Raw genomic sequence first — 52,667 nt, forward strand, 5'->3', positions numbered from 1 at the left:
ACCCTCACCCCCGTCCCCTCTCCCAGAGGCACCCTCACCCCCGTCCCCTCTCCCAGAGGGAGAGGGGAGTTCGCGACAGTGTTGCGTAGCAATAACGCTGTGGAGAGATGTTTCATCAGCTCAACGGTGTCACCTGGGTGCCGGGGAAGTAGTGGTTGAGGATGGGCGACGCTGTGTAGCCCTGTTCGGCCAGGCCGCGGGCTCCCCACTGACATAGACCCACCCCGTGCCCGGCTCCCCGATAGGTGAAAAGGTACGATTCCGGCTGGCCGGCCTTTGGCTCGAGGCGTTTGAGGGTAAAGCGGTTGCTGGGCAGGATCCCCCACCCTAGGGTTTGCCCGAGGTGCAACACAAACTCCTGTCCGGTAAATAACCGAGATCCGACGCGGATGCGCAGAGAGCGCCCCCAGGGATCCGATTGCAGGATCTCTAACTCGGCGCTGCCCAGGGCTTGCTCCAACTCTTGTCGGCTGAGCCGGACACTGTGGGGGCCATAGAAGGGGGAAGCGCGACACCCTTCGCAACTTACCCCTTGCAGGTAGGGACGGGCGGGTGGGGCAAAAATATCTTGGTTGGCGCTGGTGTGGCCGCCACAGGTGGAGTGAAACAGAACCTCTACCGGCTGGCCGGCATGGGTTAGGATCTGCCCCTGGGTTGCCCGCACCGCAGCCGTGGTCGCCGCCGTCTCATAGGCCAGGCCCCCGTAGAACTGGTGGGCGGTGGAATCTTGCAATGGCCTTGCCGGGGTAGAGGGCCATTCTCTTCTTGGAGCGGGGCGCAGATGGGGAACGGCCAGGGTACGGGCCAGGATGGCTTGGGCCTGCAAAGCGGCGGCTGGCCAATCGGCAGGCATTTCGCCGGGCACCAAGGCCAGCAGGTAGTCTTCCAGTTGTACCCAGTTCAGCAGGTGCAGGCGCTCTGGGCCGCTTGGGCGAATCTGGATCAAGCCACGGTAGCGACGCTCCTCTCCCGCCGCAGGACGCAGCCCCCCTCCTTGCAGCCAAAGGGATCCCGAGTAGCGACGGGGCTGGCCCGGCCCGCTCAAAATCAGCTCTTGGCGGTGAACCTGCAGCTTCCAGATCCCTGCCGGAAAGGGCTGCTGATTCAAGACAAAGGGGCCGCTCAGCTCCAGTTGGGCCAAGGGATCCGCGCCCCAGCGGCTGAACAGCTCCACGGCCAACCAATCTCCAGCAGTCTGGGCCTGCAGAGAGCCTCCCCAAAGGGCCCACAGGGATCCCAGCCCCATCACCGCCAACTGTCGTCGCCGCATCGGCCCCGCCCGGAGATTATGATGAGCTGGCCAGCAAAGGATCGTATCCCAGTTGTTGGCTGAGGCGGGCGCGCGCCAGTTCTCGATATTCCCAAAAATGCTCCCCCGCAGCACAGAGGCCCAGATATAGGTTCAGCAGGCTCGGTTTCTGGCGCCAGATCGTCCATAGCTGTTGCCAAAATTGGGCGCGAATTTGGGGATGAAGGATCCCTTGCCGCCAGATGAGTTGTAGAAGCAGATAGATCCCTTTGTGAAGGGGCAGCCGCATTGCTTGTTGCCGACCTACTTTAGTGCCGATACTTAGGCACTGTTGCAAACAGCGAGAGAGATATCGCGCCGGCTCATACAACTTCCAAAAACTTTCCAGATATTCCCGGGCAATTTCAGATGGAGAACGGGTGGGAATAAAGTTCATCAGCGTGTTTTGATCCCCAAACTCGGTGACGCCGATCCCCTCCAGCAACCGCTGCTCTTTTTTGAGGCGATTCCACAGTTGGGTGTTGGGTAGAGCCTGTAAAATCCCCAACATCGGCTGAGGAATACCGGTCTGCTCGACAAAAGCCTGGATGCGCTCCCCCGCACCTGGCCGCTCTCCATCAAAGCCCAGAATAAACCCGGCGTAGATCAGCAGCCCGGCATCGTTGATCTTGCGACAAGCCTCTACCAGGGGGTGGCGGGTATTCTGTAGCTTTTGAGTCATCTGTAAGCTGTCTTGGTCTGGGGTCTCAATACCCAGAAAGACCGCATAGAACCCCGCTTCTACCATCAACTGCATCAACTCTTCATCTTCAGCTAGGTTGACAGAAGCCTCTGTCATAAAGGTAAATGGATAGTTATGCTCCTTGCTCCACGGGATCAGCTCGCGTAAAAATCGCTTGACGTTGCGCTGATTGCCGATAAAGTTGTCATCTACCACAAAAATCGAACCTCGCCAGCCCAGGTCGTAGAGGGCTTGCAGCTCGGCCAGCATTTGGCTTGGCTCCTTGGTTCTCGGCTTGCGCCCATAAAGAGAGATGATGTCACAAAACTCACAATTAAAGGGGCAACCCCGCGAGAATTGCACCGACATCATGAAGTATTGATCCATGCGCAGCAGGTCAAATCTCGGCAGGGGGCTTTGGGTGACGTCTGGCTTTTCTGTGGCTCGAAAAATGCCCGCTTCTTGCCCAGATTCTAGAGCCTTGACAAAAGCCGGTATGGTCTCTTCTCCTTCGTCCAAAACCAAATAGTGAGCCCCGGATTCCAGGGCATCTTGGGGCACAGAAGTCGGATAGGGGCCGCCCACAGCTACTTTTTTGCCCAACTGCACCGCTTTGCGAATGAGTGCGTGAAAGTCTTGCTTCTGCACCAGCATGGCCGACAGGATCACCAGGTCGCACCACTGCCAATCGGCCTCCGTCTCGGGGGCGACATTGCGATCCACAAAGCGAATCTCCCAATCCTGGGGCAACAGAGCGGCAACGGTGATCAGGCCCAGCGGCGGCATCAGCGCTTTTAGCCCCACCATCTCGATGGTGCGATTGTAAGACCAGAAAGACTTGGGAAAGCGGGGATAGAGCAGCAACGCCTTCATGCCCATCAGCTCCTAATCGCAGATTAAGGATTCCATTTGTTCAGCACTCCTAACAAATAGCCTCAGATAAAGCTGACGCAAAAACTTTTGTGAGATGCTTGCTGGCAATATTTCCTTCGTATTAGCAAACTGTGGACTGGCAAACCCTCTGGGTGCCTAAACCTTCAAAAAGCTTTTCTGGACAATTGTTAACTAAGAATCTAGGTTGATCTTTAGGGGTTACTGAAGAGAAAGCATTGCCTCAATTTTTCTGAGAAAATAGTATCGACTCCGGCCTTCTACGGCTACGGAACAGTTAGCTCTGCACACCTTGCTCAAAAACACGCTGAACCAAGCCACTGACGACGGAAAGTACTATCGCGCCGAGGAACGCCCAACCAAAGTTATCGATATTGAAGGCATCCCCGGCCAGCTTGTCGGCGATGGCCAGGCAAATGCCGTTCAAAATTAGCCAAAACAAACCCAGGGTAAGAACTGTAATCGGCAGGGTAATCAACCGGAGAAACGGCCTCACCAAACCATTGACCAGGCCAATGGCCAGAGCTGCCACCAAAGCACCCCCAAACCCAGAGACGTGGATCCCGGGCAAAAGCCAAGCCAAAATCATCACGCTCAAGGCTGACATCAGCCAGGTGGCCAACAGAGTTGCCATGCTCCCTCCTCTGCCCCAACAGGGCCGCAATCTTGCCCCCTATGCTAGCCGATCTGCTTAGGGATCCCTTCTGCAGAGACCTCTTCGGGGCTGTAAGTTTGCAACGCCAGTGCATGAATGCCCTGACCCATCTGTTCGGCCAGGGCGGCGTACACCAGGCGATGCCGTTGCAGAGGAGTTTTGCCGGCAAACAGGGGCGACACCACCTGCACGCGGTAGTGCCCCCCGGATCCCTGTTGCCGTCCCCCATGGCCAGCATGGCGGTGCGACTCGTCCTCCACGTGGACGTAGAGGGCTTGCAGCTTCTCAGCCAAGAGCTGTCGCAGGCGATCCGAGGTGAGCATGGGATCCCCTGCGGCCCTCAAGGTTGGGCGCCGGCCTTGGCAAAAGCCGCCTCGACCAGAGGGCGCAACTCGTTGCGGGCGTGCATCTCTTGCAGGATGTCGCAGCCGCCCACAAACTCGCCGTCAATATAGATCTGCGGGATAGTAGGCCAGTTGGAAAACTCTTTGATCCCCTGACGAATTTCGGGATCCTCGAGCACGTTGATCGCCGTGTAGGGAAAGCCCAGACTCTCCAGCACACGAACGGCGGCATAGGAAAACCCACACTGGGGCATCTCTGGGGTGCCTTTCATGTAGATCAGCACCTTGTGGGTGCGGATTTGGTCACGGATTTTCTCTTCCAAAAGGGGATCCAGCATGGTATTCAGCCACTATGACAACAACAGACGACAGGCAAACCAGGCTCCTATCGTGATCTCATTTTGATTCACTTCTAACATGCTTGGCACTCTCCCCACGGCCAGGCCGAGGAATTCTTTAGCGAAAATTCAGCGACAGGGTCGGCGATAGCCCCCAAACCCTGATTTTTCTGTTGACCTGGTCGATCCCTTGCTGGACACGGGTTTCATGCCCTGCGGCGGCAAAATAATGAAATGAGGAGAAGGGGAAATTGCCGCCCAAAACCAGACCCTGGATCTGGGTAAGGGTTGTAACCGGGGGAAGTGGAATTCATCAGAGCAGACGACCCAAGCGCTCCCGCAACTCGGCGGCAGCCTGCTCCAGGTGGTCGGGAGTGTAGCCGGTGGTCTCTACCCGGACGGCGAGGTGGGTGTCCTGGCTTTCGTGGAGATGGATCCACAAAACGTGGCGGCCATCTTCGGTTTTGCGGTTGGCGACTTTGACGCCGTTTTTGGGGGCAGCGTAGGCATTTGAGTCGTAGCGAACCAGATCCACCCAGGGAAGGTCGCGCAGGAGCTTTTCCACCTTGACCCAACTGCGAGGACGGTGATGGCTGCTGTCGCTCCGCAATTGGATAACCTGGGAGCGATCTCGACCGGAATCGGGGAGAGCCGCCCGCGGGATCCGCGGCTGGACTTGCGGTTGCAGATAGGGCAAATACACCAAAGATTTGTATTGCTCGTGGATGTAGCAGACCGGGATCCCCAATTGGCTGCCCACCACGGCCATGATCATGGCCTGGGCTTTGAAGCCCCCGGTGGCGGCGAAGGTGACGATCCCTTTGGCGCTCTCCGCCAACTGTTGCAACAGCTCGGCCATCCGCTCCAGGGAGGATCCCTCTAGCTCGTAGTTGACGCCGGGGAGGGGCACCAGGGAAACCTGTTGTTGGCCCAGCGCTTCTTCAAAAAAGAGCTTCAAAATCTGGGCACACTCCAGTCCCTCAGAGGTTTCGGAGTAAAGCAAAATCAAGGCATCCTGGGGAGTGGGATCCAGCCGGTAGTAGGTGTTGGTTTCGGCGCTGATCAGCTCCAGTTCTGTCTTTTTCATCCAGGCCAAGGCCCGTTCCGGATCCCCGATGTTTTTTTGGCCGACCCAAGGGCGTTGCGGCTGCAGGTCTTTGTCCGGGTTGGTGAGCAAAGAGGTGCCCACGGTCATGAGGATGGTCTGCATGGGTTATCCCCTAACTTTCTCGAAGTTTTTAGGGGCTCCGTTCCCTTTCGCGATCAGAGCAGCCTTACTTTGCGAACTCTGCCATCTCCCCTTAAGTCGAGCACCTCTACCTCCACTTCTTGCCCCACCGCCAGGGATCCGGCCTGTTTCGGCTCTTTTTGGGTGAGCTTGATATCCGTATCCACGATTTGGAAGGTCACTTCGTTGCCCTTGATATTGGTGATGCTGGCCTTGAGGTGTTGCCCAATTTTGAAGCGGGCCTTGGTAGAAGCTGCTGCATTTTCAACTTGGGGCTGAGCCTGCTTTTGTTCAGGTTGCTCTTTGGGCCGCAGTGCCTCTGGCTGGGGCTTGGCCTCGCCGCCGCGGGAATGGGTCGGACGACCGCCATTGGGATCGGGAGGGGACGGGATCTCGCCGATCGGCACTCCCCCATCTTTGTAGTAGCGGGCTAGGCGGGCGGCCCAGCCCAGGATCTGCAGCATCTCAGCCGGCCTATCCTGCAGAGGTTGCAAGTACCTTTTACAGGTTTGGTCGATGAGTCGGTAGTAGCGTGGGGTTTCGTTGCTGCGGTGGAGGCCAGTTTCTCGCACCAGCTCGCCGGTGAATCGGAAGAAACGGGATCCCGCGTCGGGGAGATGGGCCACCGAGCGGAGGTAGGCGAGGCACTTGCTCAATTCGTTGACATCTACCCTTTCCTTCGCCAAAGTCATGGCGATGCCGTGGGCAAGATCCCAAGATTGGGGGCTGAGATCGACCGGAGCTGACAGCATAGAGGCACCCTCAGTAGGCGGTGGTGGGCGGCTCGCGCAGATGGGTGGGGCTCAGGATGGCGGCCAACTGCCGAAGCTGATCGGGCAGGATGTAGCCCTGGGCAGCTTGGATCTGCTTTTGCACAAAGGCTTTGAGGGCTTCTCCTTCTAGGGTATCGGCTTGTGGGGGATCGTAGCGGCTGTAGCGCTCTTTCAAGTTGCGGGGCCGCTCGATCTTGTCCAGGGTGACCTGCAGGGATCCCAGTCCTACAGGCTTGCCGCCCCCCACCTTCAGCAGCAGCGGATGCGCGGGATCCTGACCCAACACCGTGAACAAGGTGCCCAGCTCGGCAGGAGTGAGGTTTTTGAAGTGGATCTGGGTTTTGAAAACCGTATTTTGCACCGCCTGCTGGGTGGGTGTCCCCTTTTGATGGCCCTGCAAAGCCCTGCGGTGCGTGTAATAAAACTTGCGCCCAACCGCCTTGCCGTTTTCAAAGTAGGCTCTGCGCTGGTCGGGGCGGGGACGGTACAGCGGGGGCAGGGATCCGCCGCCGGAGCCGGTGCCAGTGGCAACGGCATCCCTGAACTCCACCAGCCCCTGCCAGTTGAGGGCGCCAAAAACGCGGCTGGCAGGACACAGCCGCTCCTTCTGGCGGCAGGGTTGCCACTGCGGAGGGATCTGATTTCTGTAGCGGCTGGTGGTCACTGCAAGGGTGCTGTTGGTGATGGCCTCGTACATGGCCCGGATGGCCCCCTTGAGGGAGCTGCCCTGGATCTTGAGCCGCCCGTCGGGGGTGGTGGTCATGGTTTTGAGCACCGGGATCCCGTTGACGCCGACGTCGCTGCCCAAGGCCAGGTGGCCGGTGGAAATGTGGAGAGCGGTCTGCACCGTCAGGGTGAGAAAGAGGGTGCCGTGCAACTTGTCGGGATGGAACTTGGCGTGGCCAGCGGGCCGCTCCAGCTTGGGGGGCTGCTGGGGAAAGGGGATCAGCTCGTAGGGCTTGGGAGCCATGGCCTGCTCACCTCCACCCCGGTCTCGGCTGCCGGCGGGCGTTCTGGCAGAAGCAGAATGGGCGGGCAAGGGTCGGGGGCCTTGGGGAGTCATCTTGACCTCGGGATGAGAGCAACAAAGTGAACGCGGGCGGTGCGCCCATCGCGAAAGTAGCGCTGGCCCAGCTTGAGAGACCTCGGATAGCTGAGACCTTGGGGGAAGCGGGTTTCCGGACTTTGGGATCCGTACAGGTCGGCCTCGCGATCCTCCCCCTGCCACTCCCCGGCCAGCGGCACAAAGAAGTCGGGAGGAGGTTGGATCCCCAGATACAGCAGATCCCAGCCGCGGGGGGTGCTTTTCCAGCGCAACTCCCGTTGTTGGCAGAAGACCTGTCCCTCTTGACAGACCAGATCTGGCGGGATCCCCACCTGAATGCCGCTGACGCGGTGGGGCCAGCGCAAAAAGGTGTAGGTTTCTTCGGCGGCGGCAAAACAGGCCGAGAGGATCTCGGAAAGCGAGGACGCCGTCCCGCCGTTGCAAGCGGCCAGATCCTGAACCTTGTAGGCGGCTACGTAGGCTGGTTTCATACCGCTTTGGCCTCCGTTTGCAAGAGCTGGGCCCAACTTTTAACGGCGGCGGCCAGCAGGTGCTCCACCTTGGCCTCAGACGTTTGCTCCCAGGTCAGCCGCGCCCCAAAGCCCAAGGGCATCGGCTCCGCCCCCACCGGCACTAACTGGCGATCGGGTTTGGCAAAGCCGTATTTGCCCGCCTCTTCTGGACTGAGAAACTCGCCCGCCCCCAGCAGGGATCCCCTTGGCCAGGCAAGCTGGGATCCCAGCAGCCGTAGCTCCTGGCTCCCCTCCTCCACCAGGCAGCCCGGGTAGTCCACCGTCGCCCACTCGTACTCCACCCGAACGCGGCCCATGCCGCGGGATTTGGCAAAGCCGATCCCAAACCATCCTTCGTCCAGATCCCGCAGCACCAGCCCCAGCAGGCCCAGTTGCGCCAGGGTAAAGTTTTTCAGGTGAATCTTGGTTTGAAAGGATCCCTCGACACAGACTTGGTAGCTAAACGGCCCCACCGCCACCGACCCGAAGACGCGATCGATGGCCACCCCGTTGCGTTCCTCCAGCCGCAGAGGTGTCCCCGGCTTGGGATAGGCATCCTCGATGCGCACCCGGCTGGCGATGGCCGTGTTGCCAAACATCTGGTCCGTAAAAGAAGAGAGGGCGTAAACTTGGTGGGACTCGGCAATTTTTTCCAGCCACTGGTTGGCCTTTTGGTCGAGGGGATCGCTGGCCCAGAGTTGCAACTTGTTCCCCTCAGGCCGTCTGTCGCCGCCCACCGTTCGGACAATGCGCTCGGCGTGGGCGCGAATGGCCCCTTTGAGGGAGCTGCCGGGAAAATAGACTGTCCGCCCGCCGCCGCGATAGGTTTCCACAAACTCCATATCGGGTTTTGTCGGATCCGCCCCTTGTTTGCCCGCTTTGATGAGCACAGGGCCATCCGGCTTGAGGGTGAGGCAGAGGGTGCAGTGGTTAACGTAGCGCTTGTGCATGGCCTGGGATCCTTCACTGAAGAGGAACAAGAGGGTTTTCGCCCAGCCCTTGCGCTAGCTGCGGGGGCCGACGGGAGCGACAGCGGTTAGTTTGGCAACCAGGGCTTCCACCCAGTCTTGGCGCAAGGCAGCAGCCTCTTCCGGGCTGAGGGGGTGCCGCTCTCCGGCCACCAGCTCTTGCAGATAGGTCAGCAGCCGCCGCGGATCCCCTTCTGAGTCAAACCAATAGACCGCCCCGATCTCCAGGCGGACGACCCCCAAGCCGCGGGAGCGCCCCCCTCCCAAGGGGATCTGCTCCGTTTCCAATTGGTGCAAGCCGATGGCCAGCAGGCCCAGCTCCCATGCTTCGGCATTTTCGACAACGGCATGGAACTGAAAGGGGGTGTTGGCCGGCACCACTTGAAAGTCGTAGAGCTTGCCCTCTGCCGCCGTCTCCGTATCCCGATCGATGGCCACACCATCCCGCTCTTGGTACTGGCCAAACCAGGCTTCCCGCACCACCGGCAAATCGCGGATCTGCACCTTGCCCGCCAGCCAAGGGGATCCAAACGCCTGCGAGACCCAGTCGGTGGCCTCGATCAGCTTTTGCGTCAGGGTTGCGTCGTCGTCTTTGTAGGTGTTCTTAATTTGGTTGACCAACCGGACTTGCTCGCTACTGGTCAACTCGCTGGGATCCCTGGCCAGCGCCGGATCGATGCCGCGCAAAAAACTCTCCAGGCGGGAGCGCAGCGCCCCCTTGAGGCTGGAGCCGGGGATGAGCGGGCGGCCCAGTGCGTCCTTGAGAACCGGCAGATCGGAGCCGATGGGCTCGGTGGAGCGGCCCACCCCGATGTGCAGGGCAGTCACGGTGGTGAGCGTGCCGGTGATCTCCAAGCGGTTTTTGAAAACGTCGAACATCGTTCCCTCAAATCAGGTTAAGGCTGAAGTTAAGGCTCCACTGCGGCTTCGGCAAACAGGATGGGGATGATTTTCAACTGGCTGAGCCGAAAGGTTGAGACGACACCCTCAAGGGCACAACTGGTCACGACTTAAGATCCTCCCCCTTCTCGCTTGTACTTGAGGTAGCGCGCCCCATAGCCTAGGTAACGCCGGATCAAGTCGATTTTGATCTCGTTGACTTTGGGGGATGTTTTCTCAACGCCGGCTGCCTCGGCAATGGCGAGGGCCTTTTGATGGATCCAGTTGTCGATGTCTTGGATGATGGCTTCGGCCAAGGAGTTCTTGCCCCGACCCCACTTTTCGTCTCGCCCCATCTGGTAGCGCAAGAAGTTCTTGATCACCTCTGAGCTTTCGGTGGAAGCTGCCACATGCAACAAATTGCGGTACTGGGCCTCTTCCAATTTGTCCAAACCTTTAAAGTTATCCAAGGCGGTTTGGATTCTGGCGACCAGCTCATCTTCGGCCAGCCGAATTTGCCGCTGGATCTCAAGTTCCTGTTTTTGCTCCAGTTTGCTCTCGCTGGTGGCGAAGGTCATAGCGGGTTCTCCCAGAAATGATGATGGAACAGACTACAGACCTCAATTTGGCCAAATCCTTCCGCGGTTCGCTCCCCGATGCCCCAGTATTCCATCTCCGCCAAAATCGGGATCCAGCGCTCCATTTGCGTGGTGCTCAGCAGGAAGACGCTGCCCTGGGTTGTAACCAGCTCTACATCTTTAAAAAGCCCCCAGGCGGCGTTCCAGCCGGAAACATAGGCGTAGCTGCTGCAGGCCAGCTCCAAGACCAGGGATCTGTCCTCACAGTTGGCCTCTTCCTGGAGCATTGACGGCGTGAGCACAGTGGTGCGCTGCCAGCGTTCCTTGAGGATGGCCCCCGACTGCAGCCCGATGGAGAAGTACTGCCGCTCCGGCGGCAAGGGCTGCCAGGGATCCCCAAACACCTGCCATTGTTGCCAGCGCTGCCGCAGTTTTTGGTTAAAGGCTGCCACCCGCTCAGCCAGGGAGGGCTTCGGGTTCCTCAGGTGTCGAGCAGCGAGGCTGACCCGGCCCAGCCCCCGCGACACCCCTCCTCCCAAGGACAAACGGCGGGCGTGGGTGTTGAGGTAGCCGGCGAGGGCTGCTGCCAGCTCGCGATCCTGCAGGTAGATGTGGCCGCTGAAGAGGGAAGGCTGCAAGCTCCCATCTCGCCCAGCCCGGCCCTCGTTGATCACCTCCAGGCTGTAGAGGATCTGGTCGGCGGCGGTGGCGCGGCGGCGGTTGATCCCCACCCGCGTGAGCAGGCGCTTGGACACGGACACCCTTCGGTAGCGGGATCCCCCCTCCTGGCTGTAAAAGCCGCCGAAGGGCTCCACCCTGCCTCCGGAGCCATCCGGCTCTGCCGGATCAAAGGGGATCCCCAGCCGCTGCGAGCAGAAGCGATCCAGCAGTGTGTCGAACACCCCCGTTTTGCCCGCCTCTGAGCGGAAGCCGGGGTTGTTTTTGGAGCTGAAGGCCGTGGCCGGCAAAACCCGGCTGCCGGATCCCGGATAGGCATGGGTAAACACCGCCGGACGGGTCTCCGTGAACAGGGCAGCCAGATCTCCTGTCAGGGCCTCGCCGGGGCGGCGCCGGCTTTGGCGGAGCAGGAGGTCGGCCAAGGCCCCCCGGATCACGCTGCCGGGAATGAAGTCCTGGGCCTCGCTGATGGAGCCGCCCGGCTTTTGCCGACCGATGGCCAGGGGAGACTCGGCAGTGAGCGTGAGTTCAATGGCCTCCATCAGCTCCCTCCTCCGGCCAAAAAGGCCCAATCTGCATCATTGGGCTGCAGGGCAGCTAGAGACTGGGGATCCCAGTGCAACCAACCCAAGCCTGCAGATTTGCTGCCCCCCAGCGCCCCAATGTGGTGCAGGGCCGCCCGCAGCAGGGCCTTGCCCCAGGGAGGGCAGTCGGGCAAAAGCTGCAGGGATCCGGAGAAGATCAGCTCGGCTGCCGGCGAGGTCTCGATGAGGTAGAGCCGCTGATCCTCGGCGGTGCGGCGGCGGCGGTTGAGGGTGACTCCTGGGCGGAGGGCCGCTTCCAGCGCCGTCGGCGGCACCTCACAGACAAGATCCTCTACCCACAGGCGGGAAGGCAGGGCCGGATTGCCGAAGATCTGGCAGACCAGGCAATGGGATCCGGCGTAGCCCTCGACCTGGTATTCAGGACGGTCGAAGTGGCCGTCGCTCCCCTCCCGCTTGGGACACATGCGATCGGGGTCGGGGGAGCGGCAAATGGCCCAGCCGAGGCCGCGGGCCAGCTTTTCGCACTCGTGGCGCAGCCTTCCCTTCAACTGGGAGCCGGGGATGAGCAGCCTGCCGTAGGCATCCTTGAGCAGGGGCTTGTCCGCCAGGGAGCCGCTGGAGCCGCCGGATCCCACCGCCAGGGCCGAGGCGAGGGTGGCCTTCAAAGGGATAGAGGTGCTCGTTTGGGGCAGCTCTGCCAGCCGAACCATCACTTCACCTCCACAGGAACGGGCCGGCCCTCGACCTGGGGCTGTTTTTGCACAAAAGCGTACAGATCCACCAAATCCCGCCAGATGGTCTCGTAGGTGGGTTCCCCCTCCGCCGCCACGTACATCCAGGGGGGGAGGTGGCCGTCGTTGGTTTTGGCCTTGCACCAGGTGCGTTCAAAGGCCTCGATCAGCGGCTGCCCTTTTTGGCCCAGCCGGGTGCGGAAGTAGAGATAGTTGAGGGTGGCGGTGCGCTTGCCTTTTTCCAAAAAGCTGCGGATTTGGTAGAGCTGGGAGCGGGGAAAATCCGCCGCCTGCAAAGCTTGCACCGTTCTCAGCAGCCCGCGGATCTCCGGGACGGTGTAGGGGCCGGCGTAGAGCTTGAGGAGGTGGCCGTTCTGGCGGATCTCCAGGGCCTGCTGGCGAAAATCCTGGATGCTGGAGGCGATCAAAGTCACCGATTTCAAAGAGAGAAAGTCGATGGTGGCCACCGAGAAGTCTTGGTCGCGGGGCTTCAGCTTTTTGGCGCGGCTTTTGGCAGATTTCAACAGTTGTTCGGTCAGCCTTTCGGCATAGTAGATGGGGGTGTCTTCCGAGGCAAACAGCACGCCTGCCGAGGTGGAGAGCCGACAGAGCTGGTCTGGGCTGTCGGCCGGGTAGCGGTGCGGCACCTGGCCGAGGGAGCGAGCGGCGTAGGTGGCCGATTTGGCCAGCAGGATCTGCTCGAATTGCTCGCAAAAGGTGGCGGCGATCTCCAGAGCCTTGTGGGCCGGCACCACCATCAGCACATCGTCCCCGCCGATGGTCAGGATCTCGAAGGGGTGGATCCACTCGCCGTTGCGGTCTCTGCCGGTTTCTGGATCCGGCGGCAGGCCCCGCAGCCGGTGCGCCTGCAGGTGCTGGGCAAGGGCGCGGTAAACGGCTTGTTCCGTGGCCTCGGAAACGTCGTGGCTAAATTGCCGGTAGGCCTCTGGGGTTTGGATCTGCTGCACGTAGCCGCCCATATTGTTGCCGTCGGCGTAGAGGTAGGCCACAAAGCCCTGGCTGGCGTTGGCCACTTCCCGCAGCGATTGCGCCTCGCCGGGGCCGGATCCCCTGTAGGGCTGCAAATAGCGCTCCCGGTAGGGCTCGCCGGCGGGAGAGTCGAGGAAGCGGGCAAATCGCGTTACCCAGCTTTCCACAAAGCCGGGATCCCAATTGGGGAATTTGCGGAACCACCCCTGCTGGCCTGTCTCCAGGCGCTTGGCCTGGCGGCCCACCAGCGCTTTGCGGGCCGTGGCCTCCGAGAGCCAGGGCTGACCTGGCAGGTCGGCTTTGGCCAGGGCCGGGCGGCGGTCGGTGCTGTCGCGGCGCAGGTAGGGGTGGGTTTCAAAAAAGGTAGGATGGGCGCGGCTGGGACGGCCGGGATCCGGATTGCCGTTGCGGCGGTGCTGGAAGCGGGCAGCCAGGTGGCCCACCAGCTCGTTGAAACTTTTGCGGGCCTGGAAGCTGGCTTCGCTGCCATCTCCGAAGTAGGCCCTCACCAGGGGGTGGGCCTGGTGTTGGGCCAACCAGTCCAGCCAGGGGGTGCGTTCGATGGGATCCCGCAGCAGGCCGTAGCGCAGCTCCAGCAGCCGAAAGGCGGATCCCACAGCACAGGCGTTGGCGGTGAGGGTTTCTTCGGTGTAGCGGCGCTCGATGGCCTCGCAGAGGTCGTCCACATAGGCCGCCGGACAGAAGGCCAAGAGGTTGCCGCCGGTGGAGTAGATGAGGAGCTCCGGAATGAGAGCCTGCGCCAAAGCCGGGTAGTGCTGCTGCAGCCAGGGCCGGATCCGCCGGTTCACGTAGTCCCTTAGCTCTGCTTGAGACTCCTCCCCCAAGGCTTCCCACCCCAAGTAGGTTTGCTCAGGATCCCCGAAGAAGGCGGGCAGATCCACCAGGTTAATGCGATCCAACAGGGCCGAGGCGCCGCGGATTTCCGGCAGTTTGGCGGACTCGAAAACGTAGCCCTTGATCTTGGTGGCCCCCCCGTAAACCAAGCCGATGCGGGTGGTCTGCCGCCACAGCTCCGGATAGCGCGATTGCAGCTCTGCCAAGGTTTTGGGAAAGGTTGTGGCCGCCACGCTCTCCTGAAATTGGCGCACCTGCGCCCAAAGAGGGTGCAGCGCTTCCGGGATCCCGGCTGCGTCGTCGGTGCGGATGGCTGCGCACATCTGCTGCAGAATCGGCAAGGGAAATTGGGGATCCCGCCCTTCTCCCCAAGCCAGGCACCAGGCCAAGGCGATGGGCACGGGGGAGGTAGAGGAGGTAGCGGTCATGGACAACACCTGGCAAAAAAAATCCGAACCCGACTTTTGACTGGGGCGATCCTTGAACTTCACAAATCCTTCATAAAAACCAAAGGCGCTTCAAAAAGACGGCGTCGGCCATAGCAGCCACGCGGGCAGAGAATCGCAGCCGACAGAGAGAGGTCACGGCAGTGACTGATGGTTGCATTTTGCTACTCCAGACTGGGAGACAGTATAGGCCGATTTAGATCCATTGCCAACAGATTCAAGACTTTTTTCGGTTGGCCCAGCCAGCGATTTAAAGGTAAAGCAAATTGGAAGGGATCCCTTCTCAAATCCTCTCAAAGGAAAAGTGGCTCTGGGTTGATTTTGGATAGGGGCTGCTATTGACTGGGGATGAGCAAAAATTGGCTGGGCCTATGCTGACCAAGTTGAGTTTTTCAGAGCCACCCATCGCCGGAGCAGAAAGCGGCAAGTGGCCGGCGGGATCCGAGCTGGTGGGGATCACCCTGGAAGTGCAGGCCCCTCAGCCTTACCTACTGGATCCCCACTACGCTAAAGGGCTGCACGCCTGGTTTTTGGGCGAGGTGCAGCAGATGGATCCGCAGCTATCTGCCTATTTGCACGACGGAGAATCGGAAAAACCCTTCACACTCTCCCGGCTGATGGGGCCCTTCCGCGAGCAGAGTGGGCGACTGCTGATCCCGCCCCAGATCCCCTTCCGCTGGTCGATCACCGCCCTCAACCCCCAAGTGGTGGAGTGGCTGCGGGAATGGTGCCGACGGCTGCCCCCCTGGCTGGAGTTGCGCGGATCCCCGCTGCAAATCCTGGGATGGAAGATCTCGATCCCCCCGCGCACCTACCGTCAACTGCTGGAGCGGCCCCTTGTCCATCGCTCCTGGAGCCTCTCTTTCATCTCGCCCACCAGCTTTCGCCACCGCGGCCACCATTTGCCGCTGCCGGTGCCTCGCAACCTGTTCCACAGCTATTTGCGCCGTTGGAACGATTTTTCCGGCCTGCCCATCGAGGTAGAACCTTTTCTGGATTGGGTGGATGGGGAAGTGGTCATCCAGCGGCACCGGCTGGAATCGGTTAAAACCACCGCCGGGCGCCAGGGATCCGTGACGGGCTTCGTTGGCTGTGTACAGTTGGCGGTTTCCTCGCGCGCGTCTGAACTGTTGCAGCAGCAGCTCCAGGCCCTGATCCACTTCGCCCCCTACTGCGGCACCGGCCACAAAACCCCCTTTGGGCTGGGGCAAACCCGCCTCGGTTGGCTGGCCGAAGAGCTGCCCGCCACCCCCGTCCTTTGCCGGGAAGAGCAACTGGCCCGGCGCATCGAGGAGCTGAGCGCCCTCTTCCTCAGTCAGCGGCAGCGACAAGGGGGATCCCGCGCCGAAAAGACGGCCCAACTTTGGGCAACAATCTTGGCCCGACGAGAGCTAGGAGAGAGCTTGCAGCAGATTGCCGCCGACCTGGAGATGCCCTACGAGACGGTGAAGACCTATGTCAAACTGGCCCGGCGAGCCCTTCATTCTGCACCCGACACGATGGATCCCTCATCTGCTCGATAAGGATCCCGCCTAGAAGTCGGAAAAAGCCGTAAGCCCTGAGACTGTCTTTGCCCAAGGTGCCTAGTTTCCGTCCCCTTGCGGGGAAAAGGTAGGGATCAACACTGGCACCGAGCTTCTGGAGTGCTCCAGCTTTGGCGAGTTTCCGTCCCCTTGCGGGGAAAAGGTAGGGATCAACTTGAACTCTTCCTTCCACCCTCGGGAATTATCTCGAGGTTTCCGTCCCCTTGCGGGGAAAAGGTAGGGATCAACGCCGGTTTAGTCGACGGCAAGAGCTACGTCCTCACGGCGTTTCCGTCCCCTTGCGGGGAAAAGGTAGGGATCAACCCCCTGATATTAAGGTGCACACTACACGGGGCAAAGGAGCGGTTTCCGTCCCCTTGCGGGGAAAAGGTAGGGATCAACGTCAGCTCTCTCCAGAAGATCGAAAAGAGCAGCTACTGTTTCCGTCCCCTTGCGGGGAAAAGGTAGGGATCAACAAACAACTATTTCCGTTGCTTCGCCAAAACCGCCGAAGGTTTCCGTCCCCTTGCGGGGAAAAGGTAGGGATCAACCTGGGACGCTCTCCTGGCCACCTACAAGGATCCGGCAGCCGGTTTCCGTCCCCTTGCGGGGAAAAGGTAGGGATCAACTGGACTTCCTGCAAAGCGCCAGGGTCGTCTTGCCCGAGTTTCCGTCCCCTTGCGGGGAAAAGGTAGGGATCAACAGTGGTGGTATTGGCCGAGGGGCTAAAGCCTCTCGGGTTTCCGTCCCCTTGCGGGGAAAAGGTAGGGATCAACGCCGGGGAGCTGAGGGAGTGTTTACGTTTTCTCCTGGTTGTGTTTCCGTCCCCTTGCGGGGAAAAGGTAGGGATCAACAACGCTGGACTCGGGTTGGGTTCATCCCCGAACGGCCCGTGTTTCCGTCCCCTTGCGGGGAAAAGGTAGGGATCAACTCGACATCACGGTCAACGACCGTGAGGTCACCCATAAACTGTTTCCATCCCCTTGCGGGGAAAAGGTAGGGATCAACGCTGGGCAGGCAATATCCACGGTAAAGGGAGGTACAGGATGGTTTCCGTCCCCTTGCGGGGAAAAGGTAGGGATCAACCTACAGAAGTTGTCAATGCAGACTTGGCATCCCTAACGGGGTTTCCGTCCCCTTGCGGGGAAAAGGTAGGGATCAACCGCTCCTTGGTTTCAAGGGGCGCGTTGTCGAGGAGAGGTTTCCGTCCCCTTGCGGGGAAAAGGTAGGGATCAACCCTTCCGGGACGAGGACGGGGTCTTACGTTACGTCCACGGTTTCCGTCCCCTTGCGGGGAAAAGGTAGGGATCAACCTGGCTGCGTTCGGCGCTGAAGGGGGATCCGCCGGACGTTTCCGTCCCCTTGCGGGGAAAAGGTAGGGATCAACATCAACCATCAGTGTTGAAGTAATTTGGCTATAGCCAAAGTTTCCGTCCCCTTGCGGGGAAAAGGTAGGGATCAACCCGAAGTGGATCAACTTGTCGGTGCGATCCCCCGGGTTTCCGTCCCCTTGCGGGGAAAAGGTAGGGATCAACCCTGTACAACATCTACGAGACGCTCCTTGGCGGCCTGTGTTTCCGTCCCCTTGCGGGGAAAAGGTAGGGATCAACTCGGACATCGCCACTCCGTCTTCCACCGCCGCCCGCAGGTTTCCGTCCCCTTGCGGGGAAAAGGTAGGGATCAACTGCCGAGGGGTTTGCGAGCGACGTGCTCGAGGTCGAGCTCGGTTTCCGTCCCCTTGCGGGGAAAAGGTAGGGATCAACCAACGGGTTCCGTCTGTGGTGATCCTGCAGACGGAGCGCGGTTTCCGTCCCCTTGCGGGGAAAAGGTAGGGATCAACCTCGAGCTTGAGCAGTTTCATCCCCAACTTTAGTTCGTTCAGTTTCCGTCCCCTTGCGGGGAAAAGGTAGGGATCAACGCTGTGGGGGTCCGACAACAGGTGCAGATAGGCCAGGCGGTGTTTCCGTCCCCTTGCGGGGAAAAGGTAGGGATCAACCGGGCGGGCGCAGCCTTTTGGCTGCCGTTGTGTACCGTTTCCGTCCCCTTGCGGGGAAAAGGTAGGGATCAACCTTCCTGCTTACCCTGCTTGCGGTAAGACTTGCGAAGCGTTTCCGTCCCCTTGCGGGGAAAAGGTAGGGATCAACCGTCCCCGAGGACGTCGTTGATAAGTTGCGGAAGGAATGGGGTTTCCGTCCCCTTGCGGGGAAAAGGTAGGGATCAACGGCAGACGGCACCTTCGCGCCTGGGAACCCCCTGGAGTTTCCGTCCCCTTGCGGGGAAAAGGTAGGGATCAACGTCGTTTTGCGACCGGGGGTTTGCTATGCCATTCAAAGTTTCCGTCCCCTTGCGGGGAAAAGGTAGGGATCAACGGGAAGCGTTTGTGGCGTTTGGCCCCATCCCGAACGCCAACGTTTCCGTCCCCTTGCGGGGAAAAGGTAGGGATCAACCCTACCCCCGGAAAAGCTCGAACTCATGCGGTTTTCAAGGTGCGTTTGCGAGGGAGTACGGAGACTTCCCGACACAGATATTAACATCGCCTTGGCAAATAAGCGCAAGTCGGAGAATTCGCTCTTTTAGGGGCATTATGCTACATTTTCGCGCCAACCCCTGCAAAAGCTATTAGATCCCTCTTAAAAACTGGCGCCGGCAAAGAAAAGCTAGCAATGGCTCGCCCCGACGGATCGCGCACAAAACTTTACAATTTTGGCTGAGCTGAGAACCTCAAAAAATGAGGTAGTCCGGCGGCTCGTAGGGGGGAGGCCCCCCGAAGACCTTGGTGCGTTGTTTGGCGCTGGCATCCAGAGGGTAGGCCCGCAGGCTATCTTCCTGGAGGTTGAGCAGAGGCAGCCACGACTTTTCCAGCTTCTCTTCCAGCTCGGCAGTGTCCAGGGGGCATTCAAAAACGGAGCGTTGCACTCGCTGGCAGCACTGCTCCAGGCACTTGGCCAACTGGTGTCGGCGCTTATCGTCCACCACGTCGTAGCAAACCAACCACAGCATCAGCGCAGCTCCATTGCTTCGTACTCCAGGTTGCCGCTCACCAGGCAACGGCCCAGCCAGCGGGCTTGCTCCAGCACAATTTGGCTCAGGGCTAGGCGACGCGACTGGGGAGGATAGAGCAACGGCTGGCGGAAGCGGCGCTCCAGCTCACCCAAAAACAGCTTTTTGGCCAGGGATCCCAGCCATACGCCTGTCCCATCCGGCGACGGCTCGAAATCTTCCGGGGTGAGCAGGCCAGCCTTGATGAGCTGGATTACGGCCCAATCCACTACCAAGGGCCGAAACTCTTCCATCAGATCCAGCACTAGGCTGGGGCGATAGGGCAAATTGGTGTGGAAAAAGCCCAGGTAGGGATCCAAGCCGGCCATGACGGCTGCCGAGAACACCCGTGCCAGCAGCACCCCGTAGCCCCAACTGAGGAGCGCGTTAATCGGGTCGAGGGGCGGCTGGCGGTTGCGGCCTCTGAAGTTCCACTCGGGCGAGAAGCAGTGCTGGAGAGCTTGGTAATAGATGCGGGCACAATGGCCCTCCAGACCCATCAGGGCTTCCCGCTCTGGGCAAGTGGCGGCGCGATCCAACTATCGTTTCCACGCCGCGATCCAGCAGTTGGGCCAGAGCGGCGGCGGTCAACTGGATCCCGGGCAGTACCACCACTAGCTCTAGTTCGGCCAGGCGGCAAAGCTGCTCTTGGCCGCGGCGCCGAATGAGCAAGCTTTGGTTCTGGCAGTGAACCACGGTACCCGGCTCGGTTAAATAGAGGGTGGTCATGGGCAGGCGGGTTTGGCGAGGGCCAACTCGGGCCGGTAAAACCCCAGCTCTGCCTGCGCTTCTTGGGCCATCTGTTCCCGGTAGGCCAGAGGGGCAATCACTTCGCCGTTGGGCCGCCAATCCCGCAGGCGCATGGTGAAGTTGGTGTCTCCCACCCGCACATAGGCGCGGAAGTAGCGGTCGCTGGCCGGCCTCTGCCGAAGAATGTGCAGGATCTTTTCCCGTTCCCCCGCATCGGCTACCTCCCGCCGTACCAAAGCCGGGATCCGCTCGTAGTCAATGGGTTGGAAGGTGGGGTGGCGCACCGTGTTGTCCACGTAGCGGCGGGCAAACTCCGGCGCAAAGCGCAAAATCAAGAGCGCCTTGGGCAGATAGAAATCAGATCCCCAGGCCTCTTCCCAGGCCGCTTGCACCGCTTCGGGGGTGGGCAGGTTCCCCTGCTTCTGGCGGGCCAAGAGTTCCGGCGGCACCGCAGGGTCAGACCAGGGCACCACCGTCAGGCGAGGCGAGCGAATGCGATCCAGGCGAAAGTTGTGCCAGCCCAGGGATCCGGCAGCCTGCGGGAGCTGACCAAAGGCCGCCAAATACTTGGCGCGGCGGGCATAAAACAGGCAAACCGGGTAGGTGAAAACCCTTTGGATCCGGTGCTGGCGGGTTTCATAATCAAAGCGGATCAGCCCTGCCGCCGGTTTTGTCCAGAAGGCCTCTAGCTGGTTTTGGTATTCGTCCACCCGCTCCTGCTGTTCGGCGGAGAGGATGTATTCAAACCAGACAAACAGCCGCCGCTGCCGGTGTTGATGACCTCTCCAGATATCGTCCAGCAACACCTGCACGTCGGGATGCACAAAGGCCACGTCGCTGAGGACGTGGTAGATCTGCTCAAGCTGGCCGCCCGACAACGTCAAGGCCGAGGCAGCCGTCGGCAAGGAGGGGCGATCCCCGGCGGCGCGGCAGCGAAAGTTATCTCTTCGCTTGGAGTTGGCCTCGATCGGCTGCAGCCAGCCCCGAGCGGCCAGGTAGTCCAGCTCTTTGCGCAGGGTGCGGTGGGTCTTGAAAAAGGGCCGGCTAGCCAGCAGCGTCTCCAGATGGGGAACTTCGGCCTTCAAGGCAGCCACCAGGTCGGGATCCTTTAGCCAAAAGCTCAGGGGCTTCTGGCAAATGCAGCCGGGATCTGGGCAGGAGATCCCGTGGGGCAAATCCTGCTTGGGGTGGTGGGGCGAGAAGAGACGATCCCGAAGGTGGGTGTAGCCAAAGGTCTCTGGCAGATCCGGCCAACGGTTTTCGCCATAGAGGCACTGGAGCAGCACCCACAGACGCACCGCCCGCTCCAGGCGCTCTGGCAACTGTCCGCCCGCCAGCCAGCGCAATACTTCTGCCGTCAAAGGCAACTCCCCTCCGTTCATCTCCCCCCTCCAGGGCAAGGCACAGACCAAGGTCGGATCCCTTCGCCCCTACTCTGCCAACAATTGGAAGCTCCCGATTCCAATCTTTTCCATACTGGAGCCAGTCTGTTGTCGTTCCGTCCCCATTGCTATGGCTGCTGTAGCACTGCAGTTGCGGTCTGGCTATCTGGCCCATTGGCCGCAGAAACCCCATCTTGGCGGGCTATCGTTTCAGGTGATTGAAATCGAGCTGACCCGACCGGATCGGCTGGTTTTCCCGGAAGACCTGGCCCAACTGCGCCTGCCTCCTGGGATCGACCCCCGCTTGGGAGTGGTGCTGAGCGGGCGCGCCCCCATTTGGCTCTACGGCTGGTTGGTGCACGAGTGCCATTTCACCCGCTGGGTGGCCTGCTACGACCCGCGACTGGGGGCAGTGGTGGTCTCCAGCCACAGCCCAGAGGTGCAGGTGGGCGAGATCATCCCCTGGGTGCAGGGCAGGCCAGGCTCAGAATTGGCGGCGGCAGTGATGGTGGTGGGCCCTCCGGATAGCGGTAAAAGCCGCCTGGCCCGCGCTCTTTTCGAGGCCCTGCTGCCCCAGGATCCCAACGTTTATCTGCAGCGGGCCCACTGGGATGGGGAAGGAAATTGGACGTTGGATCTGCCGCCGGAAGAAGCCAAAATCCTCAAGCACCGCTACCGGGGACGTTTGACCCCTGAATTTTTCAGCTTCCACGCCCAGGCCATCCTCGCCCTGCGCCAACAAAAAAGCCTGGTGATCGTGGATGTGGGCGGCAAGGTGGATCCCCACAAGCAGCCGATCCTGGAAGCCTGCTCCCATTACCTCTTGGTCAGCCGGGATCCGGCGGCCATTCCCCTCTGGCATGAGTTTTGTCGGGATCGGGGCAACCTGCGGTGTGTGGCCGTCCTGCACACGGGCCCCTGCCCGGAAGATCTGCCCAGGGATCCCAACCAACTGGAGCTGTGCTGGGATCCCGGCTCTCCACTTCCTGCTGAGCTGCTGCAGGCCGTGCGCAGCTTGGTCGGCTCAGCAGGATAAGGGCAGGAGTTCCAGCTGGGGTTTGCAGCTCTTAGTTAGCCGCTTCAGGGTTGGCCTCACGACCGTAGAGGTAGCTGAGGACAGAGTTGCGCAGGCGATAGTACTGTGGATCCTCCAAAATTCGCTCGCGGTCGCGAGGACGCGGGAAGGGAATAGGGATGATTTGCCCGATGGTGGCCGCAGGGCCATTGGTCATCAAGACCAAACGGTCGGCCAAAAACAGTGCCTCGTCAATGTCATGGGTAATCATCAAAACTGTACAGCGATGTTCCTCCCAAATGCGCAGCAGCTCCTCCTGAAGTTCTTCTTTGGTGATGGCATCCAAAGCCCCAAAGGGTTCATCCAAAATCAGCACTGCTGGGCGAATTGCCAAGGCACGGGCAATGGCCACCCGCTGTTTCATCCCTCCGGAAATTTGCGGGGGATATTTCTGGGCTGCTTCCCCCAGCCCCACCAGATTCAGGTGTTCTTCTACAATTTGATGCTTTTCTGACTGGCTCTTTTGGGGAAACACCGCCTGAACAGCCAAGTAAACATTTTCATAAACTGTGAGCCAGGGCAACAAGGCATACCCTTGAAACACCACCATGCGATCTGGCCCAGGAGCTGTAATCGGCTGGCCTTTGAGCTTTACCGAGCCGCTGGTGGGCTGGGTAAAGCCAGAAACCATATTCAGCAGGGTGGTTTTGCCACAGCCAGAATGCCCAACGATGCAAACAAATTCTCCTTCACAGACGCTGAGGTTGATATCGCGCAATACGGGATACTCCCCCTTAGGAGTTGGGTAAGTCTTGCTGACATTCTCAAGGGTTAAGTAGGGTTCTGCGGCTGTGGCTGCTGGGGTAGAGGTTGTCAAGAGGGCAGTCATCGTGGGGTGCTCCAATTCATCGTTTTCTCACAACTGGGAACGTGCTTTTGCCAAGGAGATCTCTAGAGCAACACGGGACGACGATCCAAAGCAACCTCGGCCACGTAGATGTCGTGCTTAATTGCCAGACTGTTGAGGTAAGCCAAGGGATCCTCACCATTAAAAGGGATCCCGTCGAACAATTGAATGGGCTGCCGTTGGTAAGACACATCCAGCCCCAGCTCGCGGGCCGCCGTACTGAAGACTCCCACCTGACACACCCGCTCCACGATCTCTACCCAGTTGCGCGGGAAGGGCAGATCCCCCCAGCGGGCCATTTGCGTCATCATCCACAGATGCTCGGTGCGACTGGGACGGTTGCCGGCACCCAGAAAGAAGCGGTGGTGGGCATATTCCCGCATTGGCATGTCTAGGTCACAGAGCAGGCGCTGGGGATCCCCCAGGTGAATGTAGGAAGGATCAGTGCTCAGGTAGGCGCGGCGGCTGAGCAGCTCGCGAATCTCGTCGTGGTGGGCCGGATCTTCACAGTAGCGACAGGCTTCCAGCAACGCTTTCACCAGGGCAATGTGGGTGTTGGGATAGGCCCTGGCCCACTCTTCGCGCACCCCCAACACTTTGCCGGGGTGGCCCAGCCAAATCTCCAAATCTGTAGCCACCGTAAAGCCGCTGCCCTCCAGGGCGGCCCGCAAGTTCCAAGGCTCTCCTACACAGTAGCCGTCGATGTTGCCGGCTGTTAGGTTGGCCACCATCTGGGCCGGGGGCAGGGTTTTCAGCACGACATCGTGATCCGGATGGATCCCACCGGCTGCCAGCCAATAGCGCAGCAGCAAGTTGTGCATGGAGCTGGGATGCACCACCCCAAAGGTCAGCCGACGGCTGGGGCTATCTAAGATGTAAGCCCTCAACTGGCTCAGCGTGTGGATCCCTTGCTCGTAGAAGCGCCTGTGCAGGGTAATGGCATTGCCGTTGCGGGTCAAGGTAAGGGCAGTCACCACCGGCTGAGGCGGATTGTCCCCGCCGCCTAGAGACATCCACACCGGCATGCCGGCGGGCATTTGGGCCGCATCCAAGTAACCTCCCTGGATGCCGTCTTGGATCCCTCGCCAACTGGTCTCCCGCACCAGATTGACTTCTTCCAGGCCGTGTTTGGCAAAAAACCCCTTTTCTTTGGCCACCGCCAGCGGGGCGCAGGCGGTCAGGGGCACAAAGCCAATCTCCAAGTTGATCTTTTCCAAACCGTGCCTGGCCACCACGGTGCTGCGGCGGGCCCGCCACTGCTTGATCCGTTTTTGCTGGTTCAAAAAGTAGATGATCTCGCTGCGATAGCTGTAGTAGCTGGGGTGATTGACCACCTCCAACCGGCGGCGGGGGCGGGGAATATCGATGGTTAAAATATTGCCAATTCGGGATCCCGGCCCGTTGGTCAGCATCACCACCCGATCCGAGAGCAGGACGGCTTCATCCACATCGTGGGTAACCATAAGGGTAGTCACGTGATGTTCTTCGCAGATGCGCATCAACTGCTCCTGCAAATTCCCCCGTGTAAGGGCATCCAAAGCGCCAAAGGGCTCGTCCAACAACAACACCTTGGGCCTTACCGCCAAAGCGCGAGCGATGGCTACCCGCTGCTTCATGCCCCCTGAGAGTTGCGCTGGGAACTTATCCGCCGCCTGCCGCAAACCAACCAGATCGATATGTTCTTCGACAATCTGCTGACGCTCTGCTGAGGAGTAGTTTTTCAGCACAGCGTCTACGGCCAGGGCAATGTTTTGCCGAACCGTTAGCCAAGGCAAAAGGGAGTAATTCTGAAACACCACCATGCGATCGGGGCCGGGAACGGTGATGGTGTGTCCATCCAAAGCCACGATCCCTCCGGTAGGTAAAGACAACCCCGCCACCATGTTCAACAGGGTGGACTTGCCGCAGCCGGAGTGGCCGATTAAGGAGACAAACTCCCCGCGGTGAATTTGGAGATCGATCCCTTGGAGAGCAAGATATTCTTGGCCCCCAGGCAGACCAAACGCTTTTTCCACTTGCTCTACACTGACCAGTACAGACACAGAAGACCTCCCCACCTGTAGATACTCTCAATTTGCTCGGCAACTCGGATCCCAGACCTCAATTCTACTCTTTTTGAAGAGCGGATTGGAGCAAACACTCAAAGACAATGGAAGAGGGATCCCAACTCAATTGGATGGACATGCAGTGAAAAGATCTGCAAACGGGGCTAGCGATTGGCTATTTTGTTTTGCAGGGCAGCCACCAGCCGATCCAAAAGCAAGCCCACCGCCCCAATGTAGATGACAGCAACGATGATCTCAGTTACATAATTCTGCTGGTAGGCATCCCAGATAAAAAAGCCGATCCCTGGCACGCCAGACATGACAATTTCTGCAGCAATAATCGCCAGCCAGGAGAGGCCGATGCCAACCCGCAAACCTGTGAACATGTAGGGCAAAGCAGAGGGCAACAGCACCTTAAAAAAGAAGTCTATCTTGGAAAGCCTCAGCACTCTAGAAACGTTGATGTAGTCTTCCGGGATCTGCCTCACCCCCACCGCCGTGTTGATCAAAATGGGCCAGATCGAGGTGATGAAAATAACAAACAGGGCAGCCGGCTCATTGCGCTGCAAAGCCGCCAAGGAGATGGGCACCCAGGCCAAGGGAGCCACCATGCGCAAAAATTGGAAGAGGGGATCCAAAGCGCGGTTGATCCACACGCTGCTGCCCACCAAGATCCCCAGGGCAATGCCCACCAAGGCAGCGCTGCAGTAGCCGATGGCAACCCTTTGCAGGCTGGCCAAAGTTTGCCACAGCAGCCCTTGGTCGAGGTCGCTGTTGCGATACAGAGGATGCAGGATTAGATAACGGCTGCGCTCATCCATCCAAATATCCCATGGCCCCGGCAGCCGGATCAGGTTGGCGCTGGACAAAAGTTGCCAGATCAACAAAAATCCCGCAATGCCAACCACGGGAGGGAGGATCTGATCCCGATACTTGGCAAAGTCAAACTTGGCCGTCGAAGACTTTGCCGGAGAAGAAAGTGTCGTCGTCATGGCTCCTAGAGAGGATAGGGTTTTACACAGTTCTCCGTTGCTGCGCCCCCAGAACATCTCGACCGAGGGGTTCTACAGAGTGCTGGCAACAGAGCACGAGCTTGGATCAGACTTGCCTTTTCCTTGGACGGGCAAACACAAGGACTGCAAGCTCGACAAAACTCTCACAACAATCAGTAAAATCAGCGCCCCCATCGCTATCGAGAGGATAAGCTTGTCCCATTGGGGCTGAGCCGGTCTCTCGAAGCAGGGATCCCTGGAGTATTCCCGCGGAACGTGAAGTAGAGCTAACATAGCCGATCCTCAACATAGAATTCAAAGCTTTTCAAAAAGCGCAAGGCTGACAGTTTCTATCAACTCGATGTGAGCAGAAAGCTCGGCTCAGCTTTTTCTCACTCGATGGGATCCTGTAAATAGGGAGGATCCCTGTCTTGCGAGAAACACGTCTGTGGTGGCTGGAGTCAATACTAGGCCCTCTTGATTTTCAGGCTGTTCAAGTAGGCCTGGGGATCTTGAGGGTCAAACACCACCCCATCGAAGAAACGCTCCGTTCCTCGCGAAGTGTTGCTGGGAATGTTCTTCACCCCCAAAGCCTGGGCGGCCTCGCGCCAGAGATCTTCGCGGTTGACCTCATCCACCAGACGGCGGGCAGTATCCAGATCCTTGAGGAAGCGAGCGTGGAAGCCCCAACGCAGCGATTCCGTCAAGAACCACAGGTCATGGCTCTTGTAGGGATAGGAGACGCTGCCCCGCCCATCTTCCCAGTACAGGGGCCCGGCGCTGAAATCTTGAACAGCCGGCTTGCCGTCTCCCAATTCGTACTTGCCCTGAAAAGGAGGCGTGAGAACCTCGACCGGCACATTTAGATAAGCACGCCCCGAAAGGATGCGCACCAGCTCTTCACGGTTGGCCGGATCGTCGCACCATTGCTGCGCTTCCATGACCGCCATCAAAGTGGCCTGCGTGGCCTTGGGGTTTTTCTCCACCCAGTCGGCGCGAATGGCCAAGTATTCTTCAGGGTGAAAAGGCCAAATCTGCTGGGTGAGGGCCGCCATGAAGCCGATTTTATCGGCCACAATCCGGTAGGGCCAGGGATCCCCGGTGCTAAAAGCATCCATGGTGCCATTGCGCATCCCCTGCACCGTCTCGGCAGAGGGCACCGCCAACAGGTCGATGTCTTGATCCGGATCTATCCCCCCAGCAGCCAGCCAGTAGCGGATCCAAAAATCTTGATTGACGTTGGGGAAGGTATGGGCGGCCTTGAATTTGCGTCCGTTGCTGGCGCTGAAATTTTTGATGTAGTCTGCGGCTCCGGAAACATCCAGCCCCAAGCCCTTGCCCGCATGCATTCCGGCAATGGCAATCCCGTTGCCTTGGGTGATCAACTGGCACAGAACCGCCATGCGCACCGGCTGGTTGTTGGTGATGGCGCCGATGTGGATCATATGGGGCATCGGCATCTGCCACTGGCCGCCGTCAATGCCCCCACCCGCCGAGCCGATCACCACGTTGTCGCGGGCTGCCGGCCAACTGGCCTGCTTCAACACCTCTACGCCGGTCATGCCGTGCTTGGCGAAAAAGCCCTTCTCCTTGGCGATGATCAGAGGGGCAGATTCCACAATCGGAATAAAACCCAGCCTGAGGTTGGGGGTTTCCGGGCCGCTGGCTTGAGCAACCCAGTAGCCCGTACTGGCCCGTGCTAGGCTGCCACTCACAAGCCCACCCACTGTGGCTGCACCCGCGGACAACAAAAAGCTGCGACGTGATGTCATGATCACCTCATCTTTGACAGAATATGTGAGCGCCAAGAAAAACCTTTCCAGTTCAAGCCGCTAGACCGACGGATTCCCCTCGTAAAGAAATCCTTAAATCTCAGCTTGGTTGATATCCTAAAAGCAGACAGGCATAGAAACAATACAATTATTCTTTTGGTATCTATAGATTTTTCCCTATCTTTTGGCGATTCTCGAAGGAGTTGCTCTCCGGTGGCAGAGGGCTTTAAGCAAAACGGCTCAACGGATGGGGGATCCCTGCCCCATGCCGGCTATCACTGGGACGGTTGTGCCGAGCCGTTTTTTGAAGGTTGGTACAGCCGTGTCACCTTGCCCGGGGATCCGCCCCTCAGCTTTGCCTTCATGTACGCCATCGATCCCAGGCGAGGAGGCATGGCGCAGGTGTTGGGGCCGGACGAGGAGCTGCAGTGGCGCACCTTCCCCAACCCGCAGCGCTTCTGGGCCAGTTGGCGGCATCTGGCCTTGGGGCACTCCGGCGGGCCAGGCGAGAGCTGGCGAGGGCTGCAGGAGCCCCTCACCTTTTTCCAGCGCACCGCCAGCGGCTACCAATACAGCGCCCACCTCAACCAAGGGATCCTGCCAGATCCCACCCGGGCCGAGCCGGTTCGCTGGCTCTATCGCATCCAACCCTGCTGCGCCTATGGGATCCCGCCGCGGGCCACCATGGGAGCCTGGTCTTATCTGCCCATCTTTGAGCCGGGCTGGCAGATCCTGATGAGCCACGGCCTGGCCAGCGGCTGGGTGGAGTGGCGGGGCAGGCGCTACGCATTCGAGCAGGCCCCCGCCTACGCCGAAAAAAACTGGGGGCAGAGCTTCCCTCGTCGCTGGTTTTGGATCCAGTGCAACGCCTTTCCCGACCATCCCGGCCTCAGCCTCACCTGCGCCGGAGCCGAGCGACAGGTGCTCACCCGCCCCGAAGAAGTCGCCTTAATCAGCTTGCATGGGTGGGGATCCCAGCCTTTTTTGGAATGGCGGCCCGGCCAAGCGCGGCTAAGCTGGCAGGTAGATCCCTGGGGATCCTGGCAGGTGCGCGGTGAGGGATCCCACTGGTGCATCCAAGTAGAAGGTCATACACGGCAGCCTGGGCAAACCGTCTTCACCCCTGGCCCGCAAGAGATGCGGCGCAACTGCCGCGACACCTTGGCCGGCCATCTACAAGCCCGCCTGTGGCGGCGCAACGGCCAAGTCTGGATCCAGGTGCTCACGGCCAGCAGCTCCCAAGCCGGCCTCGAGGTGGGGGGAGAAGTTCTGCGCTCCTGGCCAGGGCATTGTTGAACCTTGGCGGATATCTACACCCCCCTTGGACTTTCCCAAAAACGCTCTTGTGCTAGAATACCTAAGCCACACTGATAGGCGTCCATCTCTGAAGAGGAGAGACAGGTCTTCAACCGTGGCTGTTTTGCTTTTCCTGTAGGTAGATAGCTTGCGCCTGTAGCTCAGTGGACTAGAGCACGTGGCTACGGACCACGGTGTCGGGAGTTCAAATCTCTCCAGGCGCGTCACGATCCCAGATGATTTTTCGTCTGGGGTATTTACCCTACCTTAGTTGGCCTGAATCCTGTGTTAGGATTAGGCCTATCAAGTCCGCCTTGATGCAGGCGTAGGGAGCCCGAGGATCATGTTTGAACGCTTTACAGAAAAAGCCATCAAGGTGATCATGCTGGCCCAGGAGGAGGCCAGACGGTTAGGTCACAATTTCGTTGGCACCGAGCAAATCTTGTTGGGGTTAATCGGCGAGGGCACTGGGGTCGCCGCCAAAGTTCTCAAGTCCATGGGAGTGAACTTGAAGGACGCCCGCATTGAAGTCGAGAAAATTATTGGCCGGGGATCCGGCTTTGTGGCTGTCGAGATCCCTTTCACTCCCCGCGCCAAGCGAGTGCTGGAGCTCTCCTTAGAGGAAGCTCGCCAGCTCGGCCACAACTACATCGGCACTGAGCACCTGCTCCTGGGCCTGATCCGCGAAGGGGAAGGGGTAGCCGCCCGCGTTCTGGAAAACCTGGGGGTGGATCTGTCCAAGGTGCGCACCCAGGTGATCCGCATGTTGGGCGAGACCGCCGAAGTGACGGCAGGGGGTGGGTCTTCCAGCCGCACCAAAACGCCAACCCTGGACGAATTCGGCTCCAACCTCACCCAATTGGCCCAAGAGGGCAAGCTGGATCCGGTGGTGGGTCGGACGCGGGAAATCGAGCGGGTGATCCAGATCTTGGGCCGCCGCACCAAGAACAACCCCGTCCTCATCGGCGAGCCGGGCGTCGGCAAGACCGCCATTGCCGAAGGTCTGGCCCAGCGCATTGTGCAGGGGGATGTGCCCGATATCTTGGCCGACAAGCGAGTGATCAGCTTGGATATCGGCCTGTTGGTGGCCGGCACCAAGTACCGCGGCGAGTTTGAGGAGCGCCTCAAGAAAATCATGGATGAGATCCGCAACGCCGGCAACATCATCCTAGTCATCGACGAGGTGCATACCCTCATCGGGGCCGGGGCTGCCGAAGGGGCCATCGATGCTGCCAACATTCTCAAGCCCGCCCTGGCCCGCGGCGAACTGCAGTGCATCGGCGCCACCACGCTGGATGAGTACCGCAAGCACATCGAGCGAGATGCCGCTCTGGAGCGTCGCTTCCAGCCGATTATGGTGGGCGAGCCGAGCGTTTCAGAGACGATCGAGATCCTGTTTGGTTTGCGGGAGCGCTACGAGCAACACCACAAGCTGAAGATCTCCGATGCGGCTTTGGATGCGGCGGCCAAGCTGGCCGACCAGTACATCTCCGACCGCTTCCTGCCGGACAAGGCCATCGACCTCATCGACGAGGCGGCTTCACGGGTGCGCCTGATCAACTCGCAACTGCCGCCGGCGGCGCGGGAGCTGGATCAGGAGCTGCGGCGGGTGCTCAAGGAGAAGGATGCCGCGGTGCGGGCCCAAGACTTCGACAGGGCCGGTGAGCTGCGGGATCGGGAGATGGAGATCAAGCAGCAGATCCGCGCCATTGCTGCTGCCAAGAAGGCTGAGGAAAGCAGCCGCGAGGAGATGCCGGAGGTCACCGAAGAGGACATCGCCCAGGTGGTGAGCGCCTGGACAGGGGTGCCGGTGGCCAAGCTGACCGAGAGCGAGTCGGAGAAGCTGCTGCACATGGAGGAAACCCTGCACCAGCGCATCATCGGCCAAGATGAGGCGGTGCGGGCCATTTCCCGTGCCATTCGTCGCGCTCGCGTGGGGCTGAAAAACCCCAACCGCCCCATCGCCAGCTTCATCTTCTCCGGCCCGACGGGGGTGGGCAAAACCGAGCTGACCAAGGCCCTGGCGGCCTACTTCTTCGGCTCCGAGTCGGCCATGATCCGCCTCGACATGTCGGAGTACATGGAGCGGCACACGGTCAGCAAGCTGATCGGATCCCCGCCCGGATATGTCGGCTACAACGAGGGGGGCCAGCTCACGGAAGCGGTGCGGCGCCGTCCCTACACGGTGGTGCTCTTCGACGAGATCGAGAAGGCCCACCCGGATGTGTTCAACCTGCTGCTGCAGATTCTGGAAGATGGCCGCCTGACCGACGCCAAGGGCCGCACGGTGGACTTCAAGAACACCCTGATCGTGATGACCTCTAACATCGGCTCGAAGGTCATCGAGAAGGGCGGCGGCAGCCTCGGCTTCGAGTTCAACACCAACGACGAAGATGCAAACTACAACCGCATCCGCAACCTGGTAAACGAAGAGCTGAAGCAGTACTTCCGGCCTGAGTTCCTCAATCGGGTGGACGAGATCATTGTCTTCCGGCAACTGACCAAGGACGAGGTGAAGCAGATTGCCGACATCCTGCTCAAGGAAGTGTTCGACCGCATGACGGAGAAGAAAATCCGCCTCACGGTCAGCGATCGCTTCAAAGACTTGGTGGTGGAGGAGGGCTACAACCCCAGCTATGGGGCGCGTCCGCTGCGCCGTGCTATTCAGCGCCTGTTGGAAGACATCTTGGCGGAAGAGATCTTGACTGGCCACGTCAAAGAGGGCTCGGAAGTCCTCATCGATGTGGACGAGGAGCGCAAGCCCAAGGTGCTGGTCACGCAGCCGGAGCGGGTTCTCTTGCCGCAGGGAGCGGAGTAAAGCTGCAGCGGGGCATCTGTGTCTCCCCTTCAGGTTCTGGTTGCTAGGAAGACAAGGGATCCGCTGCTGTTCTCGGATCCCTTGCTCTTATCCTTCGTCTGTGTTGCTGTTCTAGGCAGTTGTCTTTAGAGTCAAGGGATTGGCCGTAGGAGAACTTTGGCATGGTGCAATCGACCTACTACTACTATGGCGGCGCTCCGGTTCGGACTCCGCCTCCCGATTTGGCCTCGCTGCTGTTGCAGGAGCGCATTGTCTACCTGGGCCTGCCCCTAGCAGAGGAGTCGAATGCCAACGTCACCAAGCTGATTGTGGAACAACTGCTGTATTTGCAGTACGAGGATCGGGAAAAGCCGATCAAGATGTACATCAACTCGACGGGCACCTACAGCTACGACACGGCAGCGTTTGCCATTTTGGATACGATGAACTACATCAAGCCGCCGGTGCATACCATCTGCATCGGCAATGCCATCGGTATGGCAGCCATGTTGTTGGCGGCGGGCGCCAAAGGGTTCCGGGCCAGCTTGCCCAATGCCACGATCGTGCTGCATCAGCCCTACGGTGGCACTCGCGGACAGGCCAGCGATATTGAAATTCGCACCCGCGAGATCTTGACCCTGCGCAACATGATGCTGGAGGAATTATCTCGCAGCACGGGCCAGCCTCTGGAGCGCATCAAGAAGGACACGGAGCGGCTGTTTTTCATGACTCCGGAAGAGGCCAAAGCCTACGGCCTCATCGACCAGGTGTTGACCAGCTCCAAAGTCTTGCCGAAGTTGGCAACAGCCAAAAATTAAAACAGAGGGCTCCGTCGATGGTTCAAGTCCCTGCACAGCCTTTAACGGCGGAGGGGTACCTACGCCTCACGAACTGGCCTTATGAAAAACGCGATTATCAAGACAAGCGCAAAGACTGTGCTGCCGGTGGGATCCCGGAATACTGGATTGTGGATCCCGCTAAGCAGTCGGTTTCCGTGTTGCGCTGGGTTGGTGGGGAATACGAAGACGAGGTTAAAACCGGCCCTGAACGCATTGTTGCCTCGGTTTTGCCCCAGCTAGATTTGAGCGTGGAAGAAATCTTGCAAGCGCGTCGTTCTGTGTAGTGTTCCGTGCTGCATACTTTGCCAGGAGAAACTTATGCCGATTGGAGTGCCTCGCGTTCCCTACCGTCTGCCCGGTGAGCCCTACAGCCAGTGGATCAGCCTCGACGACCGCCTCTACCAAGAGCGGATCTTGTTTATTGGCGAGCCCATCGATGACAATTTGGCCAATACTATCGTGGGGGTGATGCTCTACCTCAACTCCCAGGATCCGCAAAAAGACATTGTGATGTACATCAACTCTCCGGGCGGCTCTGTGACGGCGGGCATGGCCATCTACGACACCATGAACCACATCAAGCCGGACATCGTAACCGTTTGCGTGGGCCAGGCAGCCTCGATGGCGGCCTTTTTGCTGGCTGCCGGCACCAAGGGAAAACGCTTTGCCCTGCCCCACTCCCGCATCATGCTGCACCAGCCTTCTCTGGGCACGATCCAAGGCCAGGCCAGCGATATCGAAATTCGCGCCCGCGAAACTCTGCGGGTCAAACGGCGCATGAATGAGATCTTGGCGCAAACCACCGGCCAACCGCTGGAGAAAATCGAGCGGGATGTGGAGCGAGACTTTTACCTCTCGGCCACGGAAGCCCAGGCTTATGGAATTGTCGACCGGGTGATCCAAGAGCGCTCGGAAGCCATGGCCAGCTAAGGGGGATTTTGGCTCGCTGCAAAAAGAAGACCTGGGCAAGATTCCGAATCAAGCGGAGTGAACCGGGAGATTGGCATCCAGTGAACCGAAAGCATTGGGTCAGAAGGAGCAGTGGATGGGCCGGTCTGCTGGTGTTCCTGCTGTATCCCCCCTATCCAGCTTTGGCTTTGCCCCCGGCTTTTGAGCTCCCTGAGGAGGTGCTGCGGGCTCAGCCAGATTTGCAGGCTCGCTCTCCGGTCGATAATCAGCCCCTCACCGCCGGCGAAGCTCTGCAACTCCAAGCAGCGCTGGGGGCCCGGCCCGAAACCGGATCTGTTTCTCCAGAGGTGGAGCGGCTGATCTTTTTGCTCAGGCTGCGCAAGGGGTTGCGCGACCTGTTTCCTTTTTTGTTCCCATAGCCTTTGATCTGGCCTTCACCCCCTGTCCCCCTCTCCCCAAGGGCGAGGAGGGATCCCTTTCTGGTAGCGGTAGGGGCCGGCGCGGGATCCCCAGGTTTGCTGACCGGTGGTGGCGTCAAAGCCGCGATCCCAGGTGATGAATTCCTGGGCTGTGAGGTCAAACTCGATGTGGATGTGGGTGCTGTCACCGGGGTTGAGACGGCAGCCGCCGCCCGGCAGCATCTGGCCATGAAAGCAGTTGGGACGTTTTTCCACCAAAATGCGGCAGCCGGGCAAATGCTCCAGGTCTGCCAGAGAAAGCTGCGCCAAGCGCTGCGGATCCTGAGAGGCGCCTGCCCAAGCCGCTTGATCCCGCAACTTGTAGTTCTCGATCCGCAAGGGATCCGCCAACACCTGCAGCACTCGGCTGCGGTAAAACCGGCCCGGCGTGTGCTCGTTAAATTGCTCGGTAAAAAAGCCGATCCCCTCTGAAAACAAGCGGGGTAGGCGCACGTACCAGAGGCTGACCGGCACAAACCACACCGGTTCTGCCATGGCTTGGGCGCGGTTGCTGTAGTAACCTTCTAGCCAATCGGCCAAGGTCTGCAAGTCGGAATCGGCAGTTGCCGCAGCAGAAGCTGTCATGGGCAGGAAAGAGGGTTGCCTGTCTTCAGGGATTTCTCGATTGTACGGCTATGCCAAGGGGGGGTGGGGGCCGAGCAGTAGGGGCCGCCTCGATCTTGTCTGGAGAGGTCAAGATTGGCTTGGCTGGTCATAGCTGTTGTCGCTGCCGCTGTTGCCGCTCCAGGGCCTCGAACAGGGCTTGAAAATTGGCCTCTCCAAAGCCCGTGGCCCGGCCTAGCCGTTGAATGACTTCAAAGAAAAAGGTGGGCCGGCCAAATAGAGGTTGGGTAAATGTTTGCAGCAGAAGGGGACGATCCTGGCCATCAGAGGCGGGCAGGGTGGCATCCAGAAGGATCTGCTGCTCCACCAGGTCTTGCCAGGAGATGGCCTGTCCAAGGGCGGAACGGAGCGCCAACCCCAACTCCCTTTCCAGGCTGGTATAGTACTGCGGCGGCACCTGCAAAAAGTCCACTCCCCCCTGCCGCAACCGCCGCAGGCTGGCAACGATATCCGGGCTGTGCAGCGCCGCGTGCTGAATGCCCGGGCCACCATGGGCATCCAAAAACTCCTGAATCTGAGAAGCGGCGCAGGTGGGTTCGTTGATGGCCCATTGGATCCCGGCTTCTGGATCCCCTACCACCACGCTTTCCAGGCCAGAGGTGTCGGTGTGGATGCTGTAACGGTACAGATGCCGCCAGCCCAGCACCTGGCCATACCAGTCGGCTGCCGCCTGCAGGGATCCCTGCTCCACGTTCAACACCACGTGATCCCAATGGGAGAACAGGCCTGCTTCCGCAGGGGTGACGTTGGAGGGGCCGGGGACGAGAGAATGCCGGATCCCGTAGGGGGTGTGGAGGCAGAGCGCCGCTGCTGCCGGGATCCATTCCACTGGGGCGCCTCGCCCCCGCAACAGCTCCGCCAAGGCCGGTAGCTCCTGCTCCCCCACCGCCAAAGCCACATCCACCACCCCCGGCGAATGCTGCTGCAAATAGCGATCCACCTCGTCCCCCGCCCGTGCCGGCTGAGACAGGCGCACGCGCAGGGATCCCTGCCGCAGATCCAGGGTGTTGCCGGCCTCGCTTTCTAGTCGGAAGCCCCAAACCCGACAAAAGTGTTCCCGCCAACGGGGCAGATCCCAAAGGTAGAAGTGCAGGTGATGGATCCCTTGGACAATTCGAATGGACTGGTCCATAGAAAGCGCACGGCTAACACGAACGCCAGGTGTTCTGGTGTTTTCCCGGCAACAGGTAACCGGGGCCGCCCTAACCCAGCATAGGCTGGCCCTTTGGCGAGGGAAAAGGTCAAAACCCTTTCCAGCAAACCCTTAAGACAACATTAAAAACACGCTTAAAAATGCGCCCACAAAAACATCTTCGCAGGGCAAAGGACTAAAATTGAAGTGGGCGAGGTGTATGGCCAACATCCAAAAAAAGAAACAGCAGAGTTGCTAAAAGCTCTCCCTCAAGTCAGTCACCAGGCCCTCTCTTTTGCAAAGATTGTTGTAGCTTTTGGCAGTTGCTGGGGCGCCGCCTTGCCCTATTGTCAGCCTATTGGCGGAGTTGTCAGGCGTCATAGTTGGGAGGATTGTTATGATAGCGAGCGCGCAGCGTTCTGTAGCTTTGTCTACAGAATCGAAGGCCGAAAAAAATACAGAACGCAAAGTATCTGATCAAGCAGTTGCGAGAGATTTTCTGCCGGGACGGTGGCAGCGCTGCATCGATGTCCGAGATTTTATTCAGCGCAATTACACTCCCTACACCGGGGATGAAAGCTTTTTGGCGCCGGCCACCGAGCGCACCCAACGGCTGTGGGCCAAGGTTAAGGATTTGATGGCGCTGGAGCGGGAGCGGGGGGTTTTGGATGCCGACACCGACCTTCCTTCCAGCATCACCAGCCACCCGCCGGGCTATATCGACCGGGAGCTGGAGCAAATTGTAGGTCTGCAGACAGACAAGCCCCTGAAGCGGGCCATCCTGCCCTTTGGCGGCATCCGCCTGGTAGAGACGGCCCTCAAGGCCTACGGCTACGAGCTGGATCCAAAGGTTAAGGAGATCTTTACCAAATACCGCAAGACCCACAACGACGGAGTCTTCGACGCCTACACGGAGGAGATGCGCCGCTGCCGCCGCTCTGGCATCATCACCGGCTTGCCGGACGCCTATGGGCGGGGCCGCATCATCGGTGATTACCGGCGGGTACCTCTCTACGGGGTGGATCGGCTGATTGAAGACAAGGAGGCGCAAAAAGCCAGCCTCGACCTGGACACGATGGATGAAGAGACCATCCGCCTGCGGGAGGAGCTCTCAGAGCAGATCAAAGCCCTGCACGAGCTCAAGGAAATGGGGGCCAGCTACGGCTTTGACCTGGGCCGTCCGGCAGCCAACGCCCGCGAAGCCATCCAGTGGCTGTACCTAGCCTACCTGGCAGCGGTCAAAGAGCAAAACGGCGCCGCCATGTCTCTGGGGCGGGTCTCCACGTTCCTAGACATCTACATCGAGCGGGATCTGCAGGCCGGGATCCTCACCGAAGAAGAGGCCCAGGAGCTCATCGACCACTTTGTCATGAAGCTGCGCATGGTCAGGTTTTTGCGCACGCCGGAGTACAACGAGCTCTTCAGCGGCGATCCCACCTGGGTAACTGAGTGCATTGGCGGCATGGGTCTAGATGGGCGGCCTCTAGTTACCAAGACCAGCTTCCGCATGCTGCACACCCTCTACAACCTTGGGCCGGCGCCGGAGCCCAACCTGACGGTGCTCTGGTCGGAGCGGCTGCCGGAAGCCTTCAAGCGCTACTGCGCCAAGGTCTCCATCGAAACCAGCTCCATCCAGTACGAAAACGACGACCTGATGCGCCCCTACTGGGGGGATGACTACGGCATCGCCTGCTGCGTATCGGCCATGCGCATTGGCAAGCAGATGCAGTTTTTTGGGGCGCGGGTAAACCTGGCCAAGTGCCTGCTCTATGCCATCAATGGCGGCCGGGACGAGATCTCCGGCGAGCAGGTGGCCCCGGCCTATGCCCCCATCACCTCTGAGGTGTTGGAGTACGACGAGGTGTGGCCGCGCCTGGTGCAGATGATGGCCTGGCTGGCCAAGACCTACGTCAACACCATGAACATCATCCACTACATGCACGACAAGTACTGCTACGAGCGCCTGGAGATGGCCCTGCACGACCGGGATATCCTGCGCACGATGGCCTTTGGCCTGGCTGGCCTGTCGGTGGTGGCGGATTCCCTCTCGGCCATCAAGTACGCGCGGGTGCGGGCCATTCGGGATGAGCGGGGCCTAGTGGTGGATTACGCGGTGGAGGGCGACTTCCCCAAATACGGCAACAACGACGAGCGGGTTGACCAGATTGCGGTGCAACTGGTGCAGACCTTTATGGCGGAGCTGCGCAAGCACAAGACCTACCGCAACGCCATCCCCACCCAATCCATCCTCACCATCACCTCTAACGTGGTCTACGGCAAGAAAACCGGCAACACCCCCGACGGGCGGCGGGCCGGCGAGCCCTTTGCGCCGGGGGCCAACCCCATGCACGGCCGCGACACCAAGGGGGCAGTGGCGTCGCTGGCTTCCGTGGCCAAGCTGCCCTACGACGACGCGCTGGATGGCATCTCCAACACCTTCTCCATCGTGCCGGCGGCCCTAGGTCGCACCGCCGAGGAGCGGGTTGCCAACCTGGTGGGGCTGCTGGATGGCTATGTGCGGGATGAGGGCTTTCATTTGAATGTGAACGTCTTCAACCGCGAAACCCTGCTGCAGGCCATGGAGCACCCCGAGCTCTACCCGCAGCTCACCATCCGGGTGTCTGGCTACGCGGTGAACTTCATCAAGCTTACCCGCGAACAACAACTGGATGTGATTAACCGCACCTTCCACCAGCACTTCTAAACAGCGGGGCGGGGGATCTCGGAAGGCTGCCCATAGCAGGGCCGAGGGAAGGGATCCCCCATCCCCACGCAAGGAGGTTCGATGAGCTATAGCGTTTTGGACTTGGTTAGAGACTACGCGGCGGGACGGCGAGATTTCCAAGAGCTCGAGCTGCCCCGTGCAGACCTGCAGGGCATCCACCTAGCCGGCACCGACCTGCGCTCTGCCGATTTCAGCGGGGCCAACCTGGCGGGTGCCAACCTGCGGGGGTGTGATCTCAGCTTTGCCGATTTCAGCGATGCCAATCTATCAGGAGCCGATTTGCGGGGATGTCTCCTCTTTGGCAGCAATTTCCGCGGTGCCCTCTTGGAAGGGGCTTTGCTGGATCACGCCGATTGCGATGCCTATACCCATTTCCCGGCGGGCTTTGATCCCAAAGCCCATCGCCTGCACAACATCTCGGCAGGTGTTTCCCAGTAGGGGGATCTTTCCATGGGTTGTCAACCGTTAAGAAAAACACAGTCTGGGTAAAGTCCAGATTTCATAAGGAAGAAAACCGTGATGTGCATAACATGGCCAGCAATTGGGAAGAAAACCTCAAGATTAGTTGATATTTTGCAAAAGCCATTGAGGATAGAAGTATGGATACCCCGCTCAACCCCTTGACGCCGATAACCGGCCGCATTCACTCGGTCGAGACCTGTGGCACGGTGGATGGGCCAGGGATCCGCTTTGTCATCTTCCTACAGGGCTGTCCTCTGCGCTGTCTGTACTGCCACAATCCCGACTGTCGGGATCCCAATGCCGGCCAGGTGGTGACGGTGGACTCCCTCATGGCGGAGATCCAGCGCTGCCGCAATTACTACCTCAAGGGTGGGGGAGTCACGGCCAGCGGGGGGGAACCGTTAATGCAACCCAACTTTGTGGCCGAGATTTTCCGCCGCTGCCACGAGCTGGACTTGCACACGGCGCTGGACACTTCCGGCTACGCGCCCTTGGGAGTGGCCAAGCCGGTTTTGGCCCATACGGATTTGGTGTTGCTCGATATCAAGTCCTATCTGCCAGATCTTTATCGCAAAGTTACCGGCGTTTCGCTGCAGCCCACTCTCGATCTGGCTCGCTATTTGGATCAGATTCACAAGCCCACCTGGATTCGTTTTGTTCTCGTTCCTGGACTAACAGATCCTGAGGAAAACATCAAGGGCTTGGCTGAGTTTGTGGCCACTCTATCCAACGTGGAGCGGGTGGAGGTTTTGCCCTTTCACAAGATGGGGGAATACAAATGGCAGCAGTTGGGACTGCCCTACACCCTCAGCGATGTCCAGCCGCCCACCCCGGAACAGATCAACCACGCTTTGCAAATCTTTCGCGAGCGGGGATTGGTGGCGGTTTAATGGCTGCTAAGACTTAGCTTATTGCCGTAGCAACAGTAACAACAACAGAGCCAATCCCCATTTGCATCAGCTTGATCCCAAAGTCATCTCTAAAATTCTTAGGCTGTCCCTAAAGTAGCGCTAGGTTGAACTTATAGACTAGGAGCTGGTCAACTCTGGCAGATGGAAAAATAGAGGAGGGATCCCCAGTGGAAGTGCGCGTAACCTACCAGAATGGCGTTCAATTTCAAGCCGAAAGCCGCGGCCATCGCATCCTCAGCGATCAGCCCTTGGACAACCACGGCCAAGATCAGGGAATGACGCCGCCGGAGTGGTTTTTGGCCTCTTTGGGTGCTTGTGTTGGCTTTTATGCCGTCAAGTATCTGGAAGCGCGGCAGTTGGATCCTCGAGGGCTGGAAGTGGTTGTTACTGCAGATAAAGTTGAGCACCCCAGCCGCTTAGACAACATTTGCATTCGCGTTCAGACGGGGATCCCGCTCGACGAAAGGCAGCAAAAGGGTCTGGAAAAAGCTGTCGACGCTTGCATCATCCACAACACCCTCACCCATCCCCCAAAAATGACCACCGAGATCCAGGTTCCCGCACCTGTGGGCGCTTAGCCAGCCAGTGAGCCTATGGAGTTTTCCAGCAATTTCTAATGGTTGCCTCAACTCTTAACCCGTATGGATGTGATTTTGGAGGGATCCACCTATGCCTGTTACCAATCTCGAGGAACTGGAAGCCTTAATCCAGCAGGTGAAAGCTGCCCAGGCTGAGTATGCCACCTTCACCCAGGAGCAGGTGGATCGAATCTTTCACAAAGCTGCCCTGGCAGCCAACAACGAGCGGATCCCCTTGGCCAAGTTGGCCGTAGAGGAGACCGGCATGGGCATTGTGGAAGACAAGGTGATCAAAAATCACTTTGCCTCTGAATACATTTACAACAAGTACAAACACGAGAAAACCTGTGGCGTCATTGAGCGGGACGAGAGCTTTGGCTACGAGCGCATTGCTGAGCCGGTGGGGCCTTTGGCAGGCATTGTGCCGGTCACCAACCCCACTTCGACAACGGTTTTCAAAGCCCTCATCACTCTGAAAACCCGCAACGCCATCATCTTTGCGCCTCACCCCCGCGCCAAACGATGCACCATTGCCGCGGCCAAGGTGGTCAAAGAGGCGGCTGAGGCGGCAGGCGCGCCTGTGGGCTTGATTGGCTGGATTGACGAGCCCACGATTGAGCTTTCTCAGGCTTTGATGCAGCATCCGGAGGTGAAATTGATCCTGGCCACCGGCGGCCCCGGCATGGTCAAGGCGGCCTATTCCTCCGGCCACCCCTCGCTGGGCGTGGGGGCGGGCAACACGCCGGCGGTCATCGACACCAGTGCCGACATTCCCATGGCCGTCAGTTCAATCTTGCTCAGCAAAACTTTTGACAACGGCATGATCTGCGCCTCGGAACAGGCGGTGATTGTGGTGGAGGCCGTTTATGAGCAGGTGAAGGCGGAATTTTGTCATCAAGGGGCCTACTTTTTGGATCCGGAACAAACGCAAGCGGTGCGCCGCATCCTCCTCAAGGATGGCCGTCTCAATCCAGCTATTGTCGGCCAATCGGTGCAGACCATTGCCGCTCTAGCCGGGATCCAGGTACCCGAAGGCAGCAAGCTGCTGATTGGGGAAGTGGACAAGGTGGGGCCCGAAGAGCCGTTTTCCTACGAAAAATTGGCCCCTGTTTTGGCCTTCTACCGTGCCAAGGATTTCCACAGCGCCGTCGAGGTTGCTGTCCAACTGGTCAATTTCGGTGGGCGGGGCCACACCTCTGTTTTGTATACCGATCCCGCCAACCAGGACGATATTGCCTACTTTGAGCATGCCCTCCAAACAGCGCGGGTGCTGATCAACACCCCCTCTTCCCAGGGGGCGATTGGGGATCTCTACAACTTTAGGCTGGATCCCTCGTTAACTTTGGGCTGTGGCACGTGGGGGGGCAACTCGGTCTCCGACAATGTGGGGCCGCGCCACCTGCTCAACATTAAAACCGTGGCCTACCGGCGGGAAAATATGCTCTGGTTCCGGGTGCCGCCCAAGATCTACTTCAAGCCGGGATGTCTACCGGTGGCGCTGCGGGAGTTGGCCGGCAAAAAACGGGCTTTTTTGGTGACCGATAAGCCCCTCTTCGAGCTAGGTGTGCTGCAGCCGGTTACCCAGGTTTTGGACGAGCTGCACGTGAACTGGGATGTCTACCACGATGTGGAGCCGGATCCCACCCTCAGCAACGTCAACCGCGGCTTGGAGCAGTTGCGCCAGTTTCAGCCAGATGTCATCATCGCCGTGGGTGGCGGATCCCCGATGGACGCGGCCAAGGTGATGTGGCTGATGTACGAGCAGCCCCAGGTGGAGTTTGAAGGCCTGGCGACGCGCTTCATGGACATCCGCAAGCGGGTCTACGAGCTGCCGCCGCTGGGGCAAAAAGCCCAACTGGTCTGCATCCCCACCACTTCCGGGACGGGATCCGAGGTAACGCCCTTTGCGGTGGTGACCGATGACCGGGTGGGGATCAAGTACCCCCTGGCCGACTACGCCCTCACCCCCAGCATGGCCATTGTCGATCCGGATCTCACCCTGAAGATGCCCAAGAAGCTGACGGCTTACGGCGGCATCGATGCCCTCACCCACGCCTTGGAAGCCTATGTCTCGGTGATGGCCAGCGAGTTTACCGACGGGCTGGCGCTGCAGGCAATTAAGCTGCTGATGACCTACCTGCCGCGGGCCTACGAGAAGGGAGCTGAGGATCCAGAAGCGCGGGAAAAAGTCCACTACGCCGCCACCCTTGCCGGCATGGCCTTTGCCAACGCCTTTTTGGGGGTGTGCCACTCCTTGGCCCACAAGCTGGGATCCACCTTCCACCTGCCCCACGGCCTGGCCAATGCCCTGATGATTACCCACGTCATCCGCTACAACGCCACCGACGCCCCCTTCAAGCAGGCCATCTTTCCCCAGTACCGCTACCCCAACGCCAAGCACCGCTATGCCGAAATTGCCGATTACCTGCAGTTGGGGGGAGCCAATGATGATGAAAAGGTCATGCGCCTTATCGAGGCCATCGAGGAGCTGAAGCGGAAGCTGGGGATCCCGGCCAGCATTCGCGAGGCCCTCAGCGAGAGCGAGCAGGCCTTTTACGACCGTCTGGAAGCGATGGCGGAGCAGGCTTTTGATGACCAATGCACCGGCGCCAACCCCCGCTACCCCCTCATTCAGGATATGAAGGAGCTGTACGTCTTGGCCTATCGGGGCTGCCGGGTGGAGGCTGCCCTCTACCACCAGCCGGAGCCGGCTCTGGTTTAAGGTCGGCCTTCCTCCCCGCCAAAACGTACTTCTCCCTTCCCTCCTTGCAACGGCTATGGCTACGCTGCACCGCCCCGATCCCAGCCTGGACATCTGGAAGGCCAGATCCCACCCCTTAGATCCCATTTTTCTGCCCCGCTCGGTGGCGGTGGTGGGGGCAACAGAGCGCGAGGGCAGTGTGGGGCGCACGGTGCTCTGGAACCTCATCAGCCACCCCTTTGGCGGCACGGTCTACCCGGTCAACCCCAAGCGGCACCAGGTGTTGGGCATCCGGGCCTACGAGCGGCTCTCTGCTCTGCCGGAGCCGGTGGATCTGGCCATCATCGCCATCCCGGCAGCCGGGGTGCCGGCGGTTATCCAAGAATGCGTCGAGACCGGCGTCAAGGGGGCCATTGTCCTCTCGGCAGGCTTTAAGGAAATTGGCCCGGAGGGGCTGGAGCTGGAAAAGGCCATCCAAGAGGCTGCCCGCGGCAAGCTGCGCCTCATTGGTCCCAACTGCCTGGGGATCCAAAATCCCCACACCGGCCTCAATGCCACCTTTGCTGCCCAGATGGCCCGACCCGGCAACGTGGGGTTTATCAGCCAAAGCGGGGCGCTCTGCACCTCGATCCTGGACTGGAGCCTGCGGGAAAATGTCGGCTTTAGCGCCTTCATCTCCCTGGGATCCATGCTGGATGTGGGCTGGGGGGATCTCATCGACTATCTGGGCGAGGATCCCCATACCCACAGCATTGTCCTCTACATGGAGTCGATTGGGGACGCGCGGTCGTTTGTGTCGGCGGCCCGCGAGGTGGCGCTGAGCAAGCCCATTATGGTCATCAAGGCGGGGCGTACCCAGGCGGCGGCCCAGGCGGCAGCTTCCCACACGGGATCCCTCACCGGCAGCGACGCGGTTTTGGATGCAGCCTTCCGCCGCTGCGGTGTGCTGCGGGTGGATCACATCGAAGACCTCTTCGACATGGCGGAGGTGCTGGCCAAACAGCCCCGCCCGCAGGGCCCCCACCTCAGCATCCTCACCAATGCCGGCGGACCGGGGGTGCTGGCCACCGACACCCTCATCCGCGCCGGGGGATCCCTGGCCCAGCTCTCTCCCCAAACCCTGGAGCAGCTTAACTCCATCCTGCCGCCCCACTGGAGCCACGGCAATCCCATTGATATTTTGGGCGATGCCGGGCCGGAGCGCTTTGCCCAGGCGCTGGAGATCGTGCTGCGGGATCCCGCCAGCCAGGGCTGTTTGGTGATCCTCACCCCCCAGGCGATGACGGATCCCACCGCCACTGCTGCCAAGGTGGTGGAGACCTGGCGGCGCAGCGGCTCCCGGCAGCCCATCCTGGCCAGTTGGATGGGGGGAGACTTGGTGGATGCCGGCGAGCAGATCCTTAACCAAGCGGGGATCCCCACCTACCGCTATCCGGATCAGGCGGCACGGGTGTTCAGCTATCTGTGGCGCTTTAGCGACAACCTCAAGGCCCTCTACGAAACTCCCACTCTGCTCCCTGCAACAGCGGTCGAGCGCGAGAGGGTGCAACCCATCCTCGGCCAAGCCCGGCAGCAAGGTCGCCGGCTCTTAACCGAGGTCGAGTCCAAGGAGATCCTGGCCGCCTACGGGATCCCGGTGGTGCCCACGCGGGTGGCCAATAGCCCGGAAGCAGCGGTAGAGGCCGCCGCAGAAATGGGCTACCCGGTGGTGCTGAAGCTCTACTCCCACACCCTCACCCACAAGAGTGACGTGGGCGGTGTGCAGCTCAACCTGCCCGATGCCGAAGCGGTGCGGCGGGCCTTCGCCCAGATTCGCCGCAACGTCAGTGAGAAAGCAGGGCCAGAGCACTTCCAAGGGGTGACGGTGCAGCCGATGATCCGCACCGACGGCTACGAGCTGATCCTGGGCAGCAGCGAGGATCCCCAGTTTGGGCCGGTGTTGCTGTTTGGCAGCGGCGGCCAGTTGGTGGAGGTGTTCCAGGATCGCGCCATTGGCCTTCCCCCCCTCAACACCACCTTGGCGCGCCGCCTGATGGAGAATACCCTCATCTACAAGGCCCTCAAGGGGGTGCGGGGACGCCGAGCCGTCAATCTGGAAGCGCTGGAACAGCTTTTGGTGCGCTTCAGCCAACTGGTGGCCGAACAGCGGCAGATCCAAGAGATCGACATCAACCCCCTGCTGGCCTCGGGCGAGCAACTGCTGGCTTTAGATGCCCGCGTCATTTTGCGCTCGGAGCAAGAACCCCCCGTACCGTTGGCCATCCGCCCCTACCCCAGCCAGTACAGTTGGCCCTTCCGCGAGGGCATCACCATCCGCCCCATCCGTCCCGAAGACGAGCTGCTGGTGATCCAGTTTCACCGCCACGTCTCCGACTACAGCATCTACCTGCGCTACTTCCACCCCATCAAATACAGCGCCCGCATCGCCCACGAGCGCTTGGTTCGCATCTGCTTTAACGACTACGACCGCGAGATCGCCCTGGTGGCGGAAAAACAGGAGCCAGAAGCTACAATCCTCGGCATCAGCCGCCTCTCCAAAAAACACGGCCTTCCCGAAGAAGCCGAGTTTGCCCTGTTGGTGGCGGATCCCTACCAAAGACAGGGGATCGGCACGGAGCTGCTGACCCGCCTGATTCAGGTGGCCCGCTGCGAAGGGATCCGGCGCCTCACCGGCGAGGTGCTCAGCGAAAACGAGGGCATGCGCCGCCTCTGCAGGCGCTTGGGGTTCCAGTTGCTCCCCTCTTCAGAGGATCCCGGCCTCCTCAGGGCCACGCTGGATCTTGCTGCCGATGCGGCGCTCCCCACCCCCTGCCCTGCCTAGGGATCCCTGGCCCTAAAAACGGTTTGCCGACCGGCTTACCGTAGAATGTGAAGAGCGGCAGCCAGCCTCACGGGTTGCAAAGCCCTTCAGCTCCCCTCTCCCTTTGGGAGAGGGGCTGGGGGTGAGGGACACAGAAGTGGAGAAGTTTTTGGGGATAGGGGTGAACATGGAAGGGACAGCAGGGAACCCATTGGGGATCCCCTCACCTGTCGCGGTGGTCTGGTTTGGGAGAGTGGGGCGGTGGCTGGCGGTGGGATCCCTGCTCCTGGGACTCCTGCTGGGGCTGGGCGGCTGTGGGGTGGGATCCCAAGGGGAAGTGAGGATTCTCCTAGCTTCTTTTGCGGTGACCCGCGATGCCTACCGGCAGATCATCCCTGCCTTTGAGGCCCACTGGCTGGCCCAGACCGGCCAACAGGTGCGCGTAGAAAGCAGCTATGCCGGCTCGGCCACACAAGCGCGGGCGGTCATTGACGGGCTGGATGCCGATGTGGTGGCTCTGGCCTTGGGCCTGGATGTGGAGCGCCTTGTGGCTGCCGGTCTCGTTCGACCAGGCTGGGAAAGCCGCACGCCCAACCAAGGGATCGTCACCCGCTCAGTGGCGGCAATCGTCACGCGGCAGGGCAACCCCCACGCTATCCACTCTTGGCTGGACCTGGCCCGGCCCGGCTTGCAGGTGGTTACCGCCAACCCCAAAACCTCAGGGGGCGCCCGCTGGAACTTTTTGGCTCTCTGGAGTGCTGTCCCTGAACCCCAGGCCCTGGCCTTCACCACCCAGGTCTACAAAAACGTCCGCGTCCTGCCGCGGGACTCGCGGGAAGCCACCGATGTCTTTTTCCAAAAAGGGCAGGGGGATGCCCTGCTCACCTACGAACAGGAGGTGATCCTGGCTGGCCTGCGCGGCCAGCCCTTGCCCTACGTGGTGCCGGATCCCAACATTTCCATCGACAACCCCGTAGCCGTGGTGGATGCCACGGTGGAGCGAAAAGGAACCCGCGCCGTGGCCGAAGCCTTTGTGAACTACCTGTTTACTCCAGAAGCGCAGCGGGCCTTTGCCGAGGTGGGTTTCCGTCCGGTGGAGCCGACGGTGGCGCAAGAGTTTGCCTGGCGGTACCCTTCCATCGAGAAGCTGGTAACCGTTGCCGACCTGGGCGGCTGGGAAGCAATCCAAAACCGCTTCTTTGCCGATGGGGCTGTGTTTGACCGCATCCAAGCTGGGTTGTAGGGAGCCTCCCTTGTTTTGCATCCCCATTCAAGGTATCCTGGGAGCAGTATCAACGGTTTGTTGACAGGTTTACCGTAGATTAGAGGCTCCCTACCTCCTCAGGGATAGGCAGCGCCATCCGGCCAACCCTTAGCTAGGCAGAACCTATGGGCATCACCATTGCAGGGGTATCGAAGCGTTTTGGGCAGTTTCAGGCTCTCCACCCTACGGATCTCACCATTCCCACGGGATCCCTGGTTGCCCTGTTGGGGCCGTCGGGTTCCGGCAAATCTACCCTCTTGCGCCTGATTGCCGGCCTAGAAAAGCCGGACACGGGGCGGATTTTCCTCACCGGGCGGGATGCCACCCATGCCAGCGTCCAGGAGCGCAACGTCGGCTTTGTCTTCCAGCACTACGCCCTGTTCAAGCACATGACGGTGCGGCAGAACATTGCCTTTGGCCTGGAGATCCGCAAAGCTTCGCGGGCTGAGATCCGGGCACGGGTGGACGAGCTGCTGGAGCTGGTGCAACTGTCAGGGTTTGGGGATCGCTACCCCTCACAGCTTTCGGGGGGACAGCGGCAGCGGGTGGCTCTGGCCCGCGCCTTGGCAGTGGAGCCACAGGTGTTGCTCCTGGATGAGCCCTTTGGGGCGCTGGATGCCAGAGTGCGCAAGGAGCTGCGCCAGTGGCTGCGGCGCCTGCACGACGAGGTACACGTCACCACCGTCTTGGTCACCCACGACCAAGAGGAAGCCATGGAGGTGGCCGACCAGATTGTGGTCATGAACCAGGGGCGGATCGAACAGGTGGGATCCCCTGCCGAGATCTACGATCACCCGGCCACCCCCTTTGTCATGAGCTTCATCGGCCCGGTCAACGAGCTCTCTCCCCGCTCCCTGTTATCTTGCCAGCTTCCCGAGGCCCAGGCGGGCCCGCACCAGCTCTTCTTGCGCCCCCACGATGTGCAGATCGAGGTCAACCCCAATAGCAGCGGCGTCTCGGCTTGGGTCAAAGAGATCATCCACCTGGGGCGGGAGATCCAGGCGGAGCTGATTCTCAGCGATGGCGGATCCCTGTGGGCCCACCTCAGCCGCGAGCAATATGCCAGCCAGCCGCTGCAGGTGGGGCAGCAGGTCTATGTCCGCCCCAAGGTGGTCAAGGCCTTTCCCCTCAAAAAAAACGATAAGAAAACTGCCATGACCCCGCTGGCAATGGCGGGACGGAGTCCGATGTCGCTGGGAGCTTGAGGAAAGTTGCAGCAAGCCGGGTTTCAACTGTCTTGGCCGTGGCGGCTGAGCTTGGGCTATCTCTTCCTGATGTTGGCCTTGCCGCTGGCGGCCTTGATCGCCAAGTCCAGCAGCGTCGGCTGGGCGGAGTTCTGGCGGATCGCGACGGATCCGGTGGCCCTCTCCGCCTATGAGGTTACTTTTGTAACCGCGCTGCTGGCGGCTTTGGTTAACGGCGTAATGGGCACCCTGACGGCTTGGGTGTTGGTGCGCTACGCCTTCCCCGGCAAAAAGCTCCTTGAGGGGTTGATCGATCTGCCCTTTGCCCTGCCCACGGCTGTGGCCGGCCTCACCCTGGCAACCGTTTACAGCAGCAACGGCTGGATTGGATCCCTTTTGGCCCCCTTGGGGATCCGCATTGCCTTTACCCGGCTGGGGGTGGGGGTGGCGATGCTGTTTATCTCTTTTCCCTTTGTGGTGCGGACGGTACAGCCGGTGCTGCAGGAGCTGGAACGAGATGTGGAAGAGGCGGCCTGGAGCTTGGGCGCCTCCCGCTGGCAGACCTTCTGGCGGGTGGTGCTGCCCCAGATTTTGCCCGCCGTGTTGACCGGCGTGGCCCTAGGGTTTTCCCGCGCTGTGGGTGAATATGGCTCCATTGTTATCATCGCCTCTAGCATCCCCTTCCGGGATCTCATCGCGGCAGCGCTGGTGATCCAGCGGCTGGAACAGTACGACTATGCCGGGGCAACGGTGATCGGGACGGCGATGCTGGGGATCTCGTTCTTGTCGCTGGTGGTGATTAACCTTCTGCAAGCCTGGGGAAGTCGCCATGAAACCTGACGGGATAGCGGGTGTCCAACCGGAGCCATCGACAAACCCTTGGCTGTCGGGCCTGTTGATCGGCATTGTCGGGCTCTACATCGCCCTGCTGCTTGGGATCCCGGTGGTGAACATCTTTTATCAGGCGTTTCGAGAAGGGATCCCAGCTTTTCTCCAGCACCTGACCGAGCGGGAGCTGCTCAGCGCCCTCCGATTGACGGTGCTGACGGCGCTGGTTGTTGTTCCCCTCAATACTTTTTTTGGCCTCTGCGCCGCCTTGGCCTTGGCTCGCCGCCGTTTTCCGGGGCGGGCTTTGCTGCTCAGCTTGATCGATCTGCCCTTTTCCATTTCCCCGGTGGTGGCCGGCCTGATGCTGGTGCTCCTCTTTGGCCGTCAGGGTTGGCTGGGATCCTGGAACCTGCGGGTCATCTTTGCCTTTCCGGGCATTGTGCTGGCCACGGCTTTCATCACGCTCCCTTTTGTGGTGCGGGAGGTACTGCCGGTGTTGGAAGAGGCCGGCAGCGAGGAAGAAGAAGCCGCCAAAACCCTGGGGGCCAATTCCTGGCAGATCTTCTGGCGCATCACCCTACCCAACATCCGCTGGGGACTCCTGTACGGCGTCATCCTGACCAATGCCCGCGCCATGGGGGAGTTCGGCGCTGTCGCGGTGGTCTCTGGCAACATTATTGGCCGCACCCAGACCCTTCCCTTATTTGTGGAAGATGCCTACCGCAGCTATGCCACGGGCTCGGCCTATGCGGCGGCAGTGGTGCTCTCCTTGCTGGCGGTGGTAACCCTGGTGGCCAAGGAGCTGCTGGAGCGGGGATCCCCTTCCCGCCGCATCTTCTAGAGGTCTGTTGGGATCTTTGCAATCAACGCTCTAACCCCCCTCTCCCTGAGGGAGAGGGGCCGGGGGTGAGGGCAGCCATGACCGCCATCGGCCAGGGTGTGGCTTAGACAGACTCGGTGAGGATCTCGGGCAGACAAACCTGGGTGCCCCCCAGGCCGCAGTAGCCGCGTGGGTTTTTGGCCAGGTACTGCTGGTGGTAGTCTTCGGCGTAGTAGAACTCTGGGGCGTCCAGGATCTCAGTGGTGATTTGGCCGTAGCCGTGGGCGCTCAGAGCCTGCTGGTAGAGATCGCGGGTTTTTTCCGCCAGCTCCCGTTGTGCCGGGGAATAGACGTAGATGCCGGAGCGATACTGGGTGCCCACATCATTGCCCTGGCGCATCCCTTGGGTGGGATCGTGGTTTTCCCAAAACACCTTCAAAAGCTGCAGGTAGCTAATCTGGCTGGGATCGTAAACCACCCGCACCACCTCGTTGTGGCCAGTCAAACCGGTGCAAACCTCCTCATAGGTGGGGTTGGGGGTATACCCGCCAGCGTAGCCCACGGCAGTGGTGAACACCCCGGGCAACTGCCAAAACTTGCGCTCCGCTCCCCAAAAGCAGCCCATGCCGAACAGGGCGAGCTCCATGCCCTCGGGAAAAGGGGGCTTTAGGGGCGTGCCCTTGACGTAGTGCCGGTTAATGATCGCCATTGGCTCGGAGCGGCCCGGCAAAGCCTCTTCCGGCGTGGGCAAGGTCAGCTTCTTGCTCAGTTTGCCAAAACCAAAGAGCGCCATGGCGGTAGCCCGATACATTCGTTAACATCTACCAGCCTAGCGTAGATAGCCGCTCTTGTCTCGAGAAAAGATTGGCAAGGGAGCGGCCTGGGGATTTCAGACCGCCAGCTCCACAACCACAGGGGCATGGTCGCTGGGCTTTTGTAGCCGCCGCGGCTCGACGTCGATCCAGCAGGCAGTGACCTTGTCCTGGAGCGGGGGAGAAAGGTAGAGGTGGTCGATGCGCCAGCCGCGATTCTTCTGAAACCCTCCGGCCCGGTAGTCCCACCAGCTAAAATGTCCGGGATCCGGGTTAAACTTGCGAAAGGCATCCTCAAACCCCAAAGCCAGGATCTCCCGCAGGGCCTGCCGTTCTGGCTCCGAGGCCATGATTTCTCCGGCCTTTTGGGGATCGTAGATATCGCGGTCTTCCAGGGCAATGTTAAAGTCCCCACAGAGCAAGATGGGATCCCCTTGGCTGAGGGCAACGGCCAGGTAGTCCTTCAGCGTGGCCAGCCAGCACAACTTGTAGGCGTACTTGTCGGATCCCACCGCCTCGCCGTTGGGCACGTAGAGGTTGAGAATGCGGATCCCGTGGTAGAGGGCACCGATCAGCCGCTTTTGCTCGTCCAGGTCTGCAGCCGCCGACAGCAGCGCGCCAAACCCCCGCTCCACCTTCTCCGGCACCTCCCGGCTGATTACGGCCACGCCGTTGTAGGACTTTTGCCCGTACACCTCCACATGAAAGCCTCGCTCCTCAAAGGGGGCGCGGGGAAAGTCCTCATCCACCACCTTGGTCTCCTGCAAGCAGAGCACATCCAGGGATCCCTGCTTGTCTAGCCAAGCCAAAACTTGCGGCAACCGGGTGCGAATGGAGTTGACATTCCAGGTGGCCACTTGCATAGCAGCAGGTTCCCAAGACAACGCTCAGGCCACCATTTTGGCCAAACCCAGGGGATGGATCCCCTGGGGCGAGACCGCGATCCGGTAGGGCAACACCTCGACCCCCGCCTGCAGCGCCTGGCGAAACAGATGGGCATAGCGGGGATCCCGTTCTGCGCCAGGGGCGAACTCGGTGCAATCGGCACGGTTGATCCAGTACAGCAGCAGAGCCCGCTGCCCTTGCCGGCGGATCTCAATCAAATCTTCCAGGTGTTTTTGCCCGCGAGTCGTCACCGTATCCGGGAAGAGGGCGCGGGATCCCACGGCCCAGGTGGTATTTTTAACCTCTAGGTAGGCCAAGCCAGAGTCTCCTATCAGCAGGAAGTCGATTTTGCTCCTGCCGCAGGTCACTTCCCGTTGCCAACGAGAAAACCCCGCCAACTGGGGAAACCACCCTTGTTCCAGCCCCCATTCCACCAGGCGATTGAGCAGGCCGGTGTTGATCCCCACCCACACTCCTTCCACCTGGATCATCTCCCAGGTGTAGGCCAATTTGCGCTTGGGATCGGGGTGATGGGAGAGGTACACAGGTGCCCCTACCTGGCAAACCCCCGTCATCGGCCCGGTGTTGGGGCAGTGAGCGGTTACCTGTTGCCCATTTTCCAGCTCCACCTCGGCAAAGAAGCGCTTGTAGCGGCTGCGCAACACCCCTCTGTGCAGGGAGGTCGGGAAACGATAGGGCAGCGCCCCCTGTTGGCCTGTCATTCGCAAGAGCTCTCCGATACAGCCTGTTAAGTAATCAAGGGGTACAGTAGCAACACTTAGCAAACCAAC

General features: G+C 60.1%; 45 protein-coding genes, 1 tRNA gene, 1 pseudogene and 1 CRISPR repeat array. Of the genes and pseudogenes, 19 read left to right on the top strand and 28 right to left on the bottom strand.

The features are described from left to right. Positions 1-115: 115 nt before the first annotated feature. The 15 genes from NW826_RS10080 to cas10 form a co-directional block, all read right to left on the bottom strand. Complete coding sequence (locus NW826_RS10080; RefSeq protein ID WP_414510053.1) at positions 116-1,270, bottom strand: SpoIID/LytB domain-containing protein; 1,155 nt, start codon at positions 1,268-1,270, stop codon at positions 116-118. Positions 1,271-1,286: 16 nt separating this feature from the next. After that, positions 1,287-2,843 (bottom strand): B12-binding domain-containing radical SAM protein, encoded by a 1,557-nt coding sequence (locus tag NW826_RS10085; protein WP_414334149.1) that lies wholly within the window; start codon positions 2,841-2,843, stop codon positions 1,287-1,289. A 295-nt stretch (positions 2,844-3,138) separates the two neighbouring features. Then, the gene (locus tag NW826_RS10090) at positions 3,139-3,495 is read right to left on the bottom strand and encodes a phage holin family protein (protein WP_414334147.1); all 357 of its coding nucleotides are present in this window, start codon (positions 3,493-3,495) and stop codon (positions 3,139-3,141) included. Positions 3,496-3,539: 44 nt separating this feature from the next. After that, positions 3,540-3,839, bottom strand: a complete 300-nt coding sequence (locus NW826_RS10095; RefSeq protein ID WP_414334146.1) for a BolA family protein — start codon at positions 3,837-3,839, stop codon at positions 3,540-3,542. A 17-nt stretch (positions 3,840-3,856) separates the two neighbouring features. Beyond that, positions 3,857-4,195, bottom strand: a complete 339-nt coding sequence (gene grxD / locus NW826_RS10100) for a Grx4 family monothiol glutaredoxin (protein WP_414334165.1) — start codon at positions 4,193-4,195, stop codon at positions 3,857-3,859. 316 nt (positions 4,196-4,511) lie between these two features. Beyond that, the gene (locus NW826_RS10105) at positions 4,512-5,408 is read right to left on the bottom strand and encodes a putative CRISPR-associated protein (protein WP_414510054.1); all 897 of its coding nucleotides are present in this window, start codon (positions 5,406-5,408) and stop codon (positions 4,512-4,514) included. A gap of 53 nt (positions 5,409-5,461) precedes the next feature. Beyond that, positions 5,462-6,178 (bottom strand): hypothetical protein, encoded by a 717-nt coding sequence (locus NW826_RS10110; protein ID WP_414367883.1) that lies wholly within the window; start codon positions 6,176-6,178, stop codon positions 5,462-5,464. 10 nt (positions 6,179-6,188) lie between these two features. Further along, entirely contained in the window at positions 6,189-7,169 is a 981-nt protein-coding gene (locus NW826_RS10115; RefSeq protein WP_414510055.1) for an RAMP superfamily CRISPR-associated protein, read from the bottom strand. A gap of 89 nt (positions 7,170-7,258) precedes the next feature. Further along, the gene (locus tag NW826_RS10120) at positions 7,259-7,735 is read right to left on the bottom strand and encodes a hypothetical protein (protein WP_414334141.1); all 477 of its coding nucleotides are present in this window, start codon (positions 7,733-7,735) and stop codon (positions 7,259-7,261) included. After that, the gene (locus tag NW826_RS10125) at positions 7,732-8,706 is read right to left on the bottom strand and encodes an RAMP superfamily CRISPR-associated protein (RefSeq protein ID WP_414510056.1); all 975 of its coding nucleotides are present in this window, start codon (positions 8,704-8,706) and stop codon (positions 7,732-7,734) included. Before NW826_RS10125 ends, NW826_RS10120 begins: the two co-directional genes overlap by 4 nt. A 54-nt stretch (positions 8,707-8,760) precedes the next feature. After that, positions 8,761-9,603 (bottom strand): CRISPR-associated RAMP protein Csx7, encoded by an 843-nt coding sequence (gene csx7, locus NW826_RS10130; protein WP_414334139.1) that lies wholly within the window; start codon positions 9,601-9,603, stop codon positions 8,761-8,763. Positions 9,604-9,734: 131 nt separating this feature from the next. Further along, the gene (locus NW826_RS10135; protein ID WP_414347158.1) at positions 9,735-10,181 is read right to left on the bottom strand and encodes a hypothetical protein; all 447 of its coding nucleotides are present in this window, start codon (positions 10,179-10,181) and stop codon (positions 9,735-9,737) included. Continuing rightward, a complete protein-coding gene (gene csx10, locus NW826_RS10140) occupies positions 10,178-11,401 on the bottom strand; it encodes a CRISPR-associated RAMP protein Csx10 (RefSeq protein ID WP_414510057.1) in 1,224 nt (407 codons plus the stop codon). Before csx10 ends, NW826_RS10135 begins: the two co-directional genes overlap by 4 nt. Then, positions 11,401-12,114 (bottom strand): RAMP superfamily CRISPR-associated protein, encoded by a 714-nt coding sequence (locus tag NW826_RS10145; RefSeq protein WP_414347154.1) that lies wholly within the window; start codon positions 12,112-12,114, stop codon positions 11,401-11,403. Before NW826_RS10145 ends, csx10 begins: the two co-directional genes overlap by 1 nt. After that, a complete protein-coding gene (cas10, locus tag NW826_RS10150; RefSeq protein WP_414510058.1) occupies positions 12,114-14,408 on the bottom strand; it encodes a type III-B CRISPR-associated protein Cas10/Cmr2 in 2,295 nt (764 codons plus the stop codon). The genes NW826_RS10145 and cas10 overlap by 1 nt, the downstream gene beginning before the upstream one ends. A gap of 389 nt (positions 14,409-14,797) precedes the next feature. Between cas10 and cas6 the strand changes: the two genes are divergently transcribed. Next, positions 14,798-15,949 (top strand): CRISPR-associated endoribonuclease Cas6, encoded by a 1,152-nt coding sequence (gene cas6, locus NW826_RS10155; protein WP_414510059.1) that lies wholly within the window; start codon positions 14,798-14,800, stop codon positions 15,947-15,949. Positions 15,950-16,012: 63 nt separating this feature from the next. Beyond that, positions 16,013-18,396: a CRISPR direct-repeat array (repeat unit 37 nt; unit sequence GTTTCCGTCCCCTTGCGGGGAAAAGGTAGGGATCAAC). Positions 18,397-18,670: 274 nt separating this feature from the next. On the opposite strand, the gene cas2 is transcribed toward cas6, so the two are convergent. From cas2 to NW826_RS10175, 4 genes and pseudogenes are all read right to left on the bottom strand, one after another. After that, positions 18,671-18,949, bottom strand: a complete 279-nt coding sequence (cas2, locus tag NW826_RS10160) for a CRISPR-associated endonuclease Cas2 (RefSeq protein WP_414334612.1) — start codon at positions 18,947-18,949, stop codon at positions 18,671-18,673. Next, entirely contained in the window at positions 18,949-19,527 is a 579-nt protein-coding gene (gene cas1 / locus NW826_RS10165; RefSeq protein WP_414510060.1) for a CRISPR-associated endonuclease Cas1, read from the bottom strand. The genes cas2 and cas1 overlap by 1 nt, the downstream gene beginning before the upstream one ends. A 49-nt stretch (positions 19,528-19,576) precedes the next feature. Continuing rightward, positions 19,577-19,717, bottom strand: a pseudogene (locus NW826_RS10170) (CRISPR-associated endonuclease Cas1); the annotation flags it as partial. Then, positions 19,714-21,120, bottom strand: a complete 1,407-nt coding sequence (locus NW826_RS10175; RefSeq protein WP_414510061.1) for a TIGR03985 family CRISPR-associated protein — start codon at positions 21,118-21,120, stop codon at positions 19,714-19,716. The pseudogene NW826_RS10170 and the gene NW826_RS10175, both read right to left, overlap by 4 nt. A gap of 130 nt (positions 21,121-21,250) precedes the next feature. Between NW826_RS10175 and crn3 the strand changes: the two genes are divergently transcribed. After that, positions 21,251-22,156 (top strand): CRISPR-associated ring nuclease Crn3/Csx3, encoded by a 906-nt coding sequence (crn3, locus tag NW826_RS10180; RefSeq protein ID WP_414510062.1) that lies wholly within the window; start codon positions 21,251-21,253, stop codon positions 22,154-22,156. Positions 22,157-22,187: 31 nt separating this feature from the next. Here crn3 and NW826_RS10185 read toward each other — a convergent pair whose 3' ends face one another. The 4 genes from NW826_RS10185 to NW826_RS10200 form a co-directional block, all read right to left on the bottom strand. Further along, a complete protein-coding gene (locus tag NW826_RS10185) occupies positions 22,188-23,024 on the bottom strand; it encodes an ABC transporter ATP-binding protein (protein WP_414510063.1) in 837 nt (278 codons plus the stop codon). Positions 23,025-23,086: 62 nt separating this feature from the next. Continuing rightward, positions 23,087-25,084 carry a nitrate ABC transporter ATP-binding protein gene (locus NW826_RS10190; RefSeq protein WP_414510064.1) on the bottom strand — a complete coding sequence of 666 codons (1,998 nt, stop codon included), beginning with the start codon at positions 25,082-25,084 and terminating at the stop codon, positions 23,087-23,089. 167 nt (positions 25,085-25,251) lie between these two features. Further along, positions 25,252-26,079 (bottom strand): nitrate ABC transporter permease, encoded by an 828-nt coding sequence (ntrB, locus tag NW826_RS10195; protein ID WP_414336936.1) that lies wholly within the window; start codon positions 26,077-26,079, stop codon positions 25,252-25,254. Between the two features lie 467 nt (positions 26,080-26,546). Further along, positions 26,547-27,851 carry a CmpA/NrtA family ABC transporter substrate-binding protein gene (locus tag NW826_RS10200; RefSeq protein WP_414334600.1) on the bottom strand — a complete coding sequence of 435 codons (1,305 nt, stop codon included), beginning with the start codon at positions 27,849-27,851 and terminating at the stop codon, positions 26,547-26,549. Positions 27,852-28,064: 213 nt separating this feature from the next. Here NW826_RS10200 and NW826_RS10205 point away from each other — a divergent pair, with 213 nt between their 5' ends. From NW826_RS10205 to NW826_RS10235, 7 genes are all read left to right on the top strand, one after another. After that, positions 28,065-29,147 carry a tocopherol cyclase family protein gene (locus NW826_RS10205; RefSeq protein ID WP_414510065.1) on the top strand — a complete coding sequence of 361 codons (1,083 nt, stop codon included), beginning with the start codon at positions 28,065-28,067 and terminating at the stop codon, positions 29,145-29,147. A 150-nt stretch (positions 29,148-29,297) separates the two neighbouring features. Beyond that, positions 29,298-29,371, top strand: a tRNA-Arg gene (locus tag NW826_RS10210). 119 nt (positions 29,372-29,490) lie between these two features. Then, on the top strand, positions 29,491-31,965 hold the full coding sequence (locus NW826_RS10215; protein ID WP_414334597.1) for an ATP-dependent Clp protease ATP-binding subunit: 2,475 nt from the start codon (positions 29,491-29,493) through the stop codon (positions 31,963-31,965). 161 nt (positions 31,966-32,126) lie between these two features. Then, on the top strand, positions 32,127-32,762 hold the full coding sequence (locus tag NW826_RS10220; RefSeq protein WP_414334595.1) for an ATP-dependent Clp protease proteolytic subunit: 636 nt from the start codon (positions 32,127-32,129) through the stop codon (positions 32,760-32,762). A gap of 17 nt (positions 32,763-32,779) precedes the next feature. Next, positions 32,780-33,067 carry a Uma2 family endonuclease gene (locus tag NW826_RS10225; RefSeq protein WP_414510066.1) on the top strand — a complete coding sequence of 96 codons (288 nt, stop codon included), beginning with the start codon at positions 32,780-32,782 and terminating at the stop codon, positions 33,065-33,067. Between the two features lie 34 nt (positions 33,068-33,101). Further along, positions 33,102-33,713 carry an ATP-dependent Clp protease proteolytic subunit gene (locus NW826_RS10230; protein ID WP_414334591.1) on the top strand — a complete coding sequence of 204 codons (612 nt, stop codon included), beginning with the start codon at positions 33,102-33,104 and terminating at the stop codon, positions 33,711-33,713. Positions 33,714-33,793: 80 nt separating this feature from the next. After that, entirely contained in the window at positions 33,794-34,111 is a 318-nt protein-coding gene (locus NW826_RS10235; RefSeq protein ID WP_414336931.1) for a hypothetical protein, read from the top strand. Positions 34,112-34,126: 15 nt separating this feature from the next. Here NW826_RS10235 and NW826_RS10240 read toward each other — a convergent pair whose 3' ends face one another. Then, the gene (locus NW826_RS10240) at positions 34,127-34,735 is read right to left on the bottom strand and encodes a chromophore lyase CpcT/CpeT (protein ID WP_414510067.1); all 609 of its coding nucleotides are present in this window, start codon (positions 34,733-34,735) and stop codon (positions 34,127-34,129) included. A 127-nt stretch (positions 34,736-34,862) separates the two neighbouring features. After that, positions 34,863-35,906, bottom strand: coding sequence for a VOC family protein (locus tag NW826_RS10245; RefSeq protein WP_414510068.1), 1,044 nt, complete (start codon positions 35,904-35,906; stop codon positions 34,863-34,865). Positions 35,907-36,303: 397 nt separating this feature from the next. On the opposite strand from NW826_RS10245, the gene pflB reads away from it, so the two are divergent. The 10 genes from pflB (at position 36,304) to cysW (ending at position 50,200) form a co-directional block, all read left to right on the top strand. Next, a complete protein-coding gene (gene pflB, locus NW826_RS10250; RefSeq protein ID WP_414510069.1) occupies positions 36,304-38,610 on the top strand; it encodes a formate C-acetyltransferase in 2,307 nt (768 codons plus the stop codon). 81 nt (positions 38,611-38,691) lie between these two features. Then, positions 38,692-39,069 carry a pentapeptide repeat-containing protein gene (locus NW826_RS10255; protein WP_414510070.1) on the top strand — a complete coding sequence of 126 codons (378 nt, stop codon included), beginning with the start codon at positions 38,692-38,694 and terminating at the stop codon, positions 39,067-39,069. A 161-nt stretch (positions 39,070-39,230) separates the two neighbouring features. After that, a complete protein-coding gene (gene pflA / locus NW826_RS10260; protein ID WP_414363944.1) occupies positions 39,231-39,983 on the top strand; it encodes a pyruvate formate-lyase-activating protein in 753 nt (250 codons plus the stop codon). 188 nt (positions 39,984-40,171) lie between these two features. Beyond that, a complete protein-coding gene (locus NW826_RS10265) occupies positions 40,172-40,582 on the top strand; it encodes an OsmC family protein (RefSeq protein WP_414335832.1) in 411 nt (136 codons plus the stop codon). A gap of 91 nt (positions 40,583-40,673) precedes the next feature. Beyond that, positions 40,674-43,304, top strand: a complete 2,631-nt coding sequence (gene adhE / locus NW826_RS10270) for a bifunctional acetaldehyde-CoA/alcohol dehydrogenase (RefSeq protein WP_414510071.1) — start codon at positions 40,674-40,676, stop codon at positions 43,302-43,304. Between the two features lie 55 nt (positions 43,305-43,359). Continuing rightward, on the top strand, positions 43,360-46,104 hold the full coding sequence (locus NW826_RS10275) for a GNAT family N-acetyltransferase (RefSeq protein WP_414510072.1): 2,745 nt from the start codon (positions 43,360-43,362) through the stop codon (positions 46,102-46,104). Positions 46,105-46,225: 121 nt separating this feature from the next. Next, a complete protein-coding gene (locus NW826_RS10280) occupies positions 46,226-47,326 on the top strand; it encodes a sulfate ABC transporter substrate-binding protein (RefSeq protein WP_414510073.1) in 1,101 nt (366 codons plus the stop codon). Positions 47,327-47,472: 146 nt separating this feature from the next. Further along, on the top strand, positions 47,473-48,552 hold the full coding sequence (locus NW826_RS10285; RefSeq protein ID WP_414349293.1) for a sulfate/molybdate ABC transporter ATP-binding protein: 1,080 nt from the start codon (positions 47,473-47,475) through the stop codon (positions 48,550-48,552). 6 nt (positions 48,553-48,558) lie between these two features. Continuing rightward, positions 48,559-49,371, top strand: coding sequence for a sulfate ABC transporter permease subunit CysT (gene cysT / locus NW826_RS10290; protein WP_414510074.1), 813 nt, complete (start codon positions 48,559-48,561; stop codon positions 49,369-49,371). After that, a complete protein-coding gene (gene cysW / locus NW826_RS10295) occupies positions 49,361-50,200 on the top strand; it encodes a sulfate ABC transporter permease subunit CysW (protein WP_414335334.1) in 840 nt (279 codons plus the stop codon). Before cysT ends, cysW begins: the two co-directional genes overlap by 11 nt. 103 nt (positions 50,201-50,303) lie before the next feature. Here the strand turns inward: cysW and msrA are convergent, their stop codons facing one another. From msrA to sfsA, 3 genes are all read right to left on the bottom strand, one after another. Beyond that, positions 50,304-50,972, bottom strand: a complete 669-nt coding sequence (gene msrA, locus NW826_RS10300; protein WP_414510079.1) for a peptide-methionine (S)-S-oxide reductase MsrA — start codon at positions 50,970-50,972, stop codon at positions 50,304-50,306. 96 nt (positions 50,973-51,068) lie between these two features. Then, on the bottom strand, positions 51,069-51,854 hold the full coding sequence (gene xth / locus NW826_RS10305; RefSeq protein ID WP_414510075.1) for an exodeoxyribonuclease III: 786 nt from the start codon (positions 51,852-51,854) through the stop codon (positions 51,069-51,071). 24 nt (positions 51,855-51,878) lie between these two features. Continuing rightward, the gene (gene sfsA, locus NW826_RS10310; protein ID WP_414510076.1) at positions 51,879-52,598 is read right to left on the bottom strand and encodes a DNA/RNA nuclease SfsA; all 720 of its coding nucleotides are present in this window, start codon (positions 52,596-52,598) and stop codon (positions 51,879-51,881) included. Positions 52,599-52,667: the final 69 nt, after the last annotated feature.

The organism is Synechococcus sp. OH20 (assembly GCF_047502685.1).
GTDB lineage: Bacteria > Cyanobacteriota > Cyanobacteriia > Thermostichales > Thermostichaceae > Thermostichus.

Coding starts and splice junctions, on each gene's coding strand:
- NW826_RS10080 (WP_414510053.1), bottom strand. CDS start 1,270: ATGCGGCGACGACAGTTGGCGGTGATGGGGCTGGGATCCCTGTGGGCC.
- NW826_RS10085 (WP_414334149.1), bottom strand. CDS start 2,843: ATGAAGGCGTTGCTGCTCTATCCCCGCTTTCCCAAGTCTTTCTGGTCT.
- NW826_RS10090 (WP_414334147.1), bottom strand. CDS start 3,495: ATGGCAACTCTGTTGGCCACCTGGCTGATGTCAGCCTTGAGCGTGATG.
- NW826_RS10095 (WP_414334146.1), bottom strand. CDS start 3,839: ATGCTCACCTCGGATCGCCTGCGACAGCTCTTGGCTGAGAAGCTGCAA.
- NW826_RS10105 (WP_414510054.1), bottom strand. CDS start 5,408: ATGCAGACCATCCTCATGACCGTGGGCACCTCTTTGCTCACCAACCCG.
- NW826_RS10110 (WP_414367883.1), bottom strand. CDS start 6,178: ATGCTGTCAGCTCCGGTCGATCTCAGCCCCCAATCTTGGGATCTTGCC.
- NW826_RS10115 (WP_414510055.1), bottom strand. CDS start 7,169: ATGGCTCCCAAGCCCTACGAGCTGATCCCCTTTCCCCAGCAGCCCCCC.
- NW826_RS10120 (WP_414334141.1), bottom strand. CDS start 7,735: ATGAAACCAGCCTACGTAGCCGCCTACAAGGTTCAGGATCTGGCCGCT.
- NW826_RS10125 (WP_414510056.1), bottom strand. CDS start 8,706: ATGCACAAGCGCTACGTTAACCACTGCACCCTCTGCCTCACCCTCAAG.
- csx7 (WP_414334139.1), bottom strand. CDS start 9,603: ATGTTCGACGTTTTCAAAAACCGCTTGGAGATCACCGGCACGCTCACC.
- NW826_RS10135 (WP_414347158.1), bottom strand. CDS start 10,181: ATGACCTTCGCCACCAGCGAGAGCAAACTGGAGCAAAAACAGGAACTT.
- csx10 (WP_414510057.1), bottom strand. CDS start 11,401: ATGGAGGCCATTGAACTCACGCTCACTGCCGAGTCTCCCCTGGCCATC.
- NW826_RS10145 (WP_414347154.1), bottom strand. CDS start 12,114: ATGGTTCGGCTGGCAGAGCTGCCCCAAACGAGCACCTCTATCCCTTTG.
- cas10 (WP_414510058.1), bottom strand. CDS start 14,408: ATGACCGCTACCTCCTCTACCTCCCCCGTGCCCATCGCCTTGGCCTGG.
- cas6 (WP_414510059.1), top strand. CDS start 14,798: ATGCTGACCAAGTTGAGTTTTTCAGAGCCACCCATCGCCGGAGCAGAA.
- cas2 (WP_414334612.1), bottom strand. CDS start 18,949: ATGCTGTGGTTGGTTTGCTACGACGTGGTGGACGATAAGCGCCGACAC.
- NW826_RS10175 (WP_414510061.1), bottom strand. CDS start 21,120: ATGAACGGAGGGGAGTTGCCTTTGACGGCAGAAGTATTGCGCTGGCTG.
- crn3 (WP_414510062.1), top strand. CDS start 21,251: ATGGCTGCTGTAGCACTGCAGTTGCGGTCTGGCTATCTGGCCCATTGG.
- NW826_RS10185 (WP_414510063.1), bottom strand. CDS start 23,024: ATGACTGCCCTCTTGACAACCTCTACCCCAGCAGCCACAGCCGCAGAA.
- ntrB (WP_414336936.1), bottom strand. CDS start 26,079: ATGACGACGACACTTTCTTCTCCGGCAAAGTCTTCGACGGCCAAGTTT.
- NW826_RS10200 (WP_414334600.1), bottom strand. CDS start 27,851: ATGACATCACGTCGCAGCTTTTTGTTGTCCGCGGGTGCAGCCACAGTG.
- NW826_RS10215 (WP_414334597.1), top strand. CDS start 29,491: ATGTTTGAACGCTTTACAGAAAAAGCCATCAAGGTGATCATGCTGGCC.
- NW826_RS10220 (WP_414334595.1), top strand. CDS start 32,127: ATGGTGCAATCGACCTACTACTACTATGGCGGCGCTCCGGTTCGGACT.
- NW826_RS10225 (WP_414510066.1), top strand. CDS start 32,780: ATGGTTCAAGTCCCTGCACAGCCTTTAACGGCGGAGGGGTACCTACGC.
- NW826_RS10230 (WP_414334591.1), top strand. CDS start 33,102: ATGCCGATTGGAGTGCCTCGCGTTCCCTACCGTCTGCCCGGTGAGCCC.
- NW826_RS10240 (WP_414510067.1), bottom strand. CDS start 34,735: ATGACAGCTTCTGCTGCGGCAACTGCCGATTCCGACTTGCAGACCTTG.
- NW826_RS10245 (WP_414510068.1), bottom strand. CDS start 35,906: ATGGACCAGTCCATTCGAATTGTCCAAGGGATCCATCACCTGCACTTC.
- pflB (WP_414510069.1), top strand. CDS start 36,304: ATGATAGCGAGCGCGCAGCGTTCTGTAGCTTTGTCTACAGAATCGAAG.
- NW826_RS10255 (WP_414510070.1), top strand. CDS start 38,692: ATGAGCTATAGCGTTTTGGACTTGGTTAGAGACTACGCGGCGGGACGG.
- pflA (WP_414363944.1), top strand. CDS start 39,231: ATGGATACCCCGCTCAACCCCTTGACGCCGATAACCGGCCGCATTCAC.
- adhE (WP_414510071.1), top strand. CDS start 40,674: ATGCCTGTTACCAATCTCGAGGAACTGGAAGCCTTAATCCAGCAGGTG.
- NW826_RS10275 (WP_414510072.1), top strand. CDS start 43,360: ATGGCTACGCTGCACCGCCCCGATCCCAGCCTGGACATCTGGAAGGCC.
- NW826_RS10285 (WP_414349293.1), top strand. CDS start 47,473: ATGGGCATCACCATTGCAGGGGTATCGAAGCGTTTTGGGCAGTTTCAG.
- cysW (WP_414335334.1), top strand. CDS start 49,361: ATGAAACCTGACGGGATAGCGGGTGTCCAACCGGAGCCATCGACAAAC.
- msrA (WP_414510079.1), bottom strand. CDS start 50,972: ATGGCGCTCTTTGGTTTTGGCAAACTGAGCAAGAAGCTGACCTTGCCC.
- xth (WP_414510075.1), bottom strand. CDS start 51,854: ATGCAAGTGGCCACCTGGAATGTCAACTCCATTCGCACCCGGTTGCCG.
- sfsA (WP_414510076.1), bottom strand. CDS start 52,598: ATGACAGGCCAACAGGGGGCGCTGCCCTATCGTTTCCCGACCTCCCTG.